The sequence below is a fragment of the Amycolatopsis sp. NPDC051128 genome (genome assembly GCF_040682715.1).
In the GTDB taxonomy this organism is placed as follows: Bacteria; Actinomycetota; Actinomycetes; order Mycobacteriales; family Pseudonocardiaceae; genus Amycolatopsis.
Genome location: NZ_JBFBBN010000035.1, coordinates 1 through 55,965, shown reverse-complemented (window position 1 = coordinate 55,965; position 55,965 = coordinate 1). Strand labels below are relative to the sequence as shown.

Here is a 55,965-nt window from a genome sequence, read left to right as displayed (position 1 = left end):
CGCACGACGTCGTGTACGACGCGAAGCCCGGCGAAGACGAACGCGCCAGCGCCGCATGGGCCCGGGAAGCGCTGAAGCAGGCGAAGACCGGCGAAGCGCACATCGAGCGCGTCACGGACCTGATCCTCGCCACGACCAAGCACGACGCGCCGCCGGAAGACGCCCTCGCGACCGCCCTGCTCGACGCCGACCTGGCGATCCTCGGCGCCCCTCCCGAGCTGTACGCGACGTACGCCCGCGGGGTGCGCGAGGAGTACGCGAAGTACCCCGACGACATCTGGCGCGAAGGACGCGTCGCCGTCCTCGAAGGCCTGCTGTCCCGGACGCTCTACCGCAGCGAAGCCGCGCGAACACGCTGGGCGAGCACCGCGACGGCGAACCTTTCCGCCGAGCTGACCCACTGGCTCCGCGCGCGGAGCGATCACCGATGATGGTTCCTCGTGACCACCCCACTCAACCTGCACCAAGAGGTCGCCTCGGCGCTGCGTGACGGGCACCCCGTCGTCGCGCTGGAGAGCACCATCCTGTCCCACGGCCTGCCGCCGGGCCGCAACCTCGACGTCGCCCGCCGCCTCGAGCGCGTGGTGCGCGACGGCGGCGCCGTCCCGGCCACGATCGCGGTGCTCGACGGACGGGTCGTCGTCGGCCTCGCCCCCGCCGAGCTGGAGCGGGTCTGCGCGCCGGACGCCGGGCTGGACAAGCTGTCGCTGCGCGACCTCGGCCCGGCCGTCGGGCTCGGCCGCTCCGGCGCGACGACCGTGGCGAGCACGTCGGCGCTGGCGGCCGCGGCCGGGATCGGGATGTTCGCCACCGGCGGGCTCGGCGGGGTGCACGTCGGCGCCGCGCGGACCTGGGACGTCTCGGCGGACCTCGGCGTGCTGGCGAAGGTGCCGACCGTGGTCGTGTGCTCGGGCGTGAAGTCGGTGCTCGACATCCCGGCGACCCTGGAAGTGCTGGAGACGAACTCCGTGCCGGTGCTGGGCTACCGGACCGGCGACTTCCCGGCGTTCTACCTGCGCTCGTCGGGCCACCAGGTCGGCTGGCGGGTCGACGACCCGAAGCAGGCCGCCGCCGTGGTCGCCGCGCACCGGGCGTACGCGTCTTCCGGTGTCCTGCTGGCGAACCCGATCCCCGAAGAGTCCGAAATGGACCGGGAGCTGCACGACCGGCTGCTCGCCGAAGGCCTCGCGCTGGTGGCCGAGCGGGGCGTGCACGGCGCCGACGTCACGCCGGTGCTGCTGGAGCACTTCCACACCGCGAGCGGCGGCGTGAGCATCGACGCGAACGAGGCGTTGGTGCTCAACAACGCGAAGCTGGCGACCGAGGTGGCGGTGGCGCTGGCATGACCGGGATCGTGGTGGTAGGCGACGCGGCCCTCGACGTGATCGCCCGGCACGACAAGCCCTTGCCGCACGGCGGTGACGCCCGCGCGAAGATCCGGTTCACCGGCGGCGGCGCGGGCGCGAACACGGCGCTGTGGCTGCGCTCCCTCGGCGCCGACACGACGTTGCTCGCGCGGATCGGCGACGACCCGGGCGGCCGGCTGATCAAGGCCGAGCTGGAGGCGGCGGGCGTGCGGTGCGCGTTCGCCGTCGACCCGGAGGCGCCGACCTGCTGCGTCGTGGTGATGGTCGACGGCTCGGGGCAGCGGAGCATGCTCGCCGACCGCGGCGCGAACCAGCGCTTCTCGCCCGAGGACGTCTCCGCCGAGGTGCTGAAGGACGCGAGCCACCTGCACCTGTCCGGTTACGTCCTGCTCGACCCGCCGTCGCGCGCGGCCGGGCTGGCGGCGCTGGCGGCGGCCCGCGAAGCCGGGTTGACGACGTCGGTCGACCCGCAGGCCGCCGCGCACATCACCGACCCGGCCGCGTTCCTCGACGACGTGCGCGGGGTGGACCTGCTGATGCCGAACACCGAAGAGCTGGTCGCGCTGACCGGGTCGGCGGACCCGGCGTCGGCGAAGGAGCTGCTCGGCGCGGTCGGCGCGGTGGTGGTCACCGCCGGGCTGGACGGCGCCAGCTGGGTCGATCAGGGCGGCGTCACGAGCGTGCCCGCCGTCGAGGCCGACTGCGTCGACTCGACCGGCGCGGGTGACGCGTTCGACGCGGGCGTGCTCACCGGCTGGCTCGCCGGGGAGTCCACTGTGGACGTCCTGCGGCGCGGGACGCGGCTGGGCGCGCTGGCCGTCGGAAAGGTCGGACCTCAGCCTGCCTAAAACCGCATCTTTCTCGGCGAAAGATGCGCCTCAGGCGACCCAAAGCGCATCTTTCGTCGGAGAAGTGGCTCCCTGACGCCTCAGCCGTCGATGACGCGGTGGGTGGTGCTCTCGATCGCCTTCGCCTCGTGCTGGTAGGTCGAGACGTTCTCGGACTTGCGCGGCGGGCGGTCGTTCGCGACCAGCACCGCGACCCACGGCAGCGGCACCGAGATCGCCAGGAACGTCAGCGCCAGCCACCACACGTGGTAGGTCAGCCCGGCCGCGATCAGGCACGGGATGCGGCAGGCCATCATGATGACGTACTTGCGCTTGCGTGCCGCGAACTGCTCTTCGTACGACGGGGCCGCCCCGGTGATCAGGACCGGGTCCGAGTCGTTGGCGGGCATGGTCACTGCACCACCTCCGTGGTCCATCGTCCCACTCGTGTGGTTCATCCGACAGCGGGGTGACGCAACCGGCTCAGCGCCGCGGCGACGAGAGTCTCGATGCCGGTGCGCAGGGTCGGGTGCAGCACCGGGGCGAACCGCGGCGAGTGGTTGGACGGGATGTCGCGCTCGAACCGGCCCTCGGTCATCGCCGTGATCACCGTCTCCGGGTCGAAGCCGCCGACCAGCCAGAACACCGACGGCGCGCCCGCCGCGCGGCCGAACTCGCTGAAGTCCTCGCTGCCGGTGATCAGCGGCGCGGGAAAGGTCGAGTCCGCGCCGAAGTGGCCGCGGAAGACCTCGGTGAGCGCGTCGTTGGCGGCCGCGTCGTTTTCGGTGACCGGGTAGGAACTGCCCCGCTCGATGTCCGGGACCTTCGGCGCGCCGGCCGTCGCCGCCTCGCCGTTGACGATCCGTTCCACCGCGGCCAGCACCCGCTCGCGGACGGCCTGGTCGAACGAGCGGACGTTGACCTCGAGGACGGCGTCGTCGGCGATCACGTTGCTCGCCGTGCCGACGTGCAGCGAGCCGACGGTGACCACGGCCGAGTCGGTGGCGGCGATCTCCCGCGACACGATCGTCTGCAGCTTGAGCACCACGGACGCGGCCAGCACGGCCGGGTCGACGGTCGTCTCCGGGCGCGACCCGTGCCCGCCGCGGCCGTGCAGGGTGACGCGCAGCGTGTCGGTCGCGGCCATGATCACGCCGGGCCGGGTGAGCACCCAGCCGGCCGGGCCGGGCACCAGGTGCTGCCCGAACACGACGTCGGGCCGGCCGGCGATCTCGAACAGGCCGGCGCGGACCATCGCCGCGGCGCCGCCGGCGCTCTCCTCCCCCGGCTGGAACACCACCAGCAGCGTGCCGGACCAGGTGTCGCGGCCGCGCGCGAGCAGCGCGGCGGCGCCGGAGAGCCAGGTGGCGTGCATGTCGTGGCCGCAGGCGTGCATGACGGGCACGTCCTGGCCGTGCTCGTCGGTGCCGCGGGCGGTGCTGGCGTAGGACAGGCCCGTCTTCTCCTCGACCGGCAGCGCGTCGATGTCGGCGCGCAGCAGCACCGTGGGGCCCTCGCCGTTGCGCAGCACGCCCAGCACGCCGGTGCCGGCGATGCCGGTGTGCACCTCGTAACCGTCGAGCTCCAGCCGCCGGGCCAGCTCGGCCGCCGTCCGCGTCTCGGCGAACGACAGCTCGGGGTGCTCGTGGAGGTCGATGTACAGCGCTTCGAGCTCGGGCAGCGCCGCGTCGAGCGGGGCGAGGACGCGTTCAAGGGTCACGGAAGCCATCGTGGCACCATTACCCACCGTGAGCACGCGAAGCGTACTGCCCGACCTGTCCGACGACGTCTGCGCGCGGCTGCGCGAAGCCTTCCGGCGCACCGGCTACGACGCCGACGGCGTGGTGGCCGCCCTCGGCGGCGCCGCGCACGCGGCGCTGGGCCGCGGCGAGCCGCTGCCGGCGGAGCGCGCGACCCGCGACGCGGGTGACCTCGGCACCCTGATCCGGCTGTTCCTGCTGGGCGGGAGCGAGCCGGAGACCGCGGTCAAGGCCGCCTTCGCGCCGCTCACGCCGGAGGACGCCGTGACGGCGGGCCTTCTCGCGCCGGTCACCGGCGGCTACCGCGCCGCCCTCGACGTCCGCCCGCACGGCGACGACGAGGGCTCCTGGTGGGTGGTCTCCGACCTCGACGCCGACGTGCTCGGCACCGCCGTGCCCGGGGACCACGTGCTCGGCGTCGGCCACGCGTCGCTGTCGCTGATCCGCGCCACCAGCCGCCGCCCGGTCGGCACCCTGCTCGACCTGGGCACCGGCAACGGCGTGCAGGCACTGCACGCGACCCGGCACGCGCGGCGCGTGACCGCCACGGACGTCTCCGAGCGGGCCCTCGCCCTGGCCGCGGCGACCTTCCGGCTGAACGAACTGGACGTCGAACTGGTGCGCGGCGAGTGGTTCGCGCCGGTCGCGCGGCGGAAGTTCGACCAGGTCGTGTGCAATCCGCCGTTCGTGGTCGGCCCGGCGCGGGTCGACTACACCTACCGCGACTCCGGGCTGGCCGGCGACGACGCGAGCGCGCTGGTCGTGCGGCAGCTGCCCGGGTTCCTGAACGACGACGGCGTCGGCCAGCTGCTGGCTTCGTGGCTGCACACCGGAACCGAGGACTGGGCCGACCGGGTGAGCCGGTGGCTGCCCGCCGAGACGGACGCCTGGTTCGTCCAGCGCGACGTCGCCGACCCGGCGCTCTACGTCGGCACGTGGCTGCGGGACGCCGGCCTCGATCCGCGCTCGCCGGAGGGCCGGGCGAAGGCGGCGGCGTGGCTCGACTGGTTCGCGGCGAACGACGTCCGGGGCATCGGTTTCGGCTTCGTCACGCTGCGGCGCGCGACTGGGGTGAACACAGCCACCGTGGTGTGCGAAGACCTGCGGCAGGCCTACGACGACCCGCTGGGGCCCGAAGCGGCGGGCTGGCTGGACCGCGTGGAATGGCTGCGTGAATCGGGGGATTCATTGCTGGATGTCCGTTTTGTGGTTCCGGACACGGTTTTGCTGGAAAGCATCGAGGAACCCGGCGACGAGGGCTGGGCGACGACGGTCCGGCGGCTGCACCGCACCGACGGGCCGGGCTGGCAGCACGAGGTCGACGAGCTGGCCGCGCGGCTGCTGGCGGGCTGCCGTGGCGCGCTGCCCCTGACGGACCTGATCGAGCTCCTCGCGGCCGCGCAGGGCCTGGAGGCGGGCGAGCTGGCGGCCGCCGCACTGCCCGTCGTCCGCGAGCTGGTCCGGCACGGGATGCTCGTCCCGGCGGGCCGGTGAGGGCCGTCGCGGCCCGTGTCACGCGGGCGGACGTGACCGTCGACGGCGAGGTCGTCGGGGCGATCACCGAGCCGGGTTTGCTTGTGCTGCTGGGAATCCATCTGGGTGACGACGCGGCGAAGGCCGTCACCATGGCGCGGAAACTGCACGAACTGCGCGTGCTTCGTGACGAGGAATCATGCGCCACGGCGAATGCGCCGCTGCTCGTGGTGAGCCAGTTCACGCTCTACGGCGACACGAAGAAGGGACGGCGGCCGTCGTGGACGCAGGCGGCCCGGCCCGAGGCCGCCGAACCGCTGGTGGACGCCGTCGTGGCCGAGCTGCGCGGCCGCGGCGCCACCGTGGCGACGGGGCGGTTCGGCGCGATGATGGCGGTCTCCAGCGTCAACGACGGTCCGTTCACCGTTCTCGTAGAGGTTTAGACCAACTCGGACCGGTTCAGTTTCCGCCGTGATTCACATTGAATTCTCAGGTTTCCCGCCCCTGGAGCGTTCTCAGCAAAAGCTCAGCAATGGTTCAGCAACCGGAACGCTCCCGCAGCCGTCTTCCCTTATGACGAGCCGGGAACGTTTTGGCAACCCGGAGCGTTGTGCCAGATGTCCAGCCAAGCCGGCCGGACCGGCGTACCGGGCTCCACAGGCCCCGGTTCGCGGGTACGCACCCGGCGTGACTTACCGCAGCACGTTCAGCCCGTGACCGGGGAGGCAGAATGTCAGTCCAGACTCTCGAACGCGAGTCGCGCGGGATTCGTGAGCGCGCCATCCCGGCGCCATCAGCGCCGTCGTCGGACGAATCGGTGACCTTCGGGGCGCTCACCGACGCCGACCTCGACGCCCAGAGCCCCGCCGCCGACCTGGTGCGCGTCTACCTCAACGGCATCGGCAAGACCGCCCTGCTCAGCGCGGCCGACGAGGTCGAGCTCGCCAAGCGCATCGAAGCCGGGGTCTTCGCCCAGCACATGCTGGACACGGCCGAGACCCTCACGAGCAAGCGCCGCACGGAGCTGTCGGCCCTGGTCCGCGACGGCCACGTGGCCAAGAACCATCTGCTGGAGGCCAACCTCCGCCTGGTGGTCTCGCTCGCCAAGCGGTACACCGGCCGGGGGATGCCGCTGCTCGACCTGATCCAGGAGGGGAACCTGGGTCTGATCCGCGCGGTGGAGAAGTTCGACTACTCCAAGGGGTTCAAGTTCTCGACCTACGCCACGTGGTGGATCCGGCAGGCCATCACCCGCGGCATGGCCGACCAGGGCCGCACCATCCGGCTCCCGGTCCACCTGGTGGAACAGGTCAACAAGCTGGCCCGCATCAAGCGCGACCTGCACCAGCAGCTCGGACGCGACGCGACCCACGAGGAGCTGGCCGCCGAGTCGGGCATCCCGGCCCACAAGATCTCCGACCTGCTCGACCACTCGCGTGACCCGGTAAGCCTGGACATGCCGGTCGGCACGGAGGAGGACGCCCCGCTGGGCGACTTCATCGAGGACTCCGAGGCGACCGACGCCGAGAGCGCCGTCATCTCGGGCCTGCTGCAGGACGACCTGCGCCGCGTCCTGGCGACGCTGGACGACCGCGAGCAGCACGTCATCCGGCTCCGCTACGGCCTCGACGACGGCCAGCCCCGCACCCTCGACCAGATCGGCAAGCACTTCGGGCTCTCCCGCGAGCGCGTCCGCCAGATCGAGCGCGAGGTCATGTCCAAGCTCCGCCAGGGCGAGCGCGCCGACCGGCTCCGGGCGTACGCCAGCTGATCCGTGATCGCGAAGGGGCGGGTGCACGGGGCATCCGCCCCTTTTCGCGTGCCCGCGCATCGGCAGGCCGACGACCAGCGCTTCCCCGATCCGCGCGCCACGGCGGAAAGTCGTCCACGAAATGTGGTTTCGGCGTTCACGGGCGTGGGTAGCAACCCTCGGTAACACCCGTTCGGCCGCGTTGACTTATGACCTGTGTCACGACACATTCTTTGAGCGGCCGAAACGGCACCTGGGACGCAGAACCACGCGACCGGATGTGCACGCATCTGGGAGCTTTCCCCGGGAGGTCGGGTCCGTCGGGGTGGACCCGGCCTCCCGACCAGCTTCAGCCGGCCAGGCGCCGGTTTCTTTGTGGGGTGGGGCGGGTGGGGTGTCCCACAGTGACCGGATGCCTCTTCGGCGTGGACCTCCCGGCTGCGTAGGGTGGGCGGATCCCGGAGCTGGCAAAGGAGCCTGGCAGTGCCGTCCACCACCACGTTTCAGCACACCGAAGTCCTCCCGCTGGGCAAGGACACCACCACCGAGTACCGGCTGGTCACCGCCGAAGGCGTCGAGACCGTCGAAGCCGCCGGGCGGAAGTTCCTGAAGGTCGACCCCGCGGCGCTCACCACCCTCGCGCGCACCGCCATCACCGACATCCAGCACCTGTTGCGCACGTCACACCTGGCTCAGCTGCGCGCCATCGTCGACGACCCCGAAGCCAGCGGCAACGACCGCTTCGTCGCCATGGACCTGCTGCGCAACGCCGCCATCTCCGCCGGCGGCGTCCTCCCGATGTGCCAGGACACCGGGACCGCCATCGTCATCGGCAAGCGCGGTGAGGGCGTCCTCACCGGCGGTGACGACGAGCGTGCCCTCTCCCAGGGCATCTTCGACGCCTACCAGCAGCTGAACCTCCGCTACTCGCAGATGGCGCCGCTGAACTTCTGGGACGAGCGCAACACCGGGACGAACCTGCCCGCCCAGGTCGAGCTCTACCACAAGGACGGTGCCGATGACCCGTCCTACGAGTTCCTCTTCATGGCGAAGGGTGGCGGCAGCGCCAACAAGACGTTCCTCTACCAGGAGACCAAGGCCGTCCTGAACCCGAAGCGCCTCGCGCGGTTCCTCGACGAGAAGCTGCGTGGCCTCGGCACCGCGGCCTGCCCGCCGTACCACCTCGCGATCGTCGTCGGCGGTCTGTCGGCCGAGTTCAACCTGAAGGTCGCGAAGCTCGCCTCCGCGCGCTACCTCGACACGCTCCCGACCGAGGGCTCCGCGCTGGGCCACGCCTTCCGCGACCCGGACCTCGAGCAGCAGGTCCTCGAGATGACCCGCCAGTTCGGCATCGGCGCGCAGTTCGGCGGCAAGTACTTCTGCCACGACGTCCGCGTCGTCCGGCTCCCGCGCCACGGCGCGTCCTGCCCCGTCGGCATCGCCGTCTCCTGCTCCGCCGACCGGCAGGCCAAGGCCAAGATCACCGCCGACGGCGTGTTCATCGAACAGCTCGAGCACGACCCGGCCCGGTTCCTCCCCGAGGTCACCGAGGAAGACCTCTCCGACGACGTCGTCGCCGTCGACCTCAACCGGCCGATGGCCGAGATCCGCGCGCAGCTTTCGCGGCTTCCGGTGAAGACCCGGCTTTCGCTCACCGGGCCGCTGGTCGTCGCCCGCGACATCGCGCACGCCAAGATCGCCGAACGCCTCGACGCCGGCGAGGAGATGCCGGACTACCTGAAGAACCACCCGGTCTACTACGCGGGCCCGGCGAAGACGCCGGAGGGCTACGCGTCCGGCTCGTTCGGGCCCACCACGGCCGGGCGCATGGACTCCTACGTCGAGCAGTTCCAGGCCGCCGGCGGCTCACTCGTCATGCTGGCCAAGGGAAACCGCTCGAAGCAGGTGACGGCCGCGTGCCAGGCGCACGGCGGGTTCTACCTCGGCTCCATCGGCGGCCCGGCCGCCCGGCTCGCGCAGGACTGCATCAAGAAGGTCGACGTCCTCGAGTACGCCGAGCTCGGCATGGAGGCCGTCTGGAAGATCGAGGTCGAGGACTTCCCGGCGTTCGTCGTCATCGACGACAAGGGCAACGACTTCTTCGCCAGCACCGGCGATCCGGTGCTGCAGATCAGCTTCCGCTGACCCGAGCCACCGGCCGGCGCCCCTGTCCGTCCACTGTGGCCGGACAGGGCGCCGGAGCGTTCCTCAGCCCACGCGTTCGATCCGCGCGCGCCGGATGAGGAACTTCCCGGGCTCCCGAACCTGTTCGAAGGCCGCGTTGTTGAGCAACGTGCAGCTGCCCGACACCGAAGTCACCTCCACCGTCGTGGACTTCGAGTTGTCGAGGTTCGTCACCTTCAGCTTCGTCCCCGCCGGGAACTGGTTGCTCGACGCCGCGGGCGCGCCCGCCTCGCCCGAGAGCGTCACGGTGGAGCCGGCGCACACGACGTCCCCCGTCGGCGCCGCCGCGTCCGCGGCACCGGCCTGGTCCTGCTTCTTCTGCTGACCGGGCGCCTGGGCCTTGCCCGGCGCGTTGCCGGAGTTGCCGGGGGCGGCGGCCTGGCCGTTGCCCGCGACGACGTTCGCGGCGCAGCCGGCGACCTGCCGGCGCTGCTGGATCAGGTCGACCACCGCCTGCCGGTTGGCGATCCGCGCGGCCGACTGCGCGTCCGGGTTCGCCTGCTGGCCCGCGATGAAGTTCAGGTTGTTCTGCAGGGCGGTGTCGAGTCCCGCGCAGTTCTCCTTCGGCGCCTCGGCCGCGTTGCCCGCGGGACTGCTCAGCGCGATCGCGGTCGCGGTGATGCCGGAAACACCCAGCAGCGCGGCCAGGCCGATGGTCGCCTGCTTGCGGTGCCGGCCACTACTCAACCGGGGCATGTGCCCCTCCTCTCTGGTCACCACCTCATCCGGGGACACGGCCCGGTCGCGGCCGGGGTTCAACACTGGTCTCGACAAATTTCGACAACTTCGACACTGCCGCGACCATGCCGGACTTCGCGCCGAGCGCGGGCGATGATCGCGGTGCGTGCGGCCTGGCCTGGGCTTCCCCTCCGGGGAGCCCAGGCCGGGGCCATTACTTCGGCGGCGTGGTCTTCAGCACCACCGTGCGCTGGTCCAGCGGCGCGGCCAGCGCGACCGAGAGCACCGGGTACCGGATGTCCATCGTGCACATCTGGCCGGTCTGGGCCTTGGTCTCGCTCAGGTTGACGACGACGCGGTCGCCCGTCTGCTCGGCCGCCTCGCCGAGCGCGTGGCCGCAGCCGCCCTCCTGGGCGCGGATGTTGAGGATGGTGCCGCCGTTGGCCGTCCACACCTCGTGCGGGAACCCCGCGGGCAGCGCGGTCGCGTCGATCTTGTCCGCCGGCACCGGGCTGCTGCCCTCGGGCACGGTGAGCCGGGGCTTGCCCGGCGGGTTGGCCGTCGGCGGCGCCGGCAGCACCGATTCACTCGGCGACGGCGATGGCGATGGCGACGTCGACACGCTGCCGGTGGGCGCCGCGGAGTCGCCGCCGGAGGCGGGCCGGCCGGTGGGCATGTCCTGGCCGGCGCAGGCCGTCGCCATCAGCAGGAACGCGCCTGTCCCGACCACCTTCGCTAAGTACCTCATGTCCCGAAGACGGACCCGGGGTGGCGCGGGGTTGCATCGGCCGGAGGCCGGACATGGCCTGGGCGGGGCCGCGCCGGGCATCCCGGGCCGGCCCCGCCCAGCGTTCACGGGGGTCAGCCCTGGCGGAGGACGACCGTGCGCGTGCCGAGCGGCGCGTCGAGCGCCAGGGGGATCTTGATCTCCCTGATGTAGTCCGGGCACAGCTGGCCCTTCGGCGCGGAGCCGACGGCGACCAGCACGACCACCTGCTGCGCCGTCTGCTCGCCGACGCGCGCCGAGATGCGGCGGCAGCCGCCTTCCTCGGCCTGCAGGACGAGGGTCCGGCCGTCGATGGCGCGGAAGAGGCTGCGAGGGTACCCCTCGGGCAGCCCACGGGCATCGACCTGCGTCTCGGCGACGACGTCGTCGCCCGGCGCGATGCCCTGCGTCGGGCGCCCGACGGTCTGGGACGGCGGCAGGGCGGGCGTCGGCGTCGGCACGCTCGACAGCGTCGTGGGCGTCGACGGCCCGGCGCTGCTCGCCGCGGGGCCGCCGGCGCCGGTACTCGCCCCGCAGGCGGTCACCGTGAGCAGCAGCAGGCCCGTCCCCAGCAGTTTCACCGTCGTGCGCATACCTGCCAGACGGAAGCGGACCCCCGCCGGGTTGCATCCGGCCGGCGTTCGGGGACGCCGTACGGTCGCCCTCGACACTTCGAACCGCTCACCCGGTTCTCGTTCCGTGGGCAGCGCCGCTCCTTCCATGAGTTCCTCGATCACCGCCGGCGGTTCGACCTTTCCCTTCGGCCGTGGTTCGCTTTGGCCGGATCAGCACCATGGCTTTCCCACGGAGGATCACCCGGATGCGTTCGGCACCACTGGCACGTCGGCTCGGCCTCGCCGACGCCGTTTTCCTGGGCCTCGGCTCGATGATCGGGGCAGGCGTGTTCGTCGCGTTCGCTCCGGCGGCGCGCGCCGCGGGGGCCGGGCTGTTGCTCGCGCTGGTCGTGGCGGCCGTCGTCGCGTACTGCAATGCGACGTCTTCGGCGCGGCTCGCCGCGATTCATCCGGAATCGGGCGGCACCTATGTTTACGGCCGGGAAAGGCTCGGTGAATTCTGGGGATACCTCGCCGGGTGGGGCTTCGTCACCGGGAAGACGGCCAGCTGCGCCGCGATGACGCTGACCGTCGTCGCCTACGCCGCGCCCGGGCTCGGGCAGCCGTGGCGGAGCCTTCTGGCGGTCGCGGTGGTCGCCGCGCTCACCGCCGTCAACTACTTCGGCGTGCACCGGTCGGCGCTCGCGACCCGGGTGATCGTGTCGTGCACCCTGCTCGTGCTCACCGCCGCGGCCGTGACGATGGCCGCCGGACCGTCGGACGGCGGCCCGCTCGTCGCCTGGCCGGGTGGCACCGGCGTGCTCGAAGCGGCCGGGCTGCTCTTCTTCGCCTTCGCCGGGTACGCCCGGCTCGCCACGCTCGGCGAGGAGGTCCGCGACCCGGCCCGCACCATCCCCCGCGCCATCCCGCTCGCCCTCGGCATCACCCTCGTGGTCTACGCCGCGCTGGCGGTGCTGCTGCTCGTCCGGCTCGGCCCGGCCGCGCTCGCCGCGAGCCCGGACCCGATCGCCGCGGCCGTCCCGGGGTGGCTCGCCCCGGTCGTCCGGGTGGGCGCGGCCGTCGCCGCCCTCGGTTCACTGCTCGCGCTCATCCTCGGGGTCTCGCGCACGACGCTGGCGATGAGCCGCGACGGCCACCTCCCCCGCTTCCTCGCCGCCGTGCACCCGCGCTACCAGGTGCCGCACCGGGCCGAGCTCGCCGTCGGGCTCGTCGTCGCCGTGCTCGCCGCGTCGATCGACCTGCGCGCCGCGATCGGCTTCTCGTCCTTCGCTGTCCTGACGTACTACGCGATCGCCAACGCCGCGGCGTTCACGCTGAGCGGGAAGGCCCGGCCGATCGCCGTCCTCGGCTTCGCCGGGTGCGTGGTGCTCGCCTTCAGCCTTCCCCTGCCGTCGGTGCTCGCGGGCTGCGTCGCGCTGTCGCTGGGCGGTTCGGCCTACGGCGTTCGTCGGATCCGTCGGTGAGAAATCACCCAACCGCCCGGAAGATCCGAAGAAAGTCGGTTGTCCCGGTCTGTGCGCACCTGGTGTAGTCGTGGGGTCGCTCTCGAGCTCCGCTTCCACTGTGGACACTGGAAGGACTGATCCCCCTTGGCCCCCAAGCGCTGGTTCACCCTGCTCAGAAACGCCACCGTCACACTCGCCGCGGTCGCCGCGGCGGCCTCGTTCGCCACCCCCGCGATCGCCACCGCCGCCCAGCCGCCGTCCACCGACGTCGTCGGCGGAACCCGGGCGGCGCAGGGCGAATTCCCCTTCATGGTCCGGCTTTCCATGGGCTGCGGCGGGGCGCTGTACACGAACCAGATCGTCCTGACCGCCGCCCACTGCGTCAGCCGGACCGGGGCCAACACCTCGATCACGGCGACCGTCGGTGTGGTCGACCTGCAGAGCACCAGCGCCAAGAAGATCAAGTCGACCTACGTCTACCGGTCCCCCACCTACGACACCTCGACCGGCGGCGACTGGGCGCTGATCAAGCTCGCCAGCCCGGTCAGCGGCCTCACCACGCTGCCGATCGCGACGACCACGGCGTACAACTCCGGCACGTTCACCGTGGCGGGCTGGGGTGCGGCGACCGAGGGCGGTTCGCAGCAGCGGTACCTGCTCAAGGCGACCGTTCCGTTCGTCGCCGACTCGACCTGCGCCGCGCAGGGCGGCAGCTACCCCGACCTCATCCCGAGCGCCGAGATCTGCGCGGGCAACCTGGCCTCCGGCGGGGTGGACACCTGCCAGGGCGACTCCGGTGGCCCGATGTTCCGCCGGGACAGCGCGAACGCGTGGATCCAGGTCGGCATCGTCAGCTGGGGTGACGGCTGCGCCCGGGCGCACGCTCCCGGCGTCTACACCGAGGTGAGCACGTTCGCGTCGAAGATCGCCGCGGCGGCCGCCAGTCTGTAGCCCCTCCGAAGTCCGTGAATGGCACATTGAGGGACTTCAAGTCCCTCGATGTGCCATTCACGGCTTTTCAGCGGGTCTTGTCCAGGCGGGAAAGCGCTTCTTCGTAACCGGTCACCAGCTCGGCGACGACGTCGGCGACCGGCCGCACCTCGTTCATCCGGCCGACGATCTGCCCGACCGGCATCGACACGACGCTCGGGTCGTTCGCCGCGTGGATCCGGTTGTGGGCGGGGGAAACCAGCAGGTTCTGCAGCGGCATCGGCAGCGGCTCGGGTGCGTCCGGCGCCGCCCACGCCTCGGTCCAGCGGGTCTTCAGCAGCCGGGCCGGCTTGCCGGTATAAATCCGCGTCCGCACGGTGTCCGACGACGACGCCGCCACGAGCGCCTGCTGCATCGCCACCGATTCGGCCATCGTCTGCAGATATTCCTCGGTGGCCAGCCACATCGAGCCCATCCAGACGCCGGACGCGCCGAGCGCGAGCGCCGCGGCCATCTGGCGGCCGGAACCGATTCCCCCCGCGGCGAGCACCGGCACGTCGACGGCGTCGACGATCTCCGGCACCAGCACCATGGACGCGATCTCGCCGGTGTGCCCGCCGGCTTCGTAGCCCTGCGCCACCACGAAGTCGACGCCGTTTTCGACGTGCCGGACCGCGTGCTCGGCCTTCCCGGCGAGCGCCGCGACCGGGACGCCCTTCTCGTGGCACTGGCCGATGACGTCCACCGGCGGCGAGCCGAGTGCGTTGGCGATCAGCTTGATCGGGTGGTTGAGCGCGACCTCGACGTGCGACCGGGCGACCGAGTGCAGCCAGCCGAGCACGCCGGCGCGCTCGTCGGTGTCCTCCGGCAGCGGCGGCACCGAAAGCTCCTTGAGCACCCGGTCGACGAACGCGCGGTGCCCGTCGGGGATGAGCTTCGCCAGGTCGACCTGGGTGCCCTCGGCGGGGATCTTCGCCGGCATCACGATGTCGACGCCGTACGGCTTCCCGCCGGTGTTCTCGTCCATCCAGGTGAGCACCCGGTCGAGCTCGGCGGCGTCGTTGAACCGCACGCAGCCGAGCACGCCGAGCCCGCCGGCGCGGCTGAGCGCCGCGGCGACGTGTTCCGACGGGGTGAACCCGATGATCGGCAGGTCGATGCCGAGCCGGTCGCACAGGGGTGTCCGCACCGTGTTGTCCTCCTCAGACGGGCTGGGCCGCGGCCGGCTCGTGCTCGGCGGCGTAGCGCTGGGCCCACGGGTAGTCCGGTTTGCCGCTGGGCGAGCGGCCGATCTCGCCGGTCAGCCAGATCGTGCGCGGCACCTTGTACCCGGCGATCTCACCGCGGACGTGCTCCTCGATCGCGCCGAGGTCCGGTTCGGCGCCGGCGCGGAGCTGGATGACCGCGGCGACGCGCTGGCCGAGCCGCTCGTCCGGGATGCCGATCACCAGCGCGTCGAAGACGTCGGGGTGCGACTTCAGCGCCCCTTCGACCTCTTCCGGGTAGACCTTCTCGCCGCCGGTGTTGACGCACTGGGAGCCGCGGCCGAGCAGCGTGACCGTGCCGTCCTCCTCGTAGCGGGCGTAGTCGCCCGGAACGACGTAGCGGACGCCGTCGACCTCGACGAAGATCTTCTTGCTCTTCTCGGGATCGTGGTAGTAGCCGAGCGGGACGTGCCCTCGCCGGCCGATCAGCCCGATCGCGCCGGGCTTCTGCTCGACGAGGTTGCCGTCGTCGTCGAGCAGGATCGCGTCCTTGCCGAAGGTCACCCGCGGCCCGGCGCTGTGGTCGGAACCCTTGCCCACCATGCCGATGCCGGTGAAGCCGCTTTCCGACGAGCCGATCGCGTCGGTGATCACGGCGTTCGGCAGCAGCTCGACGAACTCCTGCTTCACCGACTGCGAGAACAGCGCGGCGTGGCTCGACACCGCGACGATCGACGAAGCGTCGTAGTTCCCCTCGCGGTAGGCCTCGATGAGCGGCCGCGCCATCGCGTCACCGACGATCGTGAGGACCTGGACCTTGTTGTCCTGCACGGCTTTCCAGATCTCGTGGGCGTCGAAGCGGGGCACGAACACCACGGGGCTGCCGGTGAACAGCGCCCCGAACGCGGCCCACTGCGCGGCGCCGTGGATCAGCGGTGCGGCGGGCAGCCTCGTGAGGCTCCCGGCCTTGCCCTGCTCGGCGAGCGTCCACTCGTCGGGGATGTACTCGCCGGTGACGAAGTTGATGCCGCCGCCGAGCGCGCGCCACACGTCCTCCTGCCGCCACAGCACCCCTTTGGGATACCCCGTGGTGCCGCCGGTGTAGAGGATGTAGAGGTCGTCGGCCGAGCGTTCTTCGAAGTCGCGCTCGGGCGACTGCTGGCTCAGCGCCGTCTCGTAGTCGACGCCGCCGTAGCTTTCGTAGTCGCCGTCACTGCCGTCGTCGATCACGACAACGTGTTTCAGTTTCGGCGTCTCCGGCAGGACGGCGGCGACCTTGTCCGCGTAGCCGCGTTCGTGCACGAGGGCGACGAGGTCGGCGTCGGTGAACAGGTAGACGAGTTCGCCGTGCACGTATCGGTAGTTGATGTTGACGGCGATCGCGCGCAGCTTGTACGCCGCGATCATCGCCTCGAGGGCCTCGATCGAATTGCGGGAATAGACCCCGATGTGGGACCCGCGTCCCACGCCGTGCGCGGCGAGGTGGTGGGCGAGCCGGTTGGCCCGCGCCTCCAGTTCGGCGAAGGTGACCCGCCGGTCGCCGCACACGACCGCGACGCGCTCCGGCACGGCGTCGACGGCGTGCTCCAGAAGATCCGCGATGTTGAGTGCCACGCCCTCAAAGTAGAACATGTTATCGTTCTGGGCAATGGCACTGCTCCTTCAGGAGGTTTTCCGTGGGTGAACCGCACGCGCTGGTCTCGCAGGAGGGGCAGACCCTCGTCGTCACGATGAACCGGCCCGAGGCGCGCAACGCGATCACCGGCGAGATGATGGAGATCATGGTCTCGGCCTGGGACCGCGTCGACGCCGACGACTCGATCCGCAGCTGCGTCCTGACCGGCGCGGGCGGCGCGTTCTGCGCGGGCGCCGACCTGAAGTCGATGTCGAAGAACTCGCCTTCGGCTTCGTTCGCCTCCGGCAAGTTCGACCCTTCGCGCATCCCCGGCCTCCTGAAGGGGCGCCGCCTGACGAAGCCGCTGATCGCGGCGGTCGAGGGCCCGGCGATCGCCGGCGGCACCGAGATCCTCCAGGGGACGGACATCCGGGTGGCGGGCAAGAGCGCGCGCTTCGGGGTCTCCGAGGCCCGTTGGGGGCTGTTCCCGATGGGCGGCTCGGCGGTGCGCCTGCCGCGCCAGATCCCGTACACGGTGGCGGCGGACATCCTGCTCACGGGCCGGCACATCACGGCCGACGAAGCCCTGGCCATCGGCTTGATCGGGCACGTGGTCCCGGACGGTTCCGCGCTCGCGAAGGCCTTGGAGCTGGCTTCGCTGGTGAACGCGAACGGCCCCTTGGCCGTGCGGGCCATCCTCCGGACGATCCGGGACACCGAGGGCCTCCACGAGGAAGAGGCCTTCAAGCTCGACTCGCAGTACGGGGTCGAGGTCTTCGCGTCGGACGACGCCAAGGAGGGGCCGCGGGCGTTCGCGGAGAAGCGGAAGCCCGAGTTCAAGGGCCGCTGAGGACACCCATGACCAGAGAACTAGAACACGTTATAAAGTTCACCTGAGCAGCTTGCGGAGGAATCTTGCCGCCAAATAAAGAACATGTTTCACTCAAGGGCGTGACCGAGACACCACTGGCGGCACCCCTCAACGTCGGCTTCGACTACACCCGCTCCACCGGGCCGGTCCTGGGCCGGTTCGTCAACGGGCTGCGCGAACACCGCATCGAAGGCATCCGCGGCAGCGACGGCCGGGTGCACGTCCCGCCGGTCGAGTACGACCCGGTGACCGCCGAACAGCTCAGCGAGTTCGTCCCGGTGAGCGAAGAGGGCACCGTCGTCTCCTGGTCGTGGTGCCCGGAGCCGCTCGACGGCCAGCCGCTGAGCCGCCCGTTCGCCTGGGCGCTGGTCCGCCTCGACGGCGCCGACACGGCGATGCTCCACGCCGTCGACGCGGGCGAGCCCGGCAACATCCACAGTGGACAGCGGGTCCGCGTCCGCTGGGCCGACGACGCGGTGGGGCACATCCGCGACATCGCCTACTTCCTGCCGGTGGACGCCGAAGACACCACGCCGACCGAACCCGCTCCCCCGGTCGCCGACCGCGAGGAAGGCGCGCCGGTCAGTGTGATCATCACCCCGGTGCACCTGCGCTACCAGCACTCGGCGTCCCCCGAGGAGAGCCGCTACCTGCGCGGGCTCGCCGAAGGGAAACTGATCGGCCAGCGCTGCCCCGCCTGCGGCAAGGTCTACATCCCGCCGCGCGGCGCCTGCCCGACCGACGGCGTGCCGACCACCGACGAGGTCGAGCTGCCCGACACCGGCGTCGTCACGACGTTCTGCATCGTCAACGTCCCGTTCCTCGGCCAGCGGATCAAGCCGCCGTACGTCGCCGCGTACATCCTGCTCGACGGCGCCGACATCGCCTTCCTCCACCTCGTGCTCGGCTGCGACGCCCAGGACGTCCGGATGGGCCTGCGCGTGCGGGCCGCCTGGAAGCCCCGCGAAGAGTGGTGGACGTCGCTGGAGAACATCAGCCACTTCGAGCCGACCGGCGAGCCGGACGCGGCCTACGAAACCTTCGCCCACCACCTGTGAGGTCCTGATGCCAGACGTCGCGATCGCGGGCTTCGCGAAGGCCCCGAACGTCCGCGAAACCGAGGGAACCACCAACGGCGTGGAGATGCTCGTCCCGATCTTCGCCGAGGTCTTCGCGCAGACCGGCTTGTCCAAGCAGGACATCGGATTCTGGTGCTCCGGCTCGTCGGACTACCTGGCCGGGCGCGCGTTCTCGTTCATCGCCGCGGTCGACGCGATCGGCGCGTTCCCGCCGATCCACGAGTCGCACGTCGAGATGGACGCCGCCTGGGCGCTGTACGAGGCGTGGCTGAAGATCAGGATGGGCGAGGTCGAGACCGCGCTCATCTACGGCTTCGGCAAGTCCAGTGCCGGTCAGCTGCGCCGGGTGCTCGCCCTGCAGCTCGACCCGTACGTCGTCACCCCCCTGTGGCCGGACTCGATCTCGATCGCCGGCATCCAGGCGCGGCTGGGCCTGGAGGCCGGCCTCTGGTCCGAAAAGGACCTCGCCGAGGTCGCCGCGCGCGGCACGGGCAAGGACGTCAGCGAGCTCCTCGACGCGCCGTACTTCGCCGACCCCCTGCGCCGGCACGACATCGCGCCGGTCACCGACGGCGCGGCGGTGCTTGTCCTGTCCACTGTGGAACGGGCCCGCGACATCGTCGAACGGCCGGCGGTGATCACCGGGATCGAGCACCGCGTCGACTCCCCCGTGCTCGGCGCCCGCGACCTGACCCGCTCGCCGTCGACCGAAGCGGCGGCCAAGGCGCTGGACCTCGACGGCGTGGACCTCGCCGAGCTGCACGCGCCGTTCACGCACCAGGAGCTGATCCTGCGGACCGCGCTCGGCCTCGACGAAAGCGTGAAGATCAACCCGTCCGGCGGCGCGCTGGCCGCGAACCCGATGTTCTCCGCCGGCCTCGCCCGCATCGGCGAAGCGGCGACGCGGATCCACCGCGGCGAATCCCGCAAGGCGGTGGCCCACGCGACAAGCGGGCCCGCCCTGCAACAGAACCTGGTGACCGTGCTGGAGGCCCGATGACCAAGCAGCTCACCGCCGTGCTCGGCACCGGCCAGACGCACCACCGCGCCAAGCGCGCCGACGTCTCGATGCCGGGCCTGCTGCGCGAGGCGATCGACCGCGCGATGGCCGACGCCCAGGTCGGCTGGGCCGACATCGACGCCGTCGTGCTCGGCAAGGCCCCGGACCTGTTCGAGGGCGTCATGATGCCCGAGCTGTTCCTCGCCGATTCCCTGGGAGCGACCGGGAAACCGTTGCTGCGCGTGCACACCGCCGGTTCGGTCGGCGGGTCGACGGCGCTGGTCGCGGCGTCGCTCGTCCAAGCGGGCGTGCACCGCCGGGTGCTCACCGTGGCGTACGAGAAGCAGTCCGAGTCGAACGCGATGTGGGGGCTGTCCATCCTGCCGCCGTTCCAGATGCCGGTCGGCGCCGGCGCGGGCGGCTACTTCGCCCCGCACGTGCGCTCCTACATCCGCCGTTCGGGCGCGCCCGAGCACGTCGGGGCGATCGTCGCGGCGAAGGACCGGCGCAACGGAGCGCTGAACCCGTACGCGCACCTGCGGCAGCCGGACATCACCGTCGAGGCGGTGCGGAAGTCGCAGATGCTGTGGGACCCGATCCGCTACGACGAGACGTGCCCGTCGTCCGACGGCGCGTGCGCGATGGTGCTCGGCGACGAGGCCGCCGGGGACGCCGTCGAGGGCGGCGCCGCGTGGATCCACGCGACGGCGATGCGCACCGAGCCGACCACGTTCGCCGGCCGCGACCAGGTGAACCCGCGGGCCGGACGCGACGCCGCGGCCGCGCTGTGGGCCGAAGCCGGCATCACGGACCCGATGTCCGAAGTGGACGTCGCCGAGATCTACGTGCCGTTCTCCTGGTTCGAGCCGATGTGGCTGGAGAACCTCGGGTTCGCGCCCGAAGGCGAGGGCTGGAAGGTCACCGAGGCGGGCGAGACGGCGATCGGCGGCCGGCTGCCGTGCAACCCGTCCGGCGGGGTGCTCTCGTCCAACCCGATCGGCGCGTCCGGCATGCTCCGGTTCTCCGAAGCGGCGAAGCAGGTCATGGGCCGGGCCGGGGACTACCAGGTGGACGGCGCGCGCGTCGCGCTCGGGCACGCCTACGGCGGCGGGTCGCAGTACTTCTCGATGTGGGTGGTCGGCTCCGAAAAACCCGCCTGACGGCACTTTCATAGGGAAAGTGGCGCTTTGCTGCGCAAAGTGGAGCTTTCATAGGGAAAGCTCCGCTCACCGCCGGGAACGGCGCCAGCGGAGCGCGAGCAGCGTCCCGATCACCCCGGTGACCAGGCCGACCGTGGCGGGCACCGCGACCGGCCGCTCGGCCGCGACCACCGGCTTCAGCACCACCGGGGCCGGTGGCTGGACCGGTTTCGGTGGCGCGTCCGAGCCGGTCGCGGTCCACGCCGTGACGTAGACGAGCATCCGCGCGACCAGCGAGATGAAGAAGATCAGGCCGATCACCGAACCGAACGCGATGCCGGTCGGCGAGTCGCCGATCAGCCGGAGGTAGATCCCGCCGGCCTGCTTCAGCAGCTCGAACCCGAGCGCCAGGGCGATCGCGCCCCGCACCGCGCTGCGCGCACCCACCGGCTGCCGCGGCAGGCGGGTCAGCACCCAGAGGAACACCAGCCAGTCGGCGGCCAGCGCCAGCGGCACCGACGACGCCGACACGAGCTGGTGCCCCCAGCTCGTGTCGTCGAGGCCGGCCAGCCGGAGCAGGTAGCCGCCCAGCGCGGTGCCGGAGATGGTGAGCGTGAACGACACCAGCAGCGCCACGCTCAGGCCGAGCAGCGCGAGCAGGTCGACGGCGATCAGGCGCGGCAGCGACTGGTCCGACCGGTTCTGCCCCCACAGCGCGGTCAGCGAGTCCCGCAGCGCGTTCATCCAGTTCCAGCCCGAGTACAGGCCGATGGCCAGCCCGAACACCCCGACGCTCGTGCGCTGCTCGACGAACCCGGTGAGCAGCTTGGTGGCCTTGCCGCCGAGCGCGCCGGGCAGCGTGCTGACGATCGCGTGGACCATCGTGCCGAGCAGGTGCGGCTGGCTGGCCAGCACGAACCCGGCGACCGACGAGGCGACCATCAGCAGCGGGACCAGGGACAACAGGCTGAAGTAGGTGATCGAGGCGACGTAGTGGTACCCGCCGCAGTCGATGTAGCGGTTGGTCGCGCGGGCGATGTGGTCCAGCCACCGGTACCGGGCACGCGCCCGGGCCCAGGCGCTCGGGGCCTTGGGGGAACTCTTCACGAACACTGTCTACCCAGCCCTCGGTCTCGTAGTGCGGGCAACACGCCGTTCGCGGGCGTCAGCCGAGAACGACCAGCTCGGACCAGTCCTCCTCGGGCAGCGCGGCGTCCGTCGTCGCGAACACCGTGCTGCCCAGGAAGTCGAGCTCGCAGCCCAGGGTGGCGAGGAAGGACGTGTCCGCGGCGTCGCGGCCGGTGGAGATCCGGAGCATGCTCCGCCGCGGCGCGAGGTGGGTGGCGTCGAAGACGTACCAGTGGCCGTCGATCGCGGCCTCGAAGACGGCATGGAAATCCATCGGGGACAGGCCGGGCGCGTAGACGCCGACGTAGCGCGCGGGGATGTCGAGGAGCCGGCACAGCGAGATGCCGACGTGCGCGAAGTCACGGCAGACGCCTTCGCCGGCCAGCAGGGTGTCGATCGCGTCGTCGGTGCCCCGGCTGGACCCGACCACATAGGACAGTCGCTCGTGGACGTGCCGGACGATCGCGAACACCCGGCTCCTGGTGTCCGGCAGGGCGAACAGCTCCGGCGGGACCAGCCCGGCGATCCGGTCGGACGGGCAGTACCGGCTCGGCCGGGTGAACACCGCGACGTCGGCGAGCGTGACCGGCTCGGGTCCGGGCTCGGTCAGCGCGCGCTCCGCGTGGTAGGTGACGCGGTGCTCCCCCGCCGGCAGTTCGAAGACCTCGGCACGGGTCCCGTGCTCGAACTCGACGGGCCGGCTTTCGCCGTGCCAGGACACGCGGAGCTCTTCGGTGTCCGCGTGCGCCGCGGCGACCGAGATCGCCGCCGGGCCTGGCTCGGTGACGCGCACGGAGAACTCGACGTCGACGCTCGCTCGGGGGGCCATCGCGTCATCATGTCATCCGGCCACGGCGGGGACGACACGCGAGCCCGGCTGCTCGAGCCCGCGTGTCGTCCCGGATTCCGGCGCCTCAGGCGTAGCGGACCGGGTAGTGCTTGATGCCGTTGAGCCAGCTGGAACGCAGCCGGACCGGGGGCGCCGCCTCGGTGATGTTCGGCATCACGTCGGCGATGGCGTTGAAGATCAGGTCGATCTGCAGCCGGGCCAGGTTCGCCCCGATGCAGTAGTGCGAACCGGTGCCGCCGAACCCGACGTGCGGGTTGTCCTCGCGGAGGACGTCGAACTTCTCCGGGTCCTGGAACACCTCGTGGTCGAAGTTGGCGGAGCTGTAGAACATGCCGACGCGGTCGCCCTTGCGGATGTGCGCGCCGCCGAGCTCGGTGTCGCGGGTGGCGGTGCGCTGGAAGGCGATCACCGGGGTGGCCCAGCGGACGATCTCGTCGGGCGCGGTTTTCGGCCGCTGTTCCTTGAACAGCTCCCACTGGTCCGGGTGGTCCAGGAGCGCCTTCATGCCGTGGGTGATGGAGTTGCGCGTCGTCTCGTTGCCCGCGACGGCGAGCAGGATGACGAAGAAGCCGAACTCGTCGGAGCCGAGCTCTTCGCCGTCGACGTCGGCCTGGACCAGCTTCGTGACGATGTCGTCCATCGGGCACTTGCGGCGGTCCTCGGCCATGTTCCAGGCGTAGCCGATGAGCTGGGTGGACGCCTCCAGGGGCTCGAGCTCGTACTCGGGGTCGTCGTAGGCGACCATCTGGTTGGACCAGTCGAAGATCTTGAGCCGGTCCTCCTGCGGGATGCCGATCAGCTCGGCGATCGCCTGCAGCGGCAGCTCGCATGCGACGTCGGTGACGAAGTCGCCGGTGCCCTTCTTGCGGGCTTCGGTGACGATCCGGTCCGCGCGGTCGCGGAGGGTGTCCTCGAGCTTGGCGATCGAGCGCGGGGTGAAGCCCTTCGACACGATCCGCCGCAGCTTGGTGTGCTGCGGGGCGTCCATGTTGAGCAGCACCAGGCGGTTCGCTTCGAGGTTGTCCTCGGTCATGTTCTCGTCGAAGCGGATGATGGCGGTCTTTTCCCGCGACGAGTAGAGCGTGCTGTCGCGGGAGACCTCCTTGACGTCCGCGTGGCGCGAGACGACCCAGTACCCGTCGTCGCGGAAGCCCGCGGTGTTGTGTTTCTGGGGGTTCCACCACACCGGGGCCGTTCGCCTCAGTTCGGCGAACTCGGCCACGGGGAGCCGTTGCGCCAGTAGGTCGGGATCGGTGAAGTCGAACCCGGCGGGGATGAGCGGAGCGGCCACGGTGCCTCCCACGTTCGCCTTGAAACACGTTCTAGGTTGGATTAGAGCATACGGTGTTAACCAAAGGAAGACCGCTCAGTGAAACCCGTTTACTTGACCGATGATGCCAGGTGAGCACTTGCTCACCCCAGGAAGATCAACATCACGCCGCGCCTGCGGCGACTTGCGCAGAATGATAACTTGTTCTAGTTTTCGACTCAGTGTTGTCTAGCGAACCGTGTTTCCCGACGAAGGGGACGAGATGGGCGTGCCGGTCATCGTCGAAGCCGTGCGGACCCCGATCGGCAAGCGGGGCGGGCTGCTCGCCGGCCTGCACGCGGCCGAGCTGCTGGGCGCGGCGCAGCTCGCCCTGCTCGACCGGGCCGGGATCGACCCGGCGCTGGTGGAGCAGCTGATCGGCGGCTGCGTCACGCAGGCCGGCGAGCAGTCGAACAACGTGACGCGCACGGCGTGGCTGCACGCGGGCCTGCCCGAGACGGCCGGCGCGACGACGATCGACGCCCAGTGCGGCTCGGCGCAGCAGGCCACCCACCTGGTCGCCGGCCTGATCGCGGCGGGCGCCATCGACGTCGGCGTGGCCTGCGGGGTCGAGGCGATGAGCCGGGTGCCGCTGGGCACGAACCGGGCCGGCGCGTCACCGCGGCCGTCGTCGTGGTCGATCGACCTGCCCAACCAGTACGGCGCGGCCGAGCGGATCGCGGTCCGGCGCGGGCTGACGCGCGCGGACGTCGACGCGTTCGGCGCCGCGTCCCAGCAGAAGGCGGCGGCCGCGTGGGCGGCTGGGCACTTCGACCGCGAAGTGGTCCCGGTCAAGGCGCCGGTCCTCGACGCTGACGGTGGTTTGACGGGCGAAACCCGCCTGGTCGGCCGCGACCAAGGTCTCCGCGAGACGACGGTCGAAGGCCTGTCCCGGCTGAAGCCGGTCGTGGAGGACGGCGTCCACACGGCGGGAACGTCGTCCCAGATTTCCGACGGCGCGGCGGCCCTGCTCCTGATGGACGCCGACCGCGCGGCGTCGCTCGGCTTGCGTCCCCGGGCGCGGATCGTCGCACAGGCGCTGGTCGGCGCCGAGCCGTACTACCACCTGGACGGCCCGATCCGCGCGACGGAACGCGTGCTCGACCGCGCCGGGATGACCATCGGCGACCCGGACCTGTTCGAGGTCAACGAAGCTTTCGCGTCGGTGGCGCTGTCGTGGCAGCAGGTGCTTTCGCCGGATCCGTCCCGGGTGAACGTCAACGGCGGCGCCATCGCCCTCGGCCACCCGGTGGGCAGCACGGGAGCGAGGCTGCTGACGACGGCGTTGCACGAGCTGGAGCGCCGGGACGCCTCGACGGCACTGGTGACGATGTGCGCGGGCGGCGCCCTCGCCACGGCGACGATCATCGAACGCCTCTGACGGAGCTTCGGAAAGCCCGTAGGTGCCGACCCTGCGAGCGCCCGGCGTTCTGTCATACCGCGCACGTCGGCGTGGCGCCGTTGTGCTTCACTTCGGTGCATGATCTCGGAAAGCCGCTGCCCGGTGGAGGACGGCGAGCTCCTCGTCCGCCGCGGCGGCGAGGGCCCGGCGCTGCTGCTGATCGCGGGCGGCACCGGGGCGGGTGACTCCTATCGCGCGCTGGCGAAACAGCTCTACGCGGACTACACCGTGATCACCTACGACCGGCGCGGCCACTTCGGCAGCACCGACACCACCACGGGCCCGGTCCCGGTTTCCCGGCAGGCCGACGACGCCCTGGCCGTGCTGGAGCACGCGGGCGCCGGCCCGATGGCGGTCTTCGGGTCGAGCGCTGGCGCGCTCATCGGCCTCGACCTCGTGGCCCGCCACCCGGACCGCGTGACGACGCTGGTCGCGCACGAACCCCCGGCGGTGCACCTGATGCCGGACGCGGGCGGCTGGCTCGAGGCGGCCGCGGAACAGGTGCGGCTGGCCCGTTCGGGTGAGCTGATGGCGGCGGTGACGCGGTTCGCGGACGCGATCGCGGGCGCGGCCCTGCCCGACCTGCCCACCATCCGGCTGCCGCACGAGGCCGACTGGATCCGGCTGTTCGACCGCGAGCTCACCGAGTTCTTCGACTACCTGCCGGACCTGCGCGCGCTGCGCCGGGCGGGCACGGAGATCTTCCCGGTGGCGGGCGAAGGCAGCCGGGGGCGCTACCACTACCAGCCGGCCAAGATCCTGGCGCTGGAGCTGGGGTTGCCGTTCACCGAGATGCCGGGGGCACACCTGGCGCCGCAACGGAACGCGGCGAAGTTCGCCGTGGCGCTGAAGGATCTCCTGAACCCGGAGCTCTGAGCAGGAGGCACCCGTCGGCGGTGTCGGGGCCGGCCAGCTGCACCTCAACCAGGCGCTGAAGCGGATCCCGCGCCGAGCCGACAGCGCCGGCCGCTCGACGCCGGCCGGCTGAGAACGTCAGACGACCCGGGTGCCGTCCTTCCAGACCTCGCGGATGTTCGACGCCAGCGCCGGGAAGTCGTACGGATCCCCCGCCACCACCACGAGATCCGCCCGCAGCCCGGGTTCGATCCGGCCCAGTTCCCCGTCCAGCCCCATCAACCGGGCCGCCGACGAGGTCGTCGCCACCAGGACGTCCGCCGGGGTCATCCCGCACGCCGCCATCAGCGCCAGTTCCTCGAGGTTCGTCCCGTGCGGGCCGACGCCGCTGTCGGTGCCCATCGCGATCCGGACCCCCGCCGCGTACGCGCGGCGGACCGAGTCGCGGTGGGCCTCCACCACTTCGCGGGCCTTCGCCACCACCGCCGCCGGGAGGTCGACGCCCGCGTCGGCCGCCCGGACCACGTTGACCGGGGCGATCAGTGTCGGCACCAGCCACGTGCCGTGGCCGAGCATCAGCTCGATCGCCTCGTCGTCGAGGTAGATGCCGTGCTCGATCGAGCGCGCCCCGGCGCGGACCGCGTTCTTGATGCCCGCCGCGCCCTGGGCGTGCGCCATCACCGGGCGGCCCTGCATCGACGCCTCGGTGACCAGCACCTCCAGCTCCTCCGGCGTGAACTGCGCATGCCGCGGGTCGTCGCGCGGGGAGAGGACGCCGCCGGTCGTGCACACCTTGAGGACGTCGGCGCCCGCGCGCAGCAGGGTCCTCGCCACCCGGCGCACCTCTTCGGGGCCGTCGGCCGTGGTGTCCGGCCGGCCCGGGTGCGGGACCAGCAGCGGCACGCACAGGCCCGACGGGTACCAGCTGTCGCCGTGGCCGCCGGTCGGGCTGATCAGGCCGATCGAGATCTGCAGCCGCGGCCCGGGGATCAGGCCGTCGTCCACCGCCTGCTTGATGCCGAGGTCCGCGCCGGCGGCGTCGCGGACGGTCGTGATGCCGAGCCCCAGCGTCGCCCACAGGTTCCGCGCGGCTTCGTAGAACTGGTACGAGAACGGCTTCTGCACCCGGGCGAGCAGCCCGATGTCCGACACCGTGACGTGCACGTGGCAGTCGAACAGCCCGGGCAGCAGCACCGTGCCGGCGCAGTCGACGCCCTCGTCGCCGTCCAGGTCCGTGCCGACGTCGACGATCCGGCCGTGCTCGACGACGACGTCGGCGGGCGCCGGGTCCGCGCCGGTGCCGTCGAACACCGAACCGCCGGTGAAGACCGTGCGCGTCACGCCGCCTCCTCGGAAGAAACCGAACCAGCCGGCCGCGGCCCGGCCAGGGCAAGAGTACTCGCGAGCACAACCGTGCCGTAGCGGTACGCCGTTCGGGTCACTTCGCGCGGAAACTCCACTGTGGACGATCAACGGTGTGGACCATCACGGACCGTGGCGGCGACGAGGCCGCAGGACCTCGCACTGGTCGACGCCCTCGACGGGCCGCGGCCCCCGTGCCGTAAGCACGGGGGCCGCAGCGTTCACCGGTCCGGAGGATGAGGGGGGTGAGGTGGAGGGAAGCATCCACCGGACCGGGGTCTTCGAGGGGTGGAGCGGAAGGGCGGAAACCGGCCCGGTGATCGAGGGGCGGCCACCGGCCGGGGATCCGGAGCGGATCTCGCGTGATTGAAAGTGGATCTCGCGTGATTGAAGACGGATCTCGCGTGAAAGGAGTTCCGGCGCGGTGGACGCTGGGGGGTGAGGTGGAGGGAAGTGCGTCCACCGGGCCGGAACTCGCGGGCGGGAGTGACTCCCGCGATCTCCTCCTTCGCTGACCCGGCTGGGCCGGATCGGTGTGGGGTGGGGAATCCCGGCCAGGTGGACAAGGGGGGTGAGGTGGAGGGAAGACGTCCACCAGGCCGGGGATCGGGGCGCGGGACGGGGGTCCCGCGGTTCTTGCGGTGGAGCAACCGGCCCGGCGGACTGGGGGGTGAGGTGGAGGGAAGTGTCCGCCGGGCCGGGGTTCGTGGGGCGGGTCAGTACCCGCCGGAAGAAGACGTCGCGATCGCCTGCCGGGCGTCGGGCCGGCGCGCGGAGTCGACCTTGCAGCCGTTGGGTTCCACGGCGTACCAGGTGTTCCCGACGCCGTGGCCGGTCGCCTCGCCGGGCGCGCCGTCCTGGCTGTAGGTGTAGACGGGCCAGCCGCCGACGGTCACCTGCATGGTGCCGTCCGTCCGGCGGATCTGCCCGATCAGGCCGGTGTCGATGCTTTCGGCGACGGTGATCCGGCCGCCGGCCGCCACGGGCGGCCACTTCCGCGCGCAGGCACCGTCGCAAGTGGACTTTCCGGAGTCCTTGCCGTCCTTGGTGAACAGGTAGAGCGTGTTGCCCGCCTTGTCGGTGAGCACCGGGCCGAGCCCACCGATGTCGGTGGTGCCGACAGTATTGGCCCCGGCAGTGGTGGTCCCGTCAGTGTTGGTCCCGCCAGCGTTGGTCCCGCCAGTGGTGGGCGCGGCCGGGGAGGACTGCGCGGCCTCGTCCGAGCCCGTCACCTTCTCCCCCGTCGGCGTGATCGCCGCCCCGGAGCCGGCCGGAACCGCGCTCACCGGTTGCTGCTGGGCGCCGAGCACCACCGGCTGGACGGCACCGGACGTGGCATACGGGTTGGTCCCGCAGGCCGCGACCAGCGCGAGACCGGCGACGGTGAGCACGGCGGCAGCGACCGGGTGAGCGCGGTTCATCGGAAGTTCTCCCTCCTGGACTGGCTGGGCTGGCTGGCCGGAGCGGTTATTCCGCGCAGGCCTTGCCGGAGTTGACGCAGTTGACCAGGCGACCCATGATCTGCTTGCTCATCACGTTCCCGAAGTCGTCGTGGTCGGACTTCGGGTTGTGCGCTTCCTGGGCGAACGCGTCCACTTTGTACTGCTTCTTCTGCTGGACGTCCTGCGGAACGTCGTAGACCAGGGTGACCTGCAGCTGGGGCACGTTCTTGAACCCCTGGGGGCAGTTGCCCTGCTGGTCGGCGAACACGATGTGGCTGCGGTGGTCCTCGCTGTCGGTGTTCTTGCCGTCCCAGCAGTTCGGGAACGCGTGGATCCGCTCCACCTTGCTGCCCTGCGGGCAGATCGGGTACTTGTCGGTCAGCCGGTCCTCGAACCCGGTGCAGGTCCAGCTCGGCCGGGCGTTCTTCGGGCCGTTGGTGCTCTGCTTGGCGTCACCGTAGAGGATCTTCAGTCCGAGCGGCATCGCGACGACCTGCTCGGCGCCGCCGCCGATGAACTTCAGCTCCGCGGACTCCGGCTCGATGATCTCACCGTCGTTGTCGCCGACTTCTTCGTTCTCGCCCTGCGGACCGCCCAGCTCTTCCTGCTGCGCCTGGCCCTGGTTCTTGTTCTGGTCCTGCTGCTGGTTCTTGTTCTGGTCCTGCTGGTTGTTCTGCTGCTGGTTCTTGTTCTGGTCCTGCTGGTTGTTCTGCTGCTGGTTCTTGTTCTGGTCCTGCTGGTTGTTCTGGTTCTGCTGCTGGTTCTGCTGACGACCCTGGCGGTCCTGCTGCTGACCGTCCTGGTTCTGGTCGCCCTGTTGCTGCTGGGCGTTCTGGCCCGTCCGGCCACCGCCCTGGCCGCTGCGCTGGCGCTGGTCCTGCTCCTGCGCGGCCTTGGCGTCCTTGGCGCTCTGGTCCTGCTGGACGTCGCCGGTCTTGCCCTGCTGCTTCTGCTTGGCCTGCTGGTTCTCACTCGCGTTGGCCGCGTCGTCTTCGCGGTCGATGCGGATGACGGGCCAGAAGTACGCCGACTGGTCGCCGTTCTTGCAGGTGGTGTCACCGGCGAGAAGGCTCTTGAGGCTCGAGTCGGCGTCGGTGGTCACGTTGCCGACGTAGTCGTGCAGGTGCTGAGCACCGTTCTTGATCCCGGGCTGGGCGATGAAGTTGTCCGGGTTGTGGTGCGCGCCGTCCGCGTTCGTTCCACAGTCGACGGTGAAGGACCCCTGCGCGCCCTTCTTCTTCAAGGCCGCGTTGACGTTGCTGCCGGCGGGAACCTTGTTGATGTCGATGAAGAACGACGGGTCCGCGGCGTCCGCGCTGGCCTCACCTGTGCGGCCCGTGCCGACCGCGACGGCGAGGGCGCCGACGGCGATCGCCAGGCCGAGCGCGCCCATCGCGATCTTGGTTCGGCGGGCGACGCGATGCTTGCCCGTCACGGGGGTCCGAGACTGGTTCCGGGCCATAGACTAGTTCACCTCGTTCGTTTTTCCGGGCGCGCACTTCAGCAGCGCGGCAGCCCGGGCAAGAACTACCGATAATTGAGGTCGAAATTGCGCGGAACCCGCGGGGATGTATTCACCGGAGCCGGTCGCCGGGTGTTCCGGCGCCGCCGCCCGGTGCCGCTGGTTCCGGCGTCGGGATGCATCGGGGGATGCATTGGGGGATACGGACCTCAGTGCCCCGAGGTTCAAAAGCGACCGGCCCGTTATCTGTTCGTTACCAAGCGGAACGCAACCGGACAGCATTCACCCAGGTCACCGCGTTCCGGTCGGAAAAGAAGGGTTCAGCGCTGCACGACGACGAGGACCGTGCCGTCGTCGCCGCGGACCTCGAACCGGGCGATCCGGTCCATCGGCAGGGAGATGGAGCCCTGCAGCCGCAACGACTCGGGCGAGCCGGGGATGCCGTATCCCTTGGGCGGCACGGCCCAGCTGGAGACGACGCGGTCTTCCCCCGCCGTCGAAACGGCGACCAGCTGGCAGTTGATCGGCCCGACGATCCCGCGCAGCTCGAGTTCGACGAGACTGCCCCACTCCACCGGCGAAACGGTGACGAGGGCGTTGACCGCGGACCCGCCGCTGCCGCTGCCGCGGCCGTAGGTCTGGCCGCCGCCGGGCGCCTTGGACGAGGCAGCGGACGGCGGCGAGACGGACGTCGCCGGGACGCTCGCCGCCGCCGGCGGCTGCTTGCCGCTCGGGGCGGCGAGCGCGGCGGGCGGGACGGCGTCGGCCGGCCGGACGGCGAGGGTCACCAGCGGGCCGGCCACGACGAGGGCGGCGGCCGCGGCGCCGGCGAGGATGCCGAGCCGTCGACGGCGGCGGCGCTTCACGGTGGCCTCTTCCATGAGGCCGCGGAGCACCCGGGGCCCCGGAGAGAGGGTGCGCGGGCCGGGCGCGGGCATCGGGGGCTCCGGCCAGCTGCGCTTCACCAGGTCGAGGACGTCCGGCAGCTGGTAGAGCTCGATCAGGTCGAGCTGGCAGTTCGGGCAGTTCATCAGGTGCGCTTCGAACTGGGTGTTCTCGGCCTCGCTGAGGACGCCGAGCACGTACGCGGCGACGTCGGTGTGTGCGGAACCGGCCACCCTCAGTTCACCCCCGCTCGCGCAAGGCCCGGCGCAGCGCGCGGACGGCGTGGTGGATGCGGGACTTGACGGTGCCCGGAGGCACGCCGAGGGTCGCCGCGACCTCGTTCACGGTCCGATCGCGCAGGTAGGTCTGCTGGATGGCCTCCCGCTGCTCGGGCGACAGGCCCTGCAGCGCCTCGTAAACGATCATCGCGGCGAGCGTGCGGTCCGATTCGTCGGGCACACAGATCGCGTCGGATTCGATCTCCTCGATCTCCTGGGGACGGGCGCTGCGGCTGCGCCAGCCGTCGATCACGATACGCCGGGCCACCGTGAACAGCCAGGCACGCAGCATCTCCGGCCGGCGGTCGAGCTTGTCGGCGTTCCGCCACGCCTTGATCAGGGTCTCCTGCACGACGTCTTCGGCCCACTGCCGGTCGTGGCCGGTCAGCCGTAGCGCGAACGCCATCAGCGCCCCGCCGAACTCCTGGTAGAGCGCCTTCGCCAGATCGTCATGGGCGTCGTTGGGCTCGACAGCCATTTCCTGATCTTCGACGGATCTGAGCGCTCGGGTGTGCCGTCCCACGCGGGACATCCTGCTGGGCCGGACGGCCTACGTCTAGTGCCAATGCCACATCACCAGGTGGCAAAACTTTTTTGAACCGTTTCCGGACCGTGTCCGTATCCCCTACCGAAGACCCCCGACAGGCGTTGTCCCCGCAACGCTCCGCATCCACTCCGGACCGAACATCCACAGTGGATCCTTCGCGCGCTTTTTCGTTGCACCCCCGGCAACAGCGCGTAGTCATGCCCAACGGAGGAGCAGTGATCCGCATTCCCCGACCGGTGGTTCCCGCCGCCGTGTGCCTCACCGCACTCGCCCTGCTCACCGCCTGTACCGCCGGCGCGGCCACCACCACCGGTGGCGGCTACGCCGGCGGCGCCGGCATGCAGATGCCCGGTATGCAGGCGCCGATGACCCTCGCGATGCCGCAGCCCATCACCGCCAACCCGAACGACCCGGCGAAGAGCCAGATCAGGGCGGCCAAGACGTTCGACCTCGGGCTCCTGCTCGTCGACGGGACCGGCTACACGATCTACCGGTACGACCGGGACACCCCCAACCCCTCGCGGTCGAACTGCAACGGCGCGTGCGCCACGAAGTGGATCCCGGTCAAGGCGGGCGGCAACCTGCCGCCGATCGACGTCGACCAGTCGCTGATCGGGCAGATCACCCGCAGCGACGGCAGCGAGCAGCTGACCCTCGCCGGCTGGCCGCTGTACCACTTCACCGGCGACACCGAACCGGCCGACACCTCCGGCCAGGGTCTCGACCAGGCGTGGTACCCGATCGCGCCGGACGGCAAGAAGATCACGTTGACCCAGGACGAGTGGAGGCAAAATGCGTTCGGCGTCTGAGCTCGCCTGGCTGGAGACCGAGCCCCCGTCGGTCTTCGAACACTCCCGGCCGCTGGTCCGGATCCTGTTCGTGCTGGTCGCGATCATGTCGCTGCTCGCACCGGGCTCGACCTCGCTCGCCCAGACGAACGGGGTTTCCGACACCGACGCGGTGCTGCTGACCAAGGTCCGCCAGGCCGGTCTGTGGGAAATGCCCTCCGGCATGATGGCCATGGAGAAGGGCAGCCCGCTGGTCCAGAAGGTCGGCTTCGCGATCATGATGGACCACGGCCGCCTCGACGTGGCGACCCGCGCGCTCTCGCAGAAGCTGAACTCGCCGGTCCCCGACCAGCCGTCGGAGGAACAGCGCGGCTGGCTCGCCGAACAGATGGCCGCCTCCCCCGGGCCGGAGTTCGACCGCGTCTTCGCCAACCGGCTGCGCGCGGCCCACGGCGCGGTGTTCGCCGTCCTGGCGCAGCTGCGCGCCGGCACCCGCAACGACGACGTGCGAGCCTTCGCGACGGTCGGCAACCAGGCCGTCATGCGGCACATGACGATGCTCGAAAGCACCGGGATGGTCGACTACACCGCGCTGCCTGCCCCGGCTGTCTCCACCACCTCGGCACCCGTCGGCGAGCCGCTCGGCCTCGACACGTCCCAGATCGCCGTGGTGGGGGCGCTGTTCCTGCTGGTCGGTGGCGGTCTGTTCTATGTGCTGCGCCAGATCAAGGGCAACCGTGGCCGCGCCAGGGCAGCCCGGCCGGCCACCGCGAGAACCGGGGGTAGCCATGGTTGAGACCTGGCACGACGCGACGATCTTCCTCACCCAGCAGTTCCAGCCGAAGACCGACCCGGCCGCCCGCGGCCTCGCGGCCTTCGCCGCCCGGACGTCGTACGGGGCCGCGATGCTGACTCTCACCTGGGGCGTGCTCACCGCGACCGGCTGGATCCGCTCGGTCACCGGCCGCAAGGGCCTGCGCAGCACCCACATGGTGCTGGCCACCGCGACGATCATCTTCGGCGCCATCCACGCGCTGGGCTTCACCTACCTGACGGTCCAGCCGTACAGCTTCACCTACATGTTCATCCCGTTCGGCTCCGGACAGGAGGGGCGCCACATCGCGGGCATCGTCGGCTTCGAGGTCATGTTCGCCATCTTCCTCACCGCGGGCCTGCAGCGCTTCACCTCCTACCGGCGCTGGCTGTGGCTGCACCGCTGCGCGTACCCGGCCGTCGGGCTGATCGCGATCCACTCCTGGTTCGGCGCGATCGCGAACGGCCACCTCTCGGTCACCTGGCTGGGCGGCATCACGCTGCTCGTCCCGGCCGTGACGGTGTCGATGCTGCGGTTCATGCCGGCCCGCACCCTCGAACGCATCGGACTCGTGGAAGAGCAGGTGGCCTGACATGCCGCTCCGTTTGCCCGGTGGCGGGCCCCGGATCAGCGTCGACAACGACCGGTGCGAGCTCTACGGCATCTGCGCCATGGAGGCGCCGGACGTGTTCGACCTCGGCCAGGACGGCCGCCTGCGCTTCCACACGCGGCTGCTGGACGAAACCACGATCGAACAGGCGAAGATGGCCGCTCGCTGCTGCCCGATGCAGGCGGTCGTGATGAGAGGGGACCTCGATGGCTGACGGCGACCGGATCGTCATCGTCGGCGCGGGCGTCGCCGGGCTGCGCGCCGCGGAACGCCTGCGGGAACAGAAGTTCGACGGAGAGATCGTCCTGATCGGCGACGAGGCCCGGCGGCCCTACCACCGGCCGATGGTCTCCAAGGCGCTGGTGATGGGGACCGAACGGCCCAGCGACGTGGGCCTTTCGCACTACCTGCCCGACCTCGACGTGCACTGGCGCCTCGGCGCGCGGGTCACGCATCTCGACACCGTCGAGCGGGTCGTGCACCTGCCCGGTGGCGAATCCCTCTGGTACGACGGCCTGATCGCCGCGACCGGCGTCTACCCGCGGCACCTGCCCGGGTCGCCGCGGCACGACCCGCGCGTGCGGATTCTGCGCACGGTCGAGGACTCGATGGCGGTGCGGCGCTGCCTCAACGCCAGCAAGAAGCCGGCCGTCGTGATCGGCGCCGGCCTGATCGGCAACGAGTTCGCCGCGAGCATGCGGCACATCGGCCGGGACGTCACCCTGGTCGGGCACGCGAAGGCGCCGCTGCACCGCTTCGGCGACCGCGTCTCCAGCGGCATCGTCGAGGCGCACCACGAACACCGGGCGAAGCTCGCGATGAAGAGCGAGGTCCGGCACTGGATCAGCACGAAGGACACCGTCGGGCTGCACCTGACGAACAACCAGCTGCTGGTCGCCAGCGTCGTCGTGCTCGCCATCGGCAGCGTCCCGTCGGTCGACTGGATGCGCGGCTCCGGCCTCGACATCAGCGACGGCGTGCTGTGCGACTCGAAGCTGTTCGCCGAGGGCGCGTCCGACGTCGTCATCGCCGGGGACATCGCGCGCTGGCCGAACCTGCGCTTCGACGAGACCCCGCGGCGGGTCGAGCACTGGATCAACGCCGTCGAGTCGGCACGGCACGCGGCGGACAACCTGCTGATGGGGCACTCGAGCGCGGTGCCGTTCACCCCGCTCCCCCGGGCGTGGTCGACGCTGTACGACACGCGGCTGCAGATGTGCGGCATGCCGTCGCTGGCCGAGGACACGGTCACGCTGGCGGACGGCATCACCGGCTTCGTCCGCGACGGCCGGCTCGTCGGCGTCTCCTGTTGGGACAAGCCGCGGGCCATGCTCGACTGGATGGCCGAGCTCGACCGCCGGCTGCCCGCGCCCGACTACGTGCCCGAGCCGGAGCCCGCCCCCGCGGCGGAGGTCCCGACGGTCGAACCGGCACTCGCCGCGTTGTCGGCCGAGGTGCCGCCGGAGTTCGAGAGCGGCTTCGACCAGCAGGCCTTCGAGCGCGAGTTCGAGAGCGAGTTCGCCAACGACATCCCCACGACGGCGTTCCCCGCGCTGTCCCCGCCCACGACGGCGCTGCAGGCGCAGTCGCTGCCCGCGGGGGCGCTGCCGACCATGGCCATCCCGATGGGGAGGTAAGAGCCGGGACGGGGCTGCGCGCGGCGGTCCCCGTCCCTTGCCGGTCACCACATCCCCTCCGCGGCTGGTGGTGTGGTGACCGGCCCCAGCGTCCCCCTGCCCATCTCGCGTCCGTGACAACCGGGGCTTCGCCCCGGACCGTGGGCTCCGCCACCCGGAGCCCCCGAAATCGGGGTACGGACCCGAGCGCCCGGCGGGCCAGGAGAGGGCCGTCCCGAGGGAACCCGACGCCCCCGGGATGGCCTTCTTCCGGCGCACCGGGCGGGGCCAGGGGTCGGGCCGTGGGGCTTTCCGGCGGAAGGGTATGCCGCCGGAAAGCTTTCACGGTCGACCAGTTGCCGGGGTCGCACCGATGAAGGCCGTCCCAGGGAAACGGGAATCCCCGGGGCGGCCTTCGTCGCGCGCGGGGCCGGGCACGGCGGCGCCCCCGGTTCCGCGAACCGCTCCGTTGCTCTCCCTCGATGTGGGATGATCTCCCCGTGACCAGCACCTCCGCCACGGCGCAGTATCTGCGCGACCTCGCGCTGCTGCGCCGGGTCCGGGACCGGATCGACCGGGAGTACGCGCAGCCGCTCGACGTCGAGGCGCTCGCCCGCGGCGTGAACATGTCGGCGGGGCACCTCAGCCGTCAGTTCCGCCGCGCCTACGGAGAGTCACCGTATTCCTACCTGATGACGCGGCGAATCGAACGGGCGATGGCCCTGCTGCGCCGGGGCGAGCTCAGCGTCACCGAAGTCTGCTTCACGGTGGGCTTTTCGTCATTGGGCACCTTCAGCACCCGGTTCGCCGAGCTGGTCGGCGTGCCGCCGAGCGTCTACCGCGAGCAGCAGGCCGCGGCCACCGTGGGAATGCCGCCGTGCGTCGCCAAACAGGTCACGAGACCGATCAGGAATCGAGAAGCGCGGCCGTCGGCGCACTCATAGTGTGACCACTATGGACGTCACCATTCACTCGAGCTTCCTCCCGCACACCGACCCGGAGGCCTCGCTCGCCTTCTATCGCGACCTGCTCGGCTTCGAGGTCCGCCAGAACGTCAAGTACGGCGACATGCAGTGGATCACCATCGGCCCGCCGAACCAGCCGGACACGTCCATCGTCCTGCAGCCGGTGGCCGCCTACCCCGGCTTGACCAACGACGAGCGCCGCGCCATCGCCGAGATGATGGCCAAGGGCACCTACGCCGGCGTCAACCTCGCCGCCAAGGACCTCGACGCGCTGTTCGCCAAGCTGCGGGACGGCGGCGCCGAGGTCGTCCAGGAGCCGACCGAGCAGCCGTACGGGCTCCGCGACTGCTCGTTCCGCGACCCCGCCGGCAACCTCCTCCGGATCCAGGAGCTGCGCTGACCGAGGTCCGGGAGCCCAGCCTCTCCTACCGCGAAGTCCTGCGCGACCGGCGGGTCGCCGGCCTCCTGTTCGGGGACCTCCTGGCCAACGTCGGCACCGGCATGATCCTGGTGGCGATGCCCGTGCAGACGCTTTCGCTGCACGGCGACGTGCCCAAGGCGATCGCGATCGGGCTGGTGGAGGCCGCGCCGTTCGTCCTGGCCACCGTCCTGGCGCTGGCCATCGGGCTGGGCCGGGTCCGCGTGCCGCCGCGCACCCTGCTGATCGCCGACTGCGTCCTGCGGTCGCTGACCTTCGCCGCGCTCGGCGTCCTGGCCGTCACCGGCCGGCTCACCCTGCCCGTCCTGATCGCCGGGCTCTTCTTCGGCGCGACGTTCCGGCTGGCCGCGGCGAGCAGCCGGCGGCTGCTGGCGACGTCGGCCGCGGGCGAGGCCGGGCGGTTCCCGGTCAACGGCCTGCTCGGGGTGAACACCACGTTCGCGCTCTACATCGCCGGGCCGGTGCTGGGCGGGGTGGTGGTGGCGACCACCGGCGCGGGCTACGCCCTCTTCTTCGACGCGGCCGGCGCGCTGATCCTGCTGGCGGCCACGCTGCTCTGCGTTCCGCGGGGCACCGAAGACCGTGACGCGCTTCGCCGTCCCGAAGACCGCCAATCGGGCTGGCGGATCCTGCGCCGCCGTCCGGTCGCCGCGCGGCTGCTGGTGGTGGAGTTCTTCTTCAACTTCTTCTATATGCCCATCGAAGTGGCTCTCCCGCTGTACGTGAGCGGGACGCTGCACGCCGGCGCGTCCGGCCTGGGGCTGCTGTGGGGCGCGCTCGGGGCCGGGGCCTTCCTGGGGGCCACGCTCGTCAACCAGCTGCGGAACCTGCCCCAGCGGCCCTTGCTGATCGCGATCATCGGCCTGTGGGCCCTGTGCCCGATCGCGCTCGCGCTGGTCGGCGACCTCACCTGGGCGCTGCTCGTCTTCGGCCTGGGCGGCCTGGTGTACGCGCCGTTCACGCCGGTCGCGTACAGCTTCCTGCAGTCGGGACTGGCCCCGGGCGAACAGCAGCAGGTCGTCACCCTCTGGACGACCGGCGCCACGGTGGCCGCCCCGCTGGGCCTGGCGCTGGGCGGCCCCCTGATCGAACTGGCCGGCACCACCGGCGGACTGGTGCTGTCCGGGGTGCTGACCCTCCTGCTGCTCCCGATCGCGGCCCGGGCGGTGCTCGGGCGGACCCCGAGAAAGGACCGAACATGTGCCTGAGCCTGCAGATCGCCGCGCGGGAGCACCTGCGTGAGCTGGCGCTGCTGCGGCGCGTCCGCGACCGGATCGACACCGGATACGCGCGACCGCTGGACATCGAAGCGCTGGCGAGCACAGTGGACTTGCCCGTCGCGCAATTCGTCCGCCGGTTCCGGGACGCTTATGGCCTTTCGCCGCACGATTACCGGCGAGCCGCCGAAGCGATCAGGAATCGAGAAGCTCCGGCCGGGCACCCGAAAGTAGCGTGATTCCCATGAACCTTACCATTCATCAGACCTTCCTCCCCCACCACGACCACAAGGCTTCGCTGGCCTTCTACCGCGACACCCTCGGCTTCGAGGTGCGCAACGACGTCGACTACGGCGGCCAGCACTGGCTGACGATCGGCCTGCCCGGCCAGCCCGACACGTCGCTCGTCCTGCAGCCGACGGGCGCCGCGTACACGGACCTGTCCGACGAGGAACGCCGGACCATCACGGAAATGATGACCAAGGGCACCTTCGCCGCGGTCAACCTGGCCACCGACGACCTGGACGGCACCTTCGAGCGGGTGCAGGCCGGCGACGCCGAGGTCGTCCAGGAACCGACCGACCAGCCGTGGGGCATCCGTGACTGCTCCTTCCGCGACCCCGCCGGAAATCTCGTCCGCATCCAACAAGCACGCTGACCCGAACGAACGCTGGAGACCCCGATGAGCAAGCCCGCGAGGAAGAACACGACCGCGCCGCACGCCGCCGACAGCCACGACCTGATCCGGGTCCACGGCGCGCGCGTGAACAACCTCAAGGACGTCAGCGTCGAGCTGCCGAAGAGACGGCTGACGGTGTTCACCGGGGTCTCCGGCTCCGGCAAGAGCTCCCTGGTGTTCAGCACGATCGCCGCCGAGTCGCAGCGGCTGATCAACGAGACCTACAGCACCTTCGTGCAGGGCTTCATGCCGACGCTGGCCCGGCCCGACGTCGACGTCCTGGACGGGCTGACCACCGCGATCATCGTCGACCAGGAGCGGATGGGCACCGACCCCCGCTCCACCGTCGGCACCGCCACCGACGCCAACGCCATGCTCCGCATCCTCTTCAGCCGGCTCGGCCGGCCGCACATCGGTTCGCCCCAGGCGTTTTCGTTCAACGTCGCCTCGATCAGCGGCGCGGGCGCGGTCACCATCGAGAAGGCCGGCCGGCAGATCAAGGAGCGGCGCAGCTTCAGCATCACCGGCGGCATGTGCCCGCGCTGCGAGGGCCGCGGCAAGGTCAACGACATCGACCTGACCGCGCTGTTCGACGAGAACAAGTCGCTCAACGAGGGCGCGATCATGATCCCCGGCTACAGCATGGAGGGCTGGTACGGCCGCATCTTCCGCGGCAGCGGCTTCTTCGACCCGGACAAGCCGATCAAGAAGTTCACCAAGAAGCAGTTCAACGACCTGGTGTACAAGGAGCCGACCAAGATCAAGGTCGATGGCATCAACCTGACCTACTCGGGGCTGGTCCCGGCGATCCAGAAGTCCATGCTGGCCAAGGACGTCGACTCGATGCAGCCGCACATCCGCGCGTTCGTGGAGCGGGCCGTCACGTTCACCACGTGCCCCGGCTGCGACGGCACGCGGCTGTCCGAAGAGGCCCGGTCGTCGAAGATCGACGGGATCAGCATCGCCGACGCCTGCGCGATGCAGATCAGCGACCTCGCCGCCTGGGTGGGGAAGCTGGCCGAGCCGTCGGTCGCGCCGCTGCTGGACGCCCTGAAGCACACCCTCGACTCGTTCGTCGAGATCGGGCTCGGCTACCTCTCGCTCGACCGGCCGTCGGGCACGCTGTCCGGCGGCGAGGCGCAGCGCACCAAGATGATCCGCCACCTCGGGTCGTCGCTCACCGACGTCACCTACGTCTTCGACGAGCCGACGATCGGGCTGCACCCGCACGACATCCAGCGCATGAACGAGCTGCTGCTGCAGTTGCGCGACAAGGGCAACACAGTACTGGTCGTGGAGCACAAGCCCGAGGCGATCGCGATCGCCGACCACGTCGTCGACCTCGGCCCGCGCGCCGGCTCGGACGGCGGCGAAGTGGTGTTCGAGGGCACTGTGGACGAACTGCGGAAGAGCAAGACGATCACCGGGCGGCACCTGGACGACCGCGCTTCGCTGAAGAAATCGGTGCGGTCGCCGTCCGGGACGCTGGAGGTGCGCGGGGCTTCGACGCACAACCTCCAGGACGTCGACGTCGACATCCCGCTCGGCGTGCTGGTCGTCGTGACCGGGGTGGCGGGCTCCGGCAAGAGCTCGCTTATCCACGGCTCGGTCGCCGGCCGCGACGGGGTGGTGGCGGTCGACCAGACCGGGATCCGCGGCTCGCGCCGGAGCAACCCGGCGACGTACACGGGCCTCCTGGAACCGATCCGCAAGGCGTTCGCCAAGGCCAACGGCGTCAAGCCGGCGCTGTTCAGCGCCAACTCCGAGGGCGCGTGCCCCAACTGCAACGGCGCCGGGGTGGTCTACACCGATCTGGGGATCATGGCCGGCACCGCCACGCCCTGCGAGGTGTGCGAAGGGAAGCGGTTCATGGCCGAGGTGCTGGAGTACACCTTCGGCGGCCGCGACATCAGCGAGGTGCTCACGATGTCGGTGGCCGAGGCCCGGGAGTTCTTCGGCGACGGCGAAGCGCAGCTCCCGGCGGCGCACAAGATCCTCACGCACCTGGCCGACGTCGGGCTCGGCTACCTCACCATCGGCCAGCCGCTGACGACGCTGTCCGGCGGCGAGCGGCAGCGGATCAAGCTCGCCACACGCATGGCCGACAAGGGCGGGGTCTACGTCCTGGACGAGCCGACGGCCGGCCTGCACCTCGCCGACGTCGAGCAGTTGCTCGCCCTGCTCGACCGGCTGGTCGACGGGGGCAAGTCGGTGATCGTCATCGAGCACCACCAGGCGGTGATGGCCCACGCGGACTGGATCATCGACCTCGGCCCGGGCGCGGGCCACGACGGTGGCAAGATCGTCTTCGAGGGCACGCCGCCGGACCTGGTCGCCGCCCGCGCCACGCTCACGGGCGAGCACCTCGCGGCCTACGTCGGCGGCTGACCGCCCCGGCCCGGCCTACGTGTGAACGACTCATTCAGTTCGCCGGGCGCCAGGAAAGAGGCGTTTATCACGTGGGGCGGCCTTGCCTATACCAGATCCGCTGGTAGGGCAGGCCCCCGGAAAGTGCCTGGGGCGTTCCGGGTTCCCGCGAAGACCCCTACCAGGAAGACTCTGGCCGGTGACCACAGAAAACCTCGTGCACACCGGCAGCGACTTCGCCCGGTTGAGCCACCGAGTCTCCGCCGCCGGCCTGATGAAGCGCCGTCCCGGCTACTACACCGCCCGGTTCGCCGTCGTGGGCGGGTTGTTCGCCGCCGGGTGGGTCGCCTTCGCGCTGCTCGGGAACTCGTGGTGGCAGCTGGCCGTCGCCGCGTTCCAGGCCGTGATGTTCGGCCAGATCGCGCTGCTTTCGCACGACCTCGCGCACAAGCAGGTGTTCCGCCGTCGCCGGCCGACCGAGATCGCCGGGATGCTCGTGGGCAACCTCGGCATCGGGATGAGCTACGGCTGGTGGATGGACAAGCACACCCGCCACCACGCCAACCCGAACCACGAGGAGCTCGACCCCGACGTCGACCCGGACATCTTCGTGTGGTCGAAGGGCCAGGCCGGGGAAGCGAGCGGCGCCGCCCGGTTCATCGGGCGCTACCAGGCGTTCCTGTTCTTCCCGATGCTGACGCTCGAAGGGCTGAACCTGCACGTGTCGGGGATCCGCGCGGTGTGCAAGCCGGGCCTGCGCCGCCGCTGGGTGGAAGCCGCGTTGCTCGCCACGCACGTCGTCGTCTACCTCGGCGCGCTGTTCCTCGTGCTCTCCCCCGGCATGGCACTGCTGTTCTTCGTGGTCCACCAGGCGCTCTGGGGTATCTACATGGGATCGATCTTCGCGCCCAACCACAAGGGCATGCCGACGCTGACCGGGCCGGCCGAGCTCGACTTCCTGCGCAAGCAGGTGCTGACCTCCCGCAACGTCCGCGGCGGTGTCGTGACCGATGTCGCCCTCGGCGGCCTCAACTACCAGATCGAGCACCACCTGTTCCCGAGCATGCCGTCGGTGCACCTGCAGCGCGCGCAGCCGATCGTCCAGGCCTACTGCGCCGAGCTGGGCGTCCCCTACCTGCAGACGAGCCTGATCGAGTCCTACCGGCAGGCCCTCACCCACCTGCACGAAGCTGGGGCGCCTCTCAGGAACCGTTCGTAGACTCGAGGTCATGAGGAGAACGATCGCGGCCCTGCGCGACCTGCCGGCGGCGTTCGGTGCGAAGGCCGCCGGGGAGCGGGCCGAGCGGGTCCGTTCCTCGCCGCAGTTCGACGGCAAGGTGTTCCGCAACGTCGCGCCCCGGCACCCGATGACGGCGGCGTCGATGCGGACCATCTTCCGCGAGATGTTCTTCGGCGAGCACCGTGAGCTGCGCAAACCCGCCGGCACCGTCCCGCTGGTCGCGGCGGAGCCGGTCGAGGCGGCCGACGGCCTGCACCTCACCTGGTACGGCCACGCGTCGACGCTGGTCGAGCTCGACGGCGCCCGCGTGCTGCTCGACCCGGTGTGGAGCGACCGGGTGTCACCGGCCGCGTTCGCCGGCCCCCGGCGGCTGCACGAGCCGCCGGTGCCGCTGTCCGGGCTCGGCCGGATCGACGCCGTCGTCATCTCGCACGACCACTACGACCACCTGGACCTGGCCACGGTCCGCGCGCTGGTGACGGGGTCCGAAGCGCCGTTCCTGGTGCCGCTCGGGGTCGGCGCGCACCTGGAACGCTGGCGCGTCCCGGCCGGCCGGATCATCGAGCTGGACTGGCACGAAGAGGCTTCGGTCGCGGGCGTCCGGTTCGTCGCGACGCCGGCCCAGCACTTCTCCGGCCGCGGCCTCACGAACGACGAGACACTGTGGACGTCGTGGGTGCTGCTGGGCCCGGCGCACCGGGTGTTCTACAGCGGCGACACGGGCTACTTCGACGGCTTCGCGAAGATCGGCTCGGAGCACGGCCCGTTCGACGCGGCCCTGATCCAGATCGGCGCGTACGCCACGCTGTGGCCGGACATCCACATGACGCCCGAAGAGGGCGTCGCGGCGGGGCTCGACGTGCGGGCGAAGCTGCTGGTCCCGGTGCACTGGGCGACGTTCCAGCTGGCGATGCACCCGTGGGGCGAGCCGGCCGACCGGGTGTGGCGCGAAGCGAAGGCGGCCGACCTCGCGCTGGCGATCCCGCGCCCGGGCGAGCGCGTCGACGTCGCCGAACCCCCGGCGGTCGACGGCTGGTGGCAGGCGCTGTGAAGGTAAAGCTGTGAAGCTGAAGCTGGACCTCCACGACGTCTACAACCGCGGCGGCGAGATCGACCGGGCGCTCCGGGCCATCATCGACGAAGCCGTCGCCAAGAAGGCGCCACTCGTCGAGATCATCCCGGGCAAGGGCTCCGGTCAGCTGAAGAAGCACGTCCTGCGGTTCCTCGAGCGCAAGGACGTCAAGGCGCTCTACCACCGGATCGAGAAGGACAAGGACAACTTCGGCCGGGTGTTCGTGCACTTCCGCTGGAAGTGACGGCTCAGAAGCGGCTGTCGTGCCGGGCTTCGGCCCAGGCCCGGTCCCAGGCCGCCGAGTGGAGCCGGCCCAGGACGAACCGGCTCGCGCCGTAGAGGCCGGCGAGGGCGCCGGTGATGGCGACCCAGAGCAGGATCGCCGCGAAGACGCCGTCGGCCGCCGCCGTGGCCGGCGACAGGGGCTCGCTGGTCAGTTCGCCGTGCTGGTCCAGCCAGACGGTTACGCGGGTGCCGGCCGGGCTGCCGGCGTCGGCGAGGACGTCACCGGTGTGGCGGCCGCCTCGCGCGTCGAACCAGGCGGCCGGGGCCGTCGCCTGGGCGGGCGGGTCGCCGGCGCCGTCGGTGCTGAAGGGCTGGCTGTCCGCCGCGGCGAGCGAAACCGCCGTCGCCGGGTGGCGGGTGGCCTGCTCCTGCGCGCCGCGCGCGGTCTGGGCCGCGTAGGTCTCGGAGCCGAACGCCGCCGCGAACGGCCACGCCAGGAGCGCGCCCGCGATCAGCAGCGCCAGAAGGGCGGCTTCGATCCGGTCGCCGACCCGCGCCAGCGGGTTGCGGCCCGGGTGCAACCGGCGCCGGAACCGGGCGATCCGTCCACTGGGCCCACGCATGCGCGACACACTCCTCCCGGGAACGTCTTCTCGGGGGCCAGTGTGCGCCCGGACGCCGGCTTCCACGGGCGAATGGGACGCGGTCCACCTGTGAAAACGTGCACACCACCCGGTCGAGTCAACCCATCGCGATCGCCGGGCACAGCGCGTGCGCGATCACAGCCAGTCGTCCGGCCGTGGCCACGGCATCAGCGCCGAAAGCGGGTCGCGCGCCGGCTCGGTGACGGCGTACCGGCCGCAGTGGAAGAGCAGCGGCCGCGCGTCCGACGGCTTCCCCAGCGCGGTGACCCGGCCGATCACCACGTAGTGGTCGCCCGCCTCGTGCACCGCTTCCAGCGCGCAGTCGATCCAGGTGAGCGCGCCGTCGAGCAGCGGCGCCCCGGACGGCGCGGGCGTCCAGCCGAACCGCGCGAACTTGTCCTGGCCGCGCGCGCCGAACACGGCGCTGACCTCCTGCTGGTCCTCGGCCAGCACGTTGACCGCGAACCGGCCCACCGCGGCGAGCACCGGCCAGGTGCGGGACGTCTTGGCCGGGCAGAACAGCACCAGCGGCGGGTCGAGCGACAGGGCCGCGAACGACTGGCAGGCGAACCCGGCGAGGGTGTCGCCGTCGCGGCCGGTGACGACAGTGACGCCCGTGCAGAAGTGCCCGAGCACGCTGCGGAACTCGGTCTGGTCGACCGCCACCGAGGTCATGCCTGCTCTTGACCGAGCGCGCCGACCGAGAAGTCGTGGCCCCACAGCGAAACCGCGGTGCTCTCGCGCGCGATCCAGTTGTCGTCGTCGACTTGACGGCCTTCGCAGCCGAACTCGACGTCGAAGCCGCCCGGGGTCTTCATGTAGAACGACAGCATCAGGTCGTTGACGTGCCGGCCGAGCGTGGCCGACATCGGCACCTTCCGCCGGATGGCGCGGTCGAGGCACAGGCCGACGTCGTCGGTGTTCTCCACCTCGACCATCAGGTGCACGATCCCGCTCGGCGTCGGCATCGGCAGGAACGCCAGGCTGTGGTGCCGCGGGTTGCAGCCGAAGAACCGCAGCCACGCGGGTGGCCCGTCGGCGGGCCGGCCGACCAGTTGCGGTGGCAGGCGCATCGAATCGCGCAGCCGGAAGCCGAGGACGTCCCGGTAGAACCGCAGCGACGCCTCGTCGTCCTTTGTAGACAAAACGACGTGGCCGAGGCCCTGCTCGCCGGTGACGAACTTGTGGCCATACGGGCTGACGACGCGGCGGTGCTGCAGCGCGACGCCGTGGAACACCTCCTGGGTGTTGCCGGACGGGTCGTCGAAGCTGATCAGCTCGTCGACGCGCCGGTCGGCCAGCTCGTCGGGCGTGCCTTCCTTGTACGGCACCGAGGCACCGTCCAACCGGGACCGCAGCTCGGCCAGCTCGGCCGCGGTCGCGACCTCCCAGCCGGTCCGCGCCAGCCGGTCGGCCTCGCCGGGCGAGATCACCAGCCGCGCCGGAAAGTCGTCCATGCGGAGGTAGAGCGCGTCGGGGTCGGTGCCGCTGCCTTCGACCATGCCGAGCACCTTGAGCCCGTACTCGCGCCAGGCCGCCATGTCGGTGGCTTCGATGCGGAGGTAGCCCAGTGACCGGATGCCCATCAGGAACTCCCGAGGAAGTCGAGGGCCAGCCGGTTGAACTCGTCGAACTTCTCCAGCTGGGCCCAGTGCCCGCAGCCGCCGAACACGTGCAACTGCGCGCGCGGGATGGTTTTCAGCGCGAGCAAGGCGCCGTCGAGGGGGTTGACGCGGTCTTCGCGTCCCCAGATCAGCAGCACGCGCTGGCGGAGGCGGTGGGCTTCGCGCCAGAGCATGCCTTCTTCGTAGGTGCCGGGCTGCGCGAACGACATCCCCATCGCGCGCATCGCGGCGAGGGACTCCGGGGTGTTCGCCGCGGCGAAGCGTTCGTCGATCAGCTCGTCGGTGACCAGGCTCTGGTCGTGGACCATGATCCGCAGGAACGCTTCCATCCGCTCCCGGCTGGGGTGGGCGGCGAACTTGCCGAGGTTCTTGACGCCTTCGGTCGGGTCCGGGGCGAAGACGTTGACGCTCAGCCCGCCCGGCCCCATCAGCACCAGCCGGCCGGCCCGCTTGCCGTGGTTCAGCGCGAGCCGCACCGCCGCCCCGCCGCCGAGGGAGTTGCCGACGAAGTGGGCGCGTTCGATGCCGAGGGCGTCCATCAGGCCGGCGACGGCGTCCGCGCTGTGCCGGAAGTACTGCGGGTGCTCGGCCGGCTTGTCCGAGCGGCCGAAGCCCGGCTGGTCGACGGCGATCGTCCGGTAGTGCTTGGCGAACTCCGGCAGGTTGCGCCCGAAGTTGCTCCACGCCGACGCGCCGGGGCCGCCGCCGTGCAGCAGGATCACCGTCTCGGCGTGCTCGGCGCCCGCTTCGTGGTAGTGCAGCTTGAGGCTGCCCGCCTGGACGTACTTTCCTTCGGGGGCCATCAGTACATCGCGTTCTCGACGGGCAGCCCGAAGGCGCCGGTGCCGAACATGACGTACGCGCGCTCGGCGTCGTTCGCCGCGTGGACGCGGCCGGCGTGCGCGTCGCGCCAGAATCGCTGGATCGGCGTGCCGGACTGGATGGCGCGGCCGCCGGAGTTCTCGAAGAGCCGGTCGATCGCGGCGATCGAGCGTTCCGTGCCGCGCACCTGGTCGCGCCGGACGCGCAGCCGCAGGTCCACGGGCAGGCGTTCCTCGCGCTTCGCGAGTTCGTACAGCTCGTCGATGTTCCGGGTCAGCTGCAGCCAGGCGGCGTCGATCTCGCTGGCCGCCTCGGCGATCCGCACCTTGGCGAACGGGTCCTCTTTGGACTGTTCACCGGCGTACGCGGCCCGCACGCGCTTGCCCTGGTGCTCCACGTGCGCGTCGTAGGCGCCCTGCGCCATGCCGATGATCGGCGCGGTGATCGTGGTCGGGTGCACGGAACCGTACGGCAGCCGGTACAGCGGGCCGGGGTTCACGGCCTGGCCCGGCACCTTGCACTTCGACGTCGCGATGAAGCTCAGGGCCCGGTGCCGCGGGATGAAGACGTCTTCGACGACGATGTCGTTCGACCCGGTTCCGCGCAGGCCCACCGTGTCCCAGACGTCCACGATGGCGTAGTCCGCGATCGGCAGCAGGTAGGTGCAGAAGTCGACCGGCTTGCCGTCCTTGAACGCCGGTCCGCCGAGCAGCACCCACGTGCAGTGGTCGCAGCCGGAGGAGAAGCTCCACCGGCCCGACAGCCGGTAACCGCCTTCGACGACTTCCGCCTTGCCCATCGGGGCGTACGACGAGGAGATCCGCACGTCCTCGTCCTCGCCCCAGACCTCCTGCTGCGCCTGCGCGTCGAACAGCGCCACGTGCCACGGGTGGACGCCGAGGATGGAGGCGACCCAGCCGGTGGACCCGCACGCGCTCGCGATCAGCTTGACCGCGGTGTAGAAGCTCACCGGGTCGGCTTCGAAGCCGCCGTACGGTTTTGGCTGCAGCAGCTTGAAGAACCCGGTCTCCTGCAGGGCCTTGACGGACTCCTCGGGGACGCGCCGCGCGTCCTCGGCGTCCTGGGCCCGTTCCCGCAGGACCGGCAGGAGGTCCCGGACCCCGGCGATCACCTGCTCGCTCATGCGCAGTTCCTCTCTAGGTTTCACTACCCTCAGAGACTAGAACACGTTCTCGTTTTTGTCGAGAACTCCCTGCGCCAGGGCACTGTTGATCCCCGCCCTGCGGCCGGAAAACACGCAGTCGGCCAGCGAGAGACCGCTCACGTAGGACCTGGAACAGATTCCCACGGCGGTGCGGCCGGCGGCGTACAGCCCGGCGATCGACTCCCCCGCCGCGCTCCGCACCGCGCCGGTGTCCTCGTCGACGACCAGGCCGCCGAGGGTGAGCATCGGTGTCGGGTAGCCGAGGTTCGGCCGCACCGAGATGTCGATCAGTGAGAACGGCGGGTTCTCCAGCCGTCGCGCGAACTCGGCGGGCTTGCCCATCGGATCCACCGCGCCGTGGTACGCCTCGACGCTGGCTTTGACACCCTCGGGGTCGATCCCGGCCTTGCGCGCGACCTCGTCGAGCGTCGAGCCGACGACCCGGCCCCGGCGGAGCAGGTAGCGCAGCTGAAGCCATTGGAACCACTGGCTTTGCTTCCGGCCGTCACGCCGTGCCTCCGCGACGATCGGCTCGTCGACGAGCAGCCAGCCCTTGCTCCCGTGGTCCTCGATGAGCTTTTCGCCGACCGCGGCCCCGTACCGGGACTCGTCGATGACCCGCTTCCCCTCGGCGTCGACGATGATCCCGCCGAGGAACGCGCTGGGCGGCGTGACGAACCGCCACGCGGAGATCCGGCCCAGCTCGCCGGTCGCACCACCGGCCTCGACGCCCATCCGGATACCCGAACCGTCGTCGGCGGACGTGCCGAGCGCGAGCCCGCCCCGGTAGGCCGGGGCATGTTCGCGCACCATCTCGCGGTGGGCGATGAACCCGCCCGCGGCGAGCACGACCCCGCGCCGGGCGGAAATCCGCAGCTCACGGCCGTGCGTGCGCTCGAAGCGCTCGACCCGGCGGTGCAGCGACTTGCGCAGCGACGGCACGTAGATCCCGGGCTTCGCGGCGTACTGCGCGAAGCGCTGGTGCCGGGCACGCACCCCGGCGGGGGCGTCGCGAAGCGTGTCGACGACGAGGCCGGTGACCCGGCCCCGCTCGTCGCGGACCAGGTTCCGGGCGGTCGTCTGCGTCAGCACCCGGATGCCGCGCTCGCGCACCGCCGCCATGAGCCGGGCCATCAGCAGCTTTCCCGACGTGCCGGGCCCCTTGACACGGTGCCCGCGCGGAGCCGGCTTCGCCGCGTCGCGGAAGCCACCGGCGGCTTCGCTGCCGGAGTAGTAGAGGTAGTGCTCGTCGCTGGGGTACGACGTCTTGTGCGGGCAGAGGCTGCCCTCGAACGGCACGCCGTTGCTCTCCAGCCAGGTGATCATCTCGCGGCTGCCCGCACAGAACCGCGTCAGCGTCTCTTCGGAGACGACGTCCCCGGTCTCGAGCCGCAGGTAGGCGTACATGGCGTCGACGGAGTCGTCGACGCCGGCGTCGAGCTGCTGACGGGTCCCGCCGCCGGCGTAGACCACGCCACCGCTGACCGCGCTGGCGCCGCCACCGGCGAAGCGCTCGACGATGACGACGTCCGCGCCCGCGTCGGCCGCTTCGAGAGCGGCGCAGGCGCCGGCCGCCCCGAACCCCACGATCACCACGTCCGCGACGAGTTCGTCCATGGGCACCACCCTAGAACTGGAACACGTTCTCGTCTATGGTGGCGGAAGCGGCTCCCAACTGGATACTCATTTCGTGGAACACGTTATAGGCGAGGTGGCATGACGGAGCAGTTCGACGTCGTTGTCGTCGGCAGCGGCGCCGCCGGGATGACCGCCGCGCTGGCCGCGGCTCACCGTGGCCTGAGCGTCGTCCTTCTGGAGAAGGCAGCCTGCTTCGGCGGTTCGACCGCGCGCTCCGGCGGCGGCGTCTGGCTGCCCGGCAACCACGCGCTGCGCGCCGCCGGGATCGACGAGCCGCCCGAGCGGGCCCGCGAGTACCTGGCGTCGATCGTCGGCGACGTCGTCCCGGCCGCCCGGCGCGAGACCTTCCTCGCCCACGGCCCCGAAGTTCTGAAGTTCGTGTGCGACCACACGCCGCTCGAGTTCCGCTGGGTCCGCGACTACAGCGACTACCACCCCGAAGCCCCCGGCGGGCGGTCCGGCGGCCGGTCGGTCGAGCCGGCCGCCCTCGACGGCAAGCTGCTCGGCGCGGAGCTGGCTCGCCTCGAACCGCCGTACAGCGCTCCCCCGCTCGGCGTGCCGATCACCCAGGCGGACTACCGCTGGCTGAGCCTCCTGGCCCGGCACCCGCGCGGCAGCGTCCGGCTGCTGAAGCTGGGCCTGCGGTGGCTGGTCGGGCGTGTCCGCGGGCAGCACCTGCTGAGCATGGGGCAAGCGCTTGCGGCGGGGCTCCGGATCGGGCTCGCGCGGGCCGGGGTGGAGGTCCGGCTGGCGACCCCGCTGGTGGATCTGCGGGTCGACGGCGACCGGGTCACCGGTGTCGTCACGGAGCACGGCGTCGTGCACGCGCGGCGTGGCGTGATCCTCGCCAGCGGCGGGTTCGAGCAGAACCTCGAGATGCGCGAGAAGTACCAGCGCGCGCCGATCGGCACCGACTGGACCGTCGGCGCGGCCGCCAACACCGGCGACGGCATCACCGCCGGCCTCAAGCTGGGCGCGGCGCTCGACCTGATGGACGACGCCTGGTGGGGCCCGTCGCTGCCGCTGACCGGGGGCCCGTGGTTCGCGCTGGCCGAACGGTCGCGGCCCGGCTGCGTCATGGTCGACGCGCGCGGCGAGCGGTTCGTCAACGAGTCGGCGCCGTACGTCGAGGCCGTGCACGCGATGTACGGCGCCGGGGACGGCCCGGGCGAGCACATCCCGACCTGGCTCGTGTTCGACCAGCGCTACCGCGACCGGTACATGTTCACCGGCATCGGGCCGCGCCAGCCGCTGCCGGGCCGCTGGTTCAAGGCCGGAATCGCGGCGAAGTCGTCCTCGCTGAGCGGGCTGGCGGCGAAGATCGACGTCCCGGCCGAAGCGCTCTCGGCGACCGTCTCGCGCTTCAACGGCTTCGCGCGCAACGGCGTCGACGAGGACTTCCAGCGGGGCGTGAGCAAGTACGACCACTACTACGGCGACCCGCGCAACAAACCCAACCCCAGCCTCGGCCCGCTGGACAAGGCACCGTTCTACGCGGTGAAGATCGTGCCGGGCGACCTGGGGACCAAGGGCGGGCTGCGCACCGACGAGCACGCGCGGGTGCTGCGCGAAGACGGCTCGGTGGTGCCCGGCCTGTACGCCGCGGGCAACGTCAGCGCGGCCGTGATGGGCCGGACGTACGCCGGGCCGGGCGCGACCATCGGCCCGGCCATGGTGTTCGGCTACCTTGCGGCGACGCGGCTGGCGCACGAAGATCAGGGGACCACGGGAGGGCAGCGATGACGCAGGATTCGGTACGCACCATCTACGCCGGTGAGCCGCCAACCCGGTTCGCCCGCGGCTGGCACTGCCTGGGCCTGGCGGAGAACTTCCGCGACGGGAAACCGCACGCGATCACGGCGTTCGGCACGAAGCTCGTGGTGTTCGCCGACTCGCGCGGCGAACTGCAGGTGCTCGACGGCTACTGCCGGCACATGGGCGGCGACCTCACCCAGGGCACGGTCAAGGGCGACGAGGTGGCCTGCCCGTTCCACGACTGGCGCTGGAACGGCAAGGGCAAGTGCGTCTCGATCCCCTACGCCAAGCGGGTTCCGCTGCGCGCGCGGACGCGGTCGTGGACGACGGAGGAGCGGAACGGCCAGCTGCTGCTGTGGCACGACCCCGAGGGCAACCCGCCACCGGAGGAGCTGGCCATCCCGCGGATCGAGGCCGCCGACAGTCCCGAGTGGAGCAACTGGACGTGGGACTCGATCTTCATCGAGGGCTCCAACTGCCGGGAGATCATCGACAACGTCGTCGACATGGCGCACTTCTTCTACATCCACTACGCCTATCCGACGTACTTCAAGAACGTGTTCGAGGGTCACATCGCCACGCAGTACCTCAACACCAAGGGCCGCCCGGACATGGGCATGGCGTCGAACTACGGCGGCGAGGAAAACCTGCTGCGGTCGGAAGCGTCGTACTTCGGGCCGTCGTACATGATCAACAAACTGGTGAACTCGTTCCAGGGCTACGAGATCGAGAGCGTGCTCATCAACTGCCACTACCCCGTCACGCCGACGTCGTTCGTGCTGCAGTACGGGATGAAGGTGCGGAAGCCGCCGGGGATCTCGGACGAGCACGCGGACAAGATCGCGGCGAAGCTCGCTCGCGGGATCGGCGCCGGCTTCCTGCAGGACGTCGAGATCTGGAAGCACAAGACGCAGATCGACAACCCGCTGCTGTGCGAAGAGGACGGTCCGGTCTACCAGCTTCGTCGCTGGTACCAGCAGTTCTACGTCGACGCCGCCGACGTCACCGATGACATGACCCAGCGGTTCGAGTTCGAAGTGGACACCACGAAGGCGAACGAGGCGTGGTCGGCCGAGGTCGCCGAGAACATGGCCCGCCAGAAGGCCGAGGCGGAAGTGTGACCACCGCCGAGCAGACCGAGTTCCTGTCGGGCGGGCTGCGGCCGCACGAGTGCCGCGGCTGCGGCACCCGCGTGCTGGTGAAGAAGAACAGCATCCAGCACACGAGCATCCAGTGGACGTCCCGGCCCGCGGACACCTGCCCGGTGTTCGCGGGCACGGACGGCCCGACCGCGTTGCTCGACACGTGCCCGAAGCTTTCCGACAGCATCTCCGACGCGGTGCGCGAAGGCACGCTGGCGGTGGCCGATGGCTGAGCGGGTCTACACGCTGACGGTCGCCGACGTCGTCGTCGAGACACCGGACGCGCGGTCGGTGGTCTTCGAGATCCCCGAAGAGCACGCTGCGGCGTTTTCCTATACGGCGGGCCAGTTCCTGACGTTGCGGATCCCCAGTGACCGGACCGGTTCCGTGGCGCGGTGCTACTCGCTGTCGAGCGCGCCGCACGAGAACCGCGTGCAGGTGACGGTCAAGCGGACCGACGGCGGCTACGGTTCGAGCTGGATCTGCGAGTCGCTGAAGCCGGGCATGGCCCTGGACGCGCTGGCGCCGGCCGGGGTGTTCTGCCCGTCGTCGCCGGACGAGGACTTCCTGCTGTTCGCCGGCGGCAGCGGCATCACGCCGGTGATGGCGATCCTGAAGACGGCGCTGGAGCAGGGTTCCGGCCGGGTCGTGCTGGTCTACGCGAACCGCGACGAGCGTTCGGTGATCTTCGCGGGCGAGCTGGCTTCGCTCGCGAAGCGCCACGGCGACCGCCTGGTCGTCGTGCACTGGCTGGAGAGCGTGCAGGGCCTGCCGGACGTCTCGCAGTTGCGGGGCCTGGCGTCGGCGTACACGTCGTATGAGGCGTTCCTCTGCGGTCCGGCGCCGTTCATGGCGGCGGCGCGGGAAGCGCTCGGGCAGCTCGGCGTGCCGCGGAACCGGGTGCACATCGAGAAGTTCACGTCCCTGTCGGGCAATCCGTTCGAGGACGTCGTCGTCGAATCGGTCGCGGAGCCGGCTTCGGACGCTTCCCCGGCGTCGCTGACGGTGTCCCTGGACGGCTCGACGCGTTCGCTGTCCTGGCCGCGGCAACGGAAGCTGCTGGACCACCTGCTGGAGCAGGGCATGGACGCGCCGTACTCGTGCCGGGAGGGGCAGTGCAGCGCGTGCGCGTGCCGGGTCGTGTCGGGTGAGGTGAAGATGCTGCACAACGAGGTCCTGGACACCGAGGACATCGCGGACGGCATCGTGCTGGCCTGCCAGTCGCTGCCGGTCACCGACGAGGTCTCGATCAGCTACGAATAGGAGTGCCGCGTGCCCATCGATCCCGCCGTCGCCATCGGGGCCGAGATTGGCGAGGTGAGCTTCGCCTGGACGTCGTCGGACGTGCTGCTGTACCACCTGGCGCTCGGGGCGGGGCCGGACGAGCCGCGGTTCACCTATGAGCGTGACCTGGTGGTGCTGCCGACGTTCGCGACGGTCGCGGCCAACCTGCGGGTGTTCGACCCGCCGGCGGTGTCGTTCCCGGGCGTGGAGATCGACCTGGCGAAGGTGCTGCACGGCAAGCAGGAGATCACGCTGCACCGGCCGATCCCGGCTTCGGGCAAGGCGGTGGCCCGATCGCGGATCGCCGACGTCTTCGACAAGGGCAAGGCCGCGGTGGTGGTCCAGGAGGTCTCGGTCACCTCGTCCGACGGCAGTCCGTTGTGGACGGCCAGGTCGAGCATCTTCGCCCGCGGCGAAGGGGGTTTCGGCGGTTCCCGGGGGCCATCGGACCGGGTGGAGTGGCCTTCGCGCTCGCCGGACGCCGTCCTGGAGACGCCGACGCTGCCCCAGCAGGCGCTGCTGTACCGCCTGTGCGGCGACCGCAACCCGCTGCACGCGGACCCGGAGTTCGCCCGGGCGGCCGGCTTCCCCGGGCCGATCCTCCACGGGTTGTGCACCTACGGAATCGTGAACCGCGTCCTGACGAACGAGTTCCTCGACGGCGACCCGTCCCGCATCGGATCGTTCGCCGCGAAGTTCGCCGGGGTGGTGTTCCCCGGCGAGACGTTGCGGACAAGGGTCTGGCGCGAGGATGGCCGGCTGCTGGTCACGACGTCGGCGGCCGAGCGGGACGACGCCCCGGTGCTGGCGGACACGGTGCTGACGGTGTCCACTTCCTGAGCGTCCCGGTCCCGGCCCGCTAACGTGGAAGGCAGACCTCGGGAGGACGGGACAGGATGCCGGAATACTTCGTGGTGCGGGGACCGGTCGAATCGGGCGACAAGCGCGGCCGTGAGCTGGGCTTTCCCACGGCCAACATCGCTCTGCGGGACCAGGCCGGGTCGGTCGGCGACGGAGTGTGGGCGGGCTGGGTCCGCCGCGCCGACGGCACGCACATCCCGGCGGCGATCTCGGTGGGCCGGCGCCCGACGTACTACGGAGCCGACGGTTACCGCCTGCTGGAGGCGCACCTGCTGGCCTTCACCGGCGACCTGTACGGCGAGACGCTCGTCGTGTGGCTCGGGTCCCACCTGCGGGACCAGCAGGCGTACGCCTCGGCGGAGGACCTGATCACGGCGCTGAAGAACGACATCGCGACGGCGACCCAGTGGACGACCGAACACCCGGCGGCTTCGCTTCCGGCCGCCGGCGAGAGCGCTCCGGGGGAGGTCCGGCGCGTGGCGGGCTGAGAGCGGCGAAGTCCGCTACCCGGCGCCGATCAGCCCAACCAGGCGAGATGCCCCTCCAGACACGCGCGATGCCCCTCGGCGCACGCGAGATTCGCGCCGAATCACGCGAGTGACGTCTCTGATCACGCGAGTTCCGGCCCCCAAGCACCCGAACTCCGGCGGACCGCGGGCTGACGAGCACGACCCTCGCGTCCGGCCGAGTGTCGCGAATGACCAAGGCCGGGCAGTTGGCTGCGGCAGCGAGCTGTCAAGCTGCCCGATTGGCCCGATTGGCCCGGTTTCAGGTGCTCGCCCACGGCCGTGAATGTCGCATTGAGGGACATAG

Annotated in this window: 56 protein-coding genes and 1 pseudogene (1 of these 57 only partly in view); 35 read left to right on the top strand and 22 right to left on the bottom strand. The window is 71.0% G+C overall.

The annotated features are described in order from the left end of the window. The 3 genes in view from AB0M82_RS30135 to AB0M82_RS30125 are tightly spaced (at most 9 nt apart) and all read left to right on the top strand, a layout consistent with a single transcriptional unit that may run on beyond the window. On the top strand, positions 1-431 hold the 3' portion of the coding sequence (locus AB0M82_RS30135) for a hypothetical protein (protein WP_364728855.1). The gene continues 205 nt to the left of window position 1, outside the view; 431 of the gene's 636 nt are visible here — the last part of the coding sequence; its start codon lies beyond the left edge, outside the window; its stop codon occupies positions 429-431. 9 nt (positions 432-440) lie between these two features. Next, positions 441-1,346 carry a pseudouridine-5'-phosphate glycosidase gene (locus AB0M82_RS30130; protein WP_364728852.1) on the top strand — a complete coding sequence of 302 codons (906 nt, stop codon included), beginning with the start codon at positions 441-443 and terminating at the stop codon, positions 1,344-1,346. Further along, the gene (locus AB0M82_RS30125) at positions 1,343-2,215 is read left to right on the top strand and encodes a carbohydrate kinase family protein (protein WP_364728849.1); all 873 of its coding nucleotides are present in this window, start codon (positions 1,343-1,345) and stop codon (positions 2,213-2,215) included. The genes AB0M82_RS30130 and AB0M82_RS30125 overlap by 4 nt, the downstream gene beginning before the upstream one ends. An 80-nt stretch (positions 2,216-2,295) precedes the next feature. On the opposite strand, the gene AB0M82_RS30120 is transcribed toward AB0M82_RS30125, so the two are convergent. Beyond that, a complete protein-coding gene (locus tag AB0M82_RS30120; RefSeq protein WP_364728846.1) occupies positions 2,296-2,610 on the bottom strand; it encodes a DUF3099 domain-containing protein in 315 nt (104 codons plus the stop codon). 38 nt (positions 2,611-2,648) lie between these two features. Continuing rightward, the gene (locus AB0M82_RS30115) at positions 2,649-3,914 is read right to left on the bottom strand and encodes an amidohydrolase (RefSeq protein WP_364728843.1); all 1,266 of its coding nucleotides are present in this window, start codon (positions 3,912-3,914) and stop codon (positions 2,649-2,651) included. A 28-nt stretch (positions 3,915-3,942) separates the two neighbouring features. On the opposite strand from AB0M82_RS30115, the gene AB0M82_RS30110 reads away from it, so the two are divergent. The 4 genes from AB0M82_RS30110 (at position 3,943) to AB0M82_RS30095 (ending at position 9,322) form a co-directional block, all read left to right on the top strand. Continuing rightward, positions 3,943-5,448: a methyltransferase gene (locus tag AB0M82_RS30110; protein ID WP_364728840.1), complete on the top strand. Its 1,506-nt coding sequence runs from the start codon at positions 3,943-3,945 to the stop codon at positions 5,446-5,448. Further along, the gene (gene dtd, locus AB0M82_RS30105) at positions 5,445-5,870 is read left to right on the top strand and encodes a D-aminoacyl-tRNA deacylase (RefSeq protein WP_364728837.1); all 426 of its coding nucleotides are present in this window, start codon (positions 5,445-5,447) and stop codon (positions 5,868-5,870) included. Before AB0M82_RS30110 ends, dtd begins: the two co-directional genes overlap by 4 nt. A gap of 287 nt (positions 5,871-6,157) precedes the next feature. Beyond that, positions 6,158-7,198, top strand: coding sequence for a sigma-70 family RNA polymerase sigma factor (locus AB0M82_RS30100; RefSeq protein WP_364728834.1), 1,041 nt, complete (start codon positions 6,158-6,160; stop codon positions 7,196-7,198). A 462-nt stretch (positions 7,199-7,660) separates the two neighbouring features. Next, positions 7,661-9,322, top strand: a complete 1,662-nt coding sequence (locus AB0M82_RS30095; RefSeq protein ID WP_364728831.1) for a fumarate hydratase — start codon at positions 7,661-7,663, stop codon at positions 9,320-9,322. Between the two features lie 63 nt (positions 9,323-9,385). On the opposite strand, the gene AB0M82_RS30090 is transcribed toward AB0M82_RS30095, so the two are convergent. The 4 genes and pseudogenes from AB0M82_RS30090 to AB0M82_RS30075 all read right to left on the bottom strand — a co-directional run. Then, positions 9,386-10,057 carry a hypothetical protein gene (locus tag AB0M82_RS30090; RefSeq protein ID WP_364728828.1) on the bottom strand — a complete coding sequence of 224 codons (672 nt, stop codon included), beginning with the start codon at positions 10,055-10,057 and terminating at the stop codon, positions 9,386-9,388. 196 nt (positions 10,058-10,253) lie between these two features. Next, the gene (locus AB0M82_RS30085; RefSeq protein ID WP_364728957.1) at positions 10,254-10,769 is read right to left on the bottom strand and encodes a hypothetical protein; all 516 of its coding nucleotides are present in this window, start codon (positions 10,767-10,769) and stop codon (positions 10,254-10,256) included. A 131-nt stretch (positions 10,770-10,900) separates the two neighbouring features. Further along, positions 10,901-11,398, bottom strand: coding sequence for a hypothetical protein (locus AB0M82_RS30080; protein ID WP_364728825.1), 498 nt, complete (start codon positions 11,396-11,398; stop codon positions 10,901-10,903). A gap of 54 nt (positions 11,399-11,452) precedes the next feature. Then, positions 11,453-11,560, bottom strand: a pseudogene (locus AB0M82_RS30075) (GntR family transcriptional regulator); the annotation flags it as partial. Between the two features lie 65 nt (positions 11,561-11,625). Here AB0M82_RS30075 and AB0M82_RS30070 point away from each other — a divergent pair. Both AB0M82_RS30070 and AB0M82_RS30065 read left to right on the top strand, forming a co-directional pair. Next, positions 11,626-12,843: an amino acid permease gene (locus tag AB0M82_RS30070; RefSeq protein WP_364728822.1), complete on the top strand. Its 1,218-nt coding sequence runs from the start codon at positions 11,626-11,628 to the stop codon at positions 12,841-12,843. A 126-nt stretch (positions 12,844-12,969) separates the two neighbouring features. After that, on the top strand, positions 12,970-13,776 hold the full coding sequence (locus AB0M82_RS30065) for a serine protease (RefSeq protein ID WP_364728819.1): 807 nt from the start codon (positions 12,970-12,972) through the stop codon (positions 13,774-13,776). A 67-nt stretch (positions 13,777-13,843) separates the two neighbouring features. Here the strand turns inward: AB0M82_RS30065 and AB0M82_RS30060 are convergent, their stop codons facing one another. Together AB0M82_RS30060 and AB0M82_RS30055 are read right to left on the bottom strand one after the other, a co-directional pair. Continuing rightward, positions 13,844-14,944: a nitronate monooxygenase family protein gene (locus tag AB0M82_RS30060; protein ID WP_364728816.1), complete on the bottom strand. Its 1,101-nt coding sequence runs from the start codon at positions 14,942-14,944 to the stop codon at positions 13,844-13,846. 13 nt (positions 14,945-14,957) lie between these two features. Beyond that, positions 14,958-16,574, bottom strand: coding sequence for an acyl-CoA synthetase (locus tag AB0M82_RS30055; protein WP_364728813.1), 1,617 nt, complete (start codon positions 16,572-16,574; stop codon positions 14,958-14,960). A gap of 62 nt (positions 16,575-16,636) precedes the next feature. Here AB0M82_RS30055 and AB0M82_RS30050 point away from each other — a divergent pair, with 62 nt between their 5' ends. The 4 genes from AB0M82_RS30050 (at position 16,637) to AB0M82_RS30035 (ending at position 20,685) form a co-directional block, all read left to right on the top strand. Next, positions 16,637-17,425, top strand: coding sequence for a crotonase/enoyl-CoA hydratase family protein (locus AB0M82_RS30050; RefSeq protein WP_364728810.1), 789 nt, complete (start codon positions 16,637-16,639; stop codon positions 17,423-17,425). Positions 17,426-17,526: 101 nt separating this feature from the next. Beyond that, positions 17,527-18,504 (top strand): OB-fold domain-containing protein, encoded by a 978-nt coding sequence (locus AB0M82_RS30045; RefSeq protein ID WP_364728807.1) that lies wholly within the window; start codon positions 17,527-17,529, stop codon positions 18,502-18,504. A 7-nt stretch (positions 18,505-18,511) separates the two neighbouring features. Then, positions 18,512-19,525, top strand: a complete 1,014-nt coding sequence (locus AB0M82_RS30040) for a thiolase domain-containing protein (protein WP_364728804.1) — start codon at positions 18,512-18,514, stop codon at positions 19,523-19,525. After that, a complete protein-coding gene (locus AB0M82_RS30035) occupies positions 19,522-20,685 on the top strand; it encodes a thiolase domain-containing protein (RefSeq protein ID WP_364728801.1) in 1,164 nt (387 codons plus the stop codon). The genes AB0M82_RS30040 and AB0M82_RS30035 overlap by 4 nt, the downstream gene beginning before the upstream one ends. A 66-nt stretch (positions 20,686-20,751) precedes the next feature. Here AB0M82_RS30035 and AB0M82_RS30030 read toward each other — a convergent pair whose 3' ends face one another. From AB0M82_RS30030 to AB0M82_RS30020, 3 genes are all read right to left on the bottom strand, one after another. Continuing rightward, positions 20,752-21,771 carry a YhjD/YihY/BrkB family envelope integrity protein gene (locus AB0M82_RS30030; RefSeq protein ID WP_364728798.1) on the bottom strand — a complete coding sequence of 340 codons (1,020 nt, stop codon included), beginning with the start codon at positions 21,769-21,771 and terminating at the stop codon, positions 20,752-20,754. 58 nt (positions 21,772-21,829) lie between these two features. Next, on the bottom strand, positions 21,830-22,621 hold the full coding sequence (locus tag AB0M82_RS30025; protein ID WP_364728795.1) for a transglutaminase family protein: 792 nt from the start codon (positions 22,619-22,621) through the stop codon (positions 21,830-21,832). 85 nt (positions 22,622-22,706) lie between these two features. Next, positions 22,707-23,933: a cytochrome P450 gene (locus tag AB0M82_RS30020; RefSeq protein ID WP_364728792.1), complete on the bottom strand. Its 1,227-nt coding sequence runs from the start codon at positions 23,931-23,933 to the stop codon at positions 22,707-22,709. Positions 23,934-24,174: 241 nt separating this feature from the next. On the opposite strand from AB0M82_RS30020, the gene AB0M82_RS30015 reads away from it, so the two are divergent. Both AB0M82_RS30015 and AB0M82_RS30010 read left to right on the top strand, forming a co-directional pair. Continuing rightward, complete coding sequence (locus tag AB0M82_RS30015) at positions 24,175-25,332, top strand: steroid 3-ketoacyl-CoA thiolase (protein WP_364728789.1); 1,158 nt, start codon at positions 24,175-24,177, stop codon at positions 25,330-25,332. A gap of 99 nt (positions 25,333-25,431) precedes the next feature. Beyond that, complete coding sequence (locus AB0M82_RS30010) at positions 25,432-26,229, top strand: alpha/beta hydrolase family protein (RefSeq protein WP_364728786.1); 798 nt, start codon at positions 25,432-25,434, stop codon at positions 26,227-26,229. 117 nt (positions 26,230-26,346) lie between these two features. Here AB0M82_RS30010 and AB0M82_RS30005 read toward each other — a convergent pair whose 3' ends face one another. From AB0M82_RS30005 to AB0M82_RS29985, 5 genes are all read right to left on the bottom strand, one after another. Then, positions 26,347-27,549, bottom strand: coding sequence for an amidohydrolase family protein (locus AB0M82_RS30005; RefSeq protein WP_364728783.1), 1,203 nt, complete (start codon positions 27,547-27,549; stop codon positions 26,347-26,349). Positions 27,550-28,286: 737 nt separating this feature from the next. Then, complete coding sequence (locus AB0M82_RS30000; protein ID WP_364728780.1) at positions 28,287-28,991, bottom strand: hypothetical protein; 705 nt, start codon at positions 28,989-28,991, stop codon at positions 28,287-28,289. A 46-nt stretch (positions 28,992-29,037) separates the two neighbouring features. Beyond that, complete coding sequence (locus tag AB0M82_RS29995; protein ID WP_364728777.1) at positions 29,038-30,474, bottom strand: DUF1996 domain-containing protein; 1,437 nt, start codon at positions 30,472-30,474, stop codon at positions 29,038-29,040. A gap of 320 nt (positions 30,475-30,794) precedes the next feature. After that, on the bottom strand, positions 30,795-31,592 hold the full coding sequence (locus AB0M82_RS29990) for a zf-HC2 domain-containing protein (RefSeq protein WP_364728774.1): 798 nt from the start codon (positions 31,590-31,592) through the stop codon (positions 30,795-30,797). A 7-nt stretch (positions 31,593-31,599) separates the two neighbouring features. Then, the gene (locus AB0M82_RS29985) at positions 31,600-32,160 is read right to left on the bottom strand and encodes a sigma-70 family RNA polymerase sigma factor (RefSeq protein WP_364728771.1); all 561 of its coding nucleotides are present in this window, start codon (positions 32,158-32,160) and stop codon (positions 31,600-31,602) included. Between the two features lie 239 nt (positions 32,161-32,399). On the opposite strand from AB0M82_RS29985, the gene AB0M82_RS29980 reads away from it, so the two are divergent. From AB0M82_RS29980 to AB0M82_RS29915, 14 genes are all read left to right on the top strand, one after another. After that, a complete protein-coding gene (locus tag AB0M82_RS29980) occupies positions 32,400-32,993 on the top strand; it encodes a hypothetical protein (RefSeq protein ID WP_364728768.1) in 594 nt (197 codons plus the stop codon). After that, positions 32,977-33,768 (top strand): DUF4142 domain-containing protein, encoded by a 792-nt coding sequence (locus tag AB0M82_RS29975; RefSeq protein WP_364728765.1) that lies wholly within the window; start codon positions 32,977-32,979, stop codon positions 33,766-33,768. The genes AB0M82_RS29980 and AB0M82_RS29975 overlap by 17 nt, the downstream gene beginning before the upstream one ends. Beyond that, entirely contained in the window at positions 33,761-34,378 is a 618-nt protein-coding gene (locus tag AB0M82_RS29970) for a ferric reductase-like transmembrane domain-containing protein (protein ID WP_364728762.1), read from the top strand. Before AB0M82_RS29975 ends, AB0M82_RS29970 begins: the two co-directional genes overlap by 8 nt. 1 nt (position 34,379) lies before the next feature. Then, a complete protein-coding gene (locus tag AB0M82_RS29965) occupies positions 34,380-34,610 on the top strand; it encodes a ferredoxin (protein ID WP_364728759.1) in 231 nt (76 codons plus the stop codon). Beyond that, complete coding sequence (locus AB0M82_RS29960) at positions 34,603-36,033, top strand: FAD/NAD(P)-binding oxidoreductase (protein WP_364728756.1); 1,431 nt, start codon at positions 34,603-34,605, stop codon at positions 36,031-36,033. Before AB0M82_RS29965 ends, AB0M82_RS29960 begins: the two co-directional genes overlap by 8 nt. Before the next feature lie 461 nt (positions 36,034-36,494). Further along, on the top strand, positions 36,495-36,956 hold the full coding sequence (locus AB0M82_RS29955) for a helix-turn-helix transcriptional regulator (protein WP_364728753.1): 462 nt from the start codon (positions 36,495-36,497) through the stop codon (positions 36,954-36,956). A 10-nt stretch (positions 36,957-36,966) separates the two neighbouring features. After that, the gene (locus tag AB0M82_RS29950; protein WP_364728750.1) at positions 36,967-37,377 is read left to right on the top strand and encodes a VOC family protein; all 411 of its coding nucleotides are present in this window, start codon (positions 36,967-36,969) and stop codon (positions 37,375-37,377) included. Then, positions 37,374-38,624: an MFS transporter gene (locus AB0M82_RS29945; protein ID WP_364728954.1), complete on the top strand. Its 1,251-nt coding sequence runs from the start codon at positions 37,374-37,376 to the stop codon at positions 38,622-38,624. The genes AB0M82_RS29950 and AB0M82_RS29945 overlap by 4 nt, the downstream gene beginning before the upstream one ends. After that, positions 38,615-38,872 (top strand): AraC family transcriptional regulator, encoded by a 258-nt coding sequence (locus tag AB0M82_RS29940; protein ID WP_364728747.1) that lies wholly within the window; start codon positions 38,615-38,617, stop codon positions 38,870-38,872. Before AB0M82_RS29945 ends, AB0M82_RS29940 begins: the two co-directional genes overlap by 10 nt. Positions 38,873-38,877: 5 nt before the next feature. Beyond that, on the top strand, positions 38,878-39,291 hold the full coding sequence (locus AB0M82_RS29935) for a VOC family protein (protein WP_364728744.1): 414 nt from the start codon (positions 38,878-38,880) through the stop codon (positions 39,289-39,291). A 24-nt stretch (positions 39,292-39,315) separates the two neighbouring features. Next, a complete protein-coding gene (locus AB0M82_RS29930; RefSeq protein WP_364728741.1) occupies positions 39,316-41,700 on the top strand; it encodes an excinuclease ABC subunit UvrA in 2,385 nt (794 codons plus the stop codon). A 178-nt stretch (positions 41,701-41,878) separates the two neighbouring features. Next, positions 41,879-42,898: an acyl-CoA desaturase gene (locus AB0M82_RS29925; protein WP_364728738.1), complete on the top strand. Its 1,020-nt coding sequence runs from the start codon at positions 41,879-41,881 to the stop codon at positions 42,896-42,898. A gap of 10 nt (positions 42,899-42,908) precedes the next feature. Beyond that, positions 42,909-43,970: an MBL fold metallo-hydrolase gene (locus AB0M82_RS29920; RefSeq protein WP_364728735.1), complete on the top strand. Its 1,062-nt coding sequence runs from the start codon at positions 42,909-42,911 to the stop codon at positions 43,968-43,970. 10 nt (positions 43,971-43,980) lie between these two features. After that, the gene (locus AB0M82_RS29915) at positions 43,981-44,235 is read left to right on the top strand and encodes a Smr/MutS family protein (RefSeq protein WP_364728732.1); all 255 of its coding nucleotides are present in this window, start codon (positions 43,981-43,983) and stop codon (positions 44,233-44,235) included. Positions 44,236-44,239: 4 nt separating this feature from the next. Here the strand turns inward: AB0M82_RS29915 and AB0M82_RS29910 are convergent, their stop codons facing one another. From AB0M82_RS29910 to AB0M82_RS29885, 6 genes are all read right to left on the bottom strand, one after another. Then, positions 44,240-44,839 (bottom strand): hypothetical protein, encoded by a 600-nt coding sequence (locus AB0M82_RS29910; protein ID WP_364728729.1) that lies wholly within the window; start codon positions 44,837-44,839, stop codon positions 44,240-44,242. A 156-nt stretch (positions 44,840-44,995) separates the two neighbouring features. Then, on the bottom strand, positions 44,996-45,535 hold the full coding sequence (gene hsaB, locus AB0M82_RS29905; protein ID WP_364728726.1) for a 3-hydroxy-9,10-secoandrosta-1,3,5(10)-triene-9,17-dione monooxygenase reductase subunit: 540 nt from the start codon (positions 45,533-45,535) through the stop codon (positions 44,996-44,998). Beyond that, the gene (gene hsaC, locus AB0M82_RS29900) at positions 45,532-46,446 is read right to left on the bottom strand and encodes an iron-dependent extradiol dioxygenase HsaC (RefSeq protein WP_364728723.1); all 915 of its coding nucleotides are present in this window, start codon (positions 46,444-46,446) and stop codon (positions 45,532-45,534) included. The genes hsaB and hsaC overlap by 4 nt, the downstream gene beginning before the upstream one ends. Further along, on the bottom strand, positions 46,446-47,288 hold the full coding sequence (hsaD, locus tag AB0M82_RS29895) for a 4,5:9,10-diseco-3-hydroxy-5,9,17-trioxoandrosta-1(10),2-diene-4-oate hydrolase (protein ID WP_364728720.1): 843 nt from the start codon (positions 47,286-47,288) through the stop codon (positions 46,446-46,448). The genes hsaC and hsaD overlap by 1 nt, the downstream gene beginning before the upstream one ends. Further along, the gene (gene hsaA, locus AB0M82_RS29890; protein ID WP_364728717.1) at positions 47,288-48,451 is read right to left on the bottom strand and encodes a 3-hydroxy-9,10-secoandrosta-1,3,5(10)-triene-9,17-dione monooxygenase oxygenase subunit; all 1,164 of its coding nucleotides are present in this window, start codon (positions 48,449-48,451) and stop codon (positions 47,288-47,290) included. Before hsaA ends, hsaD begins: the two co-directional genes overlap by 1 nt. A 36-nt stretch (positions 48,452-48,487) precedes the next feature. Next, the gene (locus AB0M82_RS29885; protein ID WP_364728714.1) at positions 48,488-50,089 is read right to left on the bottom strand and encodes an FAD-binding protein; all 1,602 of its coding nucleotides are present in this window, start codon (positions 50,087-50,089) and stop codon (positions 48,488-48,490) included. Positions 50,090-50,188: 99 nt separating this feature from the next. On the opposite strand from AB0M82_RS29885, the gene kstD reads away from it, so the two are divergent. From kstD to AB0M82_RS29855, 6 genes are read left to right on the top strand one after another with little or no spacing between them, the layout of a single operon-like run. Then, positions 50,189-51,853 carry a 3-oxosteroid 1-dehydrogenase gene (gene kstD / locus AB0M82_RS29880; RefSeq protein WP_364728711.1) on the top strand — a complete coding sequence of 555 codons (1,665 nt, stop codon included), beginning with the start codon at positions 50,189-50,191 and terminating at the stop codon, positions 51,851-51,853. Then, complete coding sequence (locus AB0M82_RS29875; RefSeq protein WP_364728708.1) at positions 51,850-52,986, top strand: Rieske 2Fe-2S domain-containing protein; 1,137 nt, start codon at positions 51,850-51,852, stop codon at positions 52,984-52,986. Before kstD ends, AB0M82_RS29875 begins: the two co-directional genes overlap by 4 nt. After that, a complete protein-coding gene (locus tag AB0M82_RS29870) occupies positions 52,983-53,240 on the top strand; it encodes a hypothetical protein (protein WP_364728705.1) in 258 nt (85 codons plus the stop codon). The genes AB0M82_RS29875 and AB0M82_RS29870 overlap by 4 nt, the downstream gene beginning before the upstream one ends. After that, positions 53,233-54,270 (top strand): ferredoxin--NADP reductase, encoded by a 1,038-nt coding sequence (locus AB0M82_RS29865; protein WP_364728702.1) that lies wholly within the window; start codon positions 53,233-53,235, stop codon positions 54,268-54,270. Before AB0M82_RS29870 ends, AB0M82_RS29865 begins: the two co-directional genes overlap by 8 nt. A gap of 9 nt (positions 54,271-54,279) precedes the next feature. Then, entirely contained in the window at positions 54,280-55,131 is an 852-nt protein-coding gene (locus AB0M82_RS29860) for a MaoC/PaaZ C-terminal domain-containing protein (protein WP_364728699.1), read from the top strand. Positions 55,132-55,187: 56 nt separating this feature from the next. Then, the gene (locus tag AB0M82_RS29855) at positions 55,188-55,640 is read left to right on the top strand and encodes a riboflavin kinase (protein ID WP_364728696.1); all 453 of its coding nucleotides are present in this window, start codon (positions 55,188-55,190) and stop codon (positions 55,638-55,640) included. The last annotated feature ends 325 nt before the right edge of the window (positions 55,641-55,965 follow it).

Coding starts and splice junctions, on each gene's coding strand:
- AB0M82_RS29960 (WP_364728756.1), top strand. CDS start 34,603: ATGGCTGACGGCGACCGGATCGTCATCGTCGGCGCGGGCGTCGCCGGG.
- AB0M82_RS29875 (WP_364728708.1), top strand. CDS start 51,850: ATGACGCAGGATTCGGTACGCACCATCTACGCCGGTGAGCCGCCAACC.
- hsaD (WP_364728720.1), bottom strand. CDS start 47,288: ATGGCCCCCGAAGGAAAGTACGTCCAGGCGGGCAGCCTCAAGCTGCAC.
- AB0M82_RS29930 (WP_364728741.1), top strand. CDS start 39,316: ATGAGCAAGCCCGCGAGGAAGAACACGACCGCGCCGCACGCCGCCGAC.
- AB0M82_RS30000 (WP_364728780.1), bottom strand. CDS start 28,991: ATGAACCGCGCTCACCCGGTCGCTGCCGCCGTGCTCACCGTCGCCGGT.
- AB0M82_RS29855 (WP_364728696.1), top strand. CDS start 55,188: ATGCCGGAATACTTCGTGGTGCGGGGACCGGTCGAATCGGGCGACAAG.
- hsaB (WP_364728726.1), bottom strand. CDS start 45,535: ATGACCTCGGTGGCGGTCGACCAGACCGAGTTCCGCAGCGTGCTCGGG.
- AB0M82_RS29935 (WP_364728744.1), top strand. CDS start 38,878: ATGAACCTTACCATTCATCAGACCTTCCTCCCCCACCACGACCACAAG.
- AB0M82_RS29955 (WP_364728753.1), top strand. CDS start 36,495: ATGTGGGATGATCTCCCCGTGACCAGCACCTCCGCCACGGCGCAGTAT.
- AB0M82_RS30040 (WP_364728804.1), top strand. CDS start 18,512: ATGCCAGACGTCGCGATCGCGGGCTTCGCGAAGGCCCCGAACGTCCGC.
- AB0M82_RS29885 (WP_364728714.1), bottom strand. CDS start 50,089: ATGGACGAACTCGTCGCGGACGTGGTGATCGTGGGGTTCGGGGCGGCC.
- AB0M82_RS29910 (WP_364728729.1), bottom strand. CDS start 44,839: ATGCGTGGGCCCAGTGGACGGATCGCCCGGTTCCGGCGCCGGTTGCAC.
- AB0M82_RS29865 (WP_364728702.1), top strand. CDS start 53,233: ATGGCTGAGCGGGTCTACACGCTGACGGTCGCCGACGTCGTCGTCGAG.
- AB0M82_RS30080 (WP_364728825.1), bottom strand. CDS start 11,398: ATGCGCACGACGGTGAAACTGCTGGGGACGGGCCTGCTGCTGCTCACG.
- AB0M82_RS29970 (WP_364728762.1), top strand. CDS start 33,761: ATGGTTGAGACCTGGCACGACGCGACGATCTTCCTCACCCAGCAGTTC.
- hsaA (WP_364728717.1), bottom strand. CDS start 48,451: ATGAGCGAGCAGGTGATCGCCGGGGTCCGGGACCTCCTGCCGGTCCTG.
- kstD (WP_364728711.1), top strand. CDS start 50,189: ATGACGGAGCAGTTCGACGTCGTTGTCGTCGGCAGCGGCGCCGCCGGG.
- AB0M82_RS30100 (WP_364728834.1), top strand. CDS start 6,158: ATGTCAGTCCAGACTCTCGAACGCGAGTCGCGCGGGATTCGTGAGCGC.
- hsaC (WP_364728723.1), bottom strand. CDS start 46,446: ATGGGCATCCGGTCACTGGGCTACCTCCGCATCGAAGCCACCGACATG.
- AB0M82_RS30090 (WP_364728828.1), bottom strand. CDS start 10,057: ATGCCCCGGTTGAGTAGTGGCCGGCACCGCAAGCAGGCGACCATCGGC.
- AB0M82_RS29940 (WP_364728747.1), top strand. CDS start 38,615: ATGTGCCTGAGCCTGCAGATCGCCGCGCGGGAGCACCTGCGTGAGCTG.
- AB0M82_RS29920 (WP_364728735.1), top strand. CDS start 42,909: ATGAGGAGAACGATCGCGGCCCTGCGCGACCTGCCGGCGGCGTTCGGT.
- AB0M82_RS30015 (WP_364728789.1), top strand. CDS start 24,175: ATGGGCGTGCCGGTCATCGTCGAAGCCGTGCGGACCCCGATCGGCAAG.
- AB0M82_RS29950 (WP_364728750.1), top strand. CDS start 36,967: ATGGACGTCACCATTCACTCGAGCTTCCTCCCGCACACCGACCCGGAG.
- AB0M82_RS29995 (WP_364728777.1), bottom strand. CDS start 30,474: ATGGCCCGGAACCAGTCTCGGACCCCCGTGACGGGCAAGCATCGCGTC.
- AB0M82_RS30025 (WP_364728795.1), bottom strand. CDS start 22,621: ATGGCCCCCCGAGCGAGCGTCGACGTCGAGTTCTCCGTGCGCGTCACC.
- AB0M82_RS30035 (WP_364728801.1), top strand. CDS start 19,522: ATGACCAAGCAGCTCACCGCCGTGCTCGGCACCGGCCAGACGCACCAC.
- AB0M82_RS29975 (WP_364728765.1), top strand. CDS start 32,977: ATGCGTTCGGCGTCTGAGCTCGCCTGGCTGGAGACCGAGCCCCCGTCG.
- AB0M82_RS30125 (WP_364728849.1), top strand. CDS start 1,343: ATGACCGGGATCGTGGTGGTAGGCGACGCGGCCCTCGACGTGATCGCC.
- AB0M82_RS30010 (WP_364728786.1), top strand. CDS start 25,432: ATGATCTCGGAAAGCCGCTGCCCGGTGGAGGACGGCGAGCTCCTCGTC.
- AB0M82_RS29965 (WP_364728759.1), top strand. CDS start 34,380: ATGCCGCTCCGTTTGCCCGGTGGCGGGCCCCGGATCAGCGTCGACAAC.
- AB0M82_RS30070 (WP_364728822.1), top strand. CDS start 11,626: ATGCGTTCGGCACCACTGGCACGTCGGCTCGGCCTCGCCGACGCCGTT.